Below are 56,642 nucleotides of genomic sequence, written 5' to 3'. Positions count from 1 at the left end.
ACCATAAGCCACAGCGGCCGCAGTCGGCTCATTGAGCAAGCGCAACACGTTCAGGCCGGCCAGCTTGGCCGCGTCCTTGGTGGCTTGGCGCTGGGCGTCGTCGAAATAGGCCGGAACGGTGATCACCGCGCCCACCAGCTCGCCGCCCAGGGTCGCTTCAGCACGCTGACGCAGGACCTTGAGGATGTCGGCGGAGACTTCCACCGGGCTTTTCGGGCCCTGGATGGTGTCGATGAACGGCATGTGCGACTCGCCACCGACAAAGCGGTACGGCAGTTGGTCACCCAGCTGCTTGACGTCGGACAGACCACGACCCATCAAGCGCTTGACCGACAGCACGGTGTTCAGGGGATCGGTGGCGGCAGCCAGCTTGGCGGATTCGCCAACCTCGACGCGATCGGCGTGATAGCGCACGGCGGACGGCAGGATAACCTGCCCTTGTGCGTCAGCCAGGGGCTCGGAAAGACCACTGCGCAATGCAGCGACCAGCGAATTGGTAGTGCCCAAGTCGATCCCCACAGCCAGACGACGCTGGTGCGGTTGAGGACTTTGGCCGGGTTCGGCGATCTGCAGTAGGGCCATCGTTATCAGGACTTATCTGTATATCAAGCGTGCGACCGGAGCGGCACTGGGTTAATCGTCGAGGCGCTCTTCCAGCTGGCGCACTTCGTAGGTGAGCTTGTCGAGGAACTGCATGCGCCGCATCAGGCGTTCGGCCTGTTCGCGGTGCGCAGCATCGTTCCAGCAAGCTGCGAAGCTTTGGTTCAGTTCATCCTGGGCAGCCTTCAGGCGACGCTTGAAGACAGCGACGCCATCGAGGTCGGCGCTGTCCTGCAGGTCTTCGAGCTCTTCGCGCAACTCCATCTGTTGCAGCAGAAACTCCGGATCATGCACCGTGACTTCCAGCGGCAGCTCGCCACCATTCAAGGCGAGCAGGTAACGCGCGCGCTTGGGTGGACTCTTGAGCGTCTGGTAGGCCTCGTTGAGGCTCGCGGATTGCTCCAGCGCCAGCCGCTGCTCCCGCTCGGAAGCGTCGGCAAAGCGGTCCGGATGAACACTGCGCGCCAACTCACGGTAGCGCGTAGCCAGCTGATCGAGATCCAGATTGAAGCTCGGTTGCAGCTCGAATAAAGCGAAATGACAAGGAGTACCCACGACAAGCCTCAGATGTTGAAGCTTTCGCCGCAGCCACATTCACCGCGCACGTTGGGGTTGTTGAACTTGAAGCCTTCGTTCAACCCTTCCTTGACGAAATCGAGCTCGGTGCCGTCCAGGTAGGCCAGGCTCTTGGGATCGATGATCACTTTCTCGCCGTGACTCTCGAACACCTGGTCCTCTGCAACCACCTCGTCGACAAACTCCAGCACGTAGGCAAGGCCGGAACAGCCTGTGGTGCGAACACCCAGGCGGATCCCTTCACCCTTGCCGCGCCCGTCGAGGGAGCGCCGCACGTGTCGAGCAGCCGCTTCTGTCATGCTGATAGCCATCGGTGACTCCTTACTCGTCGCCAAAAACTGAAAGTCAGATCAAGCCTTTCTTCTGCTTGTAGTCGCGAACGGCAGCCTTGATGGCGTCTTCGGCGAGCACGGAGCAGTGGATTTTCACTGGCGGCAGGGCCAGCTCTTCAGCCAGCTGGGTGTTCTTGATGGTTTCCGCTTCGTCCAGGGTCTTGCCCTTCATCCACTCGGTGGCGAGGGAGCTGGAAGCGATGGCCGAACCGCAGCCGTAGGTCTTGAACTTGGCATCTTCAATGATGCCGGCTTCGTTGACCTTGATCTGCAGGCGCATCACGTCGCCGCATGCCGGGGCGCCGACCATGCCGGTACCGACATCCGGGTCTTCGGCATTCATCTTGCCGACGTTACGCGGGTTTTCGTAGTGGTCGATGACCTTTTCGCTGTAAGCCATGATTCTCAATCCTCACTCATCAGGGCCGCTCTTGAGACCCTGTAGCTGCGCTGCATCAGTCGCCGCGTCGCTACAGGAGCCGTATCTGGCGGCTTCTACATTTAGTGTGCCGCCCACTCGATCTTCGAGATATCGACGCCGTCTTTGTACATGTCCCACAGCGGCGACAAAGCGCGCAGCTTGGTAACGGCCTCGCAAACTTTCTGCGCGGCATAATCGATTTCTTCTTCGGTGGTGAAACGGCCGAAGGTGAAGCGGATCGAGCTGTGTGCCAGTTCGTCGTTGCGGCCCAGGGCGCGCAGTACGTACGAAGGCTCCAGGGACGCCGAGGTGCAGGCCGAACCGGACGAAACCGCCAGGTCCTTGAGCGCCATGATCAGCGACTCGCCTTCAACGTAGTTGAAGCTCAGGTTCAGGTTGTGCGGAACGCGGGCAGTCAGGCTGCCGTTGACGTACAGCTCTTCCAGGTGCTCGACCTGCTTGTAGAAACGGTCGCTCAAGGCCTTGATGCGCACGTTCTCGGCAGCCATGTCTTCCTTGGCCACACGGAACGCTTCGCCCATGCCGACGATCTGGTGGGTCGCCAGGGTGCCGGAACGCATTCCGCGCTCGTGACCGCCGCCGTGCATGGTCGCTTCGATACGTACGCGCGGCTTGCGGCTGACGTACAGGGCGCCGATGCCTTTAGGACCGTAGGTCTTGTGGGCGGAGAACGACATCATGTCGACTTTCAGTTTCTGCAGGTCGATCTCGACCTTGCCAGTGGACTGAGCGGCGTCGACGTGGAACAGGATGCCCTTGGCGCGCAGCAGTTCACCGATCGCAGCGATGTCGTTGATGGTGCCGATTTCGTTGTTCACGTGCATCACCGACACCAGGATGGTGTCGTCGCGCAGTTCGGCTTCGATCATCTCTGGAGTGACCAGGCCGTCGGTGCGAGGCTCGATGTAGGTGACTTCGAAGCCTTCACGCTCCAGCTGGCGCATGGTGTCCAGGACAGCCTTGTGCTCGATCTTGGTGGTGATCAGGTGCTTGCCTTTGGTGGCATAGAAATGTGCCGCACCCTTGATTGCCAGGTTGTCGGATTCGGTGGCACCGGAGGTCCAGACGATTTCACGCGGGTCGGCATTGACCAGGTCGGCCACCTGACGACGGGCGTTTTCGACGGACTCTTCGGCTTTCCAGCCAAACACGTGGGAACGGGACGCCGGGTTACCGAAGTTTCCGTCGACCAGCAGGCATTCACTCATCTTTTGCGCGACACGCGGATCAACCGGGGTAGTCGCTGAGTAATCAAGGTAAATCGGCAATTTCATGGACTATCTCCTAAATCAGGCTGGCTGGCGTGCCGCTAGCTCTCTGGCTGTCATTCGACGGCGGACGCTTCAATCTTGTCCAGGCGTGGCGCCTTGCTGTTGCAACGGCGTTGATCCTGACGCTGGGCTACTTCTTGCACCTCACGGCGAGTCACAAGGTCAGCCAAGCTGATACCGCTCAGAAATTCGTGAATCTGCAGGCTCAGATCGCACCACAAGTGGTGGGTCAGGCAGGTGTCGCCCTGATGGCAATCACCCTGGCCCTGGCATTTGGTCGCATCGACCGATTCGTTCACCGCATCGATCACCTGGGCGACCTGGATACCTTGCATGTCGCGAGACAGCTGGTAGCCGCCGCCTGGACCGCGGACGCTGGACACCAGATTGCTGCGGCGCAATTTGGCAAACAGCTGCTCGAGGTAGGACAGGGAGATGCCTTGGCGCTCGGAGATATCGGCCAGGGACACGGGCCCGTGCTGCGCGTGCAACGCCAGGTCGAGCATGGCGGTCACGGCGTATCGGCCTTTTGTAGTCAGTCGCATGGACAATTACCACGGAGTTCGGAATGAGGCGAGTATGCAATTCCCGAGTATTTAAGTCAACTATAAGACCTAGTACTTTAGTCAGGATTACCCGCAAAAGAGCGGCAGCATCATAGCAAAGGCTGGCCGTATACAGCCAGCAGTACCGCGTTATCGTTCTTCGCGAGCAGGCTCGCTCCCACAGTTGACCGTGCAACCCAGTGGGACGCGGTCCAATGTGGGAGCGAGCCTGCTCGCGAAGGGCACGACGCGGTTTAGCTGGCCTGACTCTGATCCTTGTCCTTCACACAGGCGAAATCTTCTTCGCGCAGCTCAGGCAGGTCTTTCGCACAGTAATTACTGCCCAGATCCTTCAACGCTCCGCACATCCCCTCCAGGCGCCCGTCGACTGCCTGCAGATGATCGAGCAGCTGGTTGATGGCACGCGCCACCGGGTCCGGCATGTCTTCCGTCACGCCGTAGGCATCAAAGCCGATCTTCTCGGCCATGGCCTTGCGCTTGGCGTCCAGCTCCTGGTCGGGCTTGACGATGATTCGTCCCGGAATGCCCACCACCGTGGCACCCGGCGGCACTTCCTTGGTTACCACGGCGTTGGAGCCGACCTTGGCACCGGCACCGACAGTGAACGGACCCAGCACCTTGGCACCGGCACCGACCACCACGCCATCACCCAGCGTCGGGTGGCGCTTGCCTTTGTTCCAGCTGGTACCGCCCAGGGTCACGCCCTGATAGATGGTCACGTCATCGCCGATTTCGGCGGTTTCACCGATGACGATACCCATGCCATGGTCAATGAAGAAGCGTCGACCGACCTTGGCCCCCGGATGGATCTCGATCCCGGTCAGCCAGCGGCCGAAGTTCGACACCAGCCGCGCCAGCCACTTCAGGTCCGCACGCCACAGCATGGCCGACAGACGGTGAATCCAGATGGCATGCATGCCGGGGTAGCAGGTCAGGACTTCAAAAGCGTTACGCGCCGCCGGGTCTCGATGGAATACGCTCTGGATATCTTCACGCAAACGCTCAAACATCATTAATCCTTCCGCTTAAGAAGCTCACCACGGGCCGCTTTCTGGGTTTCCGTGAGGATGCCACGCAAAATATTCATTTCCGCCCGGCTGACCGAGCTGCGTCCGTACAACCGGCGCAGGCGCGCCATCAAGTGCCGTGGTTTTTCCGGATCGAGGAACTCGATGGCCACCAGGGTTTGTTCCAGGTGTTCATAGAATCGCTCCAGTTCATCCATGGTCGCCAGCTCAGCGCTTTTGACCGATGCCACCTCTTCCTTCTCGACCTTGGTCGGCTGACCTTGGGCCGCCAACCAGGACATGCGCACTTCATAACTCAACACCTGCACCGCCGCCCCAAGGTTCAGCGAGCTGAACCCAGGGTCTGATGGGATGTGCACGTGATAATGACATCGCTGCAACTCTTCGTTGGTCAGGCCGGAATCTTCACGACCGAACACCAGGGCGATCTCGGCGCCCTGCCCGGCCTCCTCGACCACCTTCGTGCCGCATTCGCGCGGATCGAGCAGCGGCCAGGGAATGCGCCGGTCGCGAGCGCTGGTGCCAAGCACCAGGTTGCAACCGACCAGGGCATCTTCCAAGGTGGCGACGACTTGCGCGTTTTCAAGGATGTCACCGGCACCGGAAGCGCGGGCATCGGCCTCGTGGTGCGGGAACAGGCGCGGTTCAACCAGCACCAGGCGCGACAGGCCCATGTTCTTCATGGCACGCGCAGCCCCGCCGATATTGCCCGGATGACTGGTGTTGACCAGGACGATACGAATGTTTTGCAGCAAGGGAGGCGCTCTCGAACACGATAATCGGGAGCCGAATCTTACAGCTGTAGCTACCGTTAAGCCATGAAAGCGAACGTCGTCCTTCTCCTGTAGAAACTTTCTGATAGAATGCCCGGCTTTCTTTAACAACCTTAGGTGACACATCCATGCAGCCCATGCTGAATATCGCGCTGCGCGCCGCCCGCAGCGCCAGTGAATTGATCTTCCGCTCCATCGAGCGCCTGGATACCATCAAGGTCGACGAAAAAGACGCCAAGGATTATGTATCCGAGGTGGACCGCGCCGCCGAACAGAAAATCATCGACGCACTGCGCAAGGCTTACCCGAACCACTCGATCCTGGGTGAAGAGACCGGCCTGCACGCCGGCAACGGCATCGAAGGCGAAGAGTACCTGTGGATCATCGATCCGCTGGACGGCACCACCAACTTCCTGCGCGGCATTCCTCACTTCGCTGTCAGCATCGCCTGCAAATACCGTGGTCGCCTGGAACACGCCGTGGTCCTGGACCCGGTTCGCCAGGAAGAATTCACCGCCAGCCGTGGTCGCGGCGCTCAACTGAACGGCCGTCGCCTGCGCGTCAGCGGTCGCACCAGCCTGGACGGCGCCCTGCTGGGTACCGGCTTCCCGTTCCGTGACGACCAGATGGACAACCTCGACAACTACCTGGGCATGTTCCGCGCCCTGGTCGGCCAGACCGCCGGCATCCGCCGCGCAGGTTCGGCGAGCCTGGACCTGGCCTACGTGGCTGCCGGCCGTTTCGACGCGTTCTGGGAGTCGGGCCTGTCCGAGTGGGACATGGCCGCTGGCGCCCTGCTGATCCAGGAAGCAGGCGGCCTGGTGAGCGACTTCACCGGCGGTCACGACTTCCTTGAAAAAGGCCACGTCGTTGCCGGCAACACCAAATGCTTCAAGGCAGTGCTGACGGCCATCCAGCCGCACCTGCCGGCCTCGCTGAAGCGCTAAGCTTCCGGCGACAGAAAAAGCACCCTTCGGGGTGCTTTTTTTATGCCTGCAAATCACCCTCAAAAACACCACACCCCCAATGTGGGAGCGAGCCTGCTCGCGAAGGCGGTGTACCGGTCAGCATATATTTTGAATGACTGACCGATTTCGCGAGCAGGCTCGCTCCCACAGGGATTGCGGTGATATTTAAATCGCGAGCACAAAAAAAGCACCCCACAGGGTGCTTTTTTTTTGAATCCGGTTTCAGCAGATCAATGAGCCACCTGATTCTCCGACAGGATCAGCTTGCCTTCCTTGTCCACAGGAATCTGATTCCCCGGGTCACGATCCATCCGTACCTTGCCTTCCTTGCCATCCAGCGAATAACGCACGTCGTAACCCACGACCTTGTCGCTGATGTCATTCACCGTATTACAACGGGTCTGGGTCGTAGTGTAGGTGTCACGCTCCTGCATGCCCTCCTGAACCTTGTTACCGGCATAACCACCGCCGACAGCGCCCGCCACCGTGGCAATCTTCTTGCCGGTGCCGCCGCCGATCTGGTTACCCAGCAAACCACCTGCCAGCGCGCCGACTACCGTACCGGCGATCTGGTGTTGATCTTTCACCGGCGCCTGCCGGGTCACAGCTACATCCTTGCATACTTCACGTGGAGTCTTGATTTGTGTCTTGACCGGCTCAACGGCGAGTACTTGCGCGTACTCAGGACCGTTATCTTTAACCAGGCTGTAGGTGGCCACAGCGCCCCCGGCGGTTACACCGACAGCACCCAATACCGCACCAACCAGCATCGACTTGTTCACATGAACCTCCTGACCATCACATGCGGCACCTGTCCGCGCTTCTCCCTGCCTTGGAGCATAAAAAAAGGCGCGAGTTCAACTCGCGCCTTTTTGGACTACATCGCTAAAGGATTTTTCCCTCAAGGACGGTCGTCGATTTCCTTCTCGGTGTTGGCCGCAGGAATCAGGTCCTCGGAACTCAGGTTCAGCCAGATCAGCACCACGTTGGCGATGTAGATCGACGAATAAGTACCCGCCAGCACCCCGATGAACAGGGCGATGGAGAAGCCGAACAGGTTGTCGCCACCGAAGAACAGCAGGGCCGCGATCGCCAGCAAGGTGGAGATCGAAGTGGCCATGGTCCGCAGCAGGGTTTGCGTGGTCGAGATGTTGATGTTCTCGATCAGGTTGGCCTTGCGCAGCACGCGGAAGTTCTCACGAACCCGGTCGAATACCACGATGGTGTCGTTGAGCGAGTAACCGATGATCGCCAGTACCGCCGCCAGCACCGTCAGGTCGAAGGTGATCTGGAAGAACGACAGGATACCGATGGTCACGATCACGTCGTGGATCAGGGACACAATCGCACCTACCGCAAACTTCCACTGAAAGCGGAACGCCAGGTAGATCAGGATGCCGCCCAGCGCCATCAGCATGCCGAGGCCGCCCTGGTCGCGCAGCTCTTCACCCACCTGCGGGCCGACGAACTCGACGCGCTTGACCGTCGCCGGGTTCTCGCCGCCGACCTTCTGCAGTGCCTCGGCCACCTGGTGACCCAGTTGCGGGTCTTCGCCCGGCATGCGCACCAGCAGATCGGTGGTGGCGCCGAAGTTCTGCACGATGGCTTCGTGATAACCCGATTTCACCAGTTGCTCACGCACCTGGGTGACATCGGCCGGACGCTCGTAGGTCAGCTCGATGAGCGTACCGCCGGTGAAGTCCAGGCCCCAGTTCATGCCCTTGGTGGCGACGCTGAACAAGGCCAGCACGGTAAGGAACAATGTGACGCCGAACGCAACGTTGCGAACGCCCATGAAGTTGATTGTACGTAACATGGCAGCCCCTTAAATCCACAACTTCTTGAAGTCACGTCCGCCGAAGATCAGGTTGACCATCGCGCGGGTCACCATGATGGCCGTGAACATCGAGGTAAAGATCCCGAGGGACATGGTCACTGCGAAGCCCTTGACCGGGCCTGTGCCCATGGCAAAGAGAATCCCGCCGACCAGCAAAGTAGTCAGGTTGGCGTCGAGAATCGCGGTGAATGCCCGGCCGAAGCCTTCGTTGATCGCGCGCTGCACGGTCATGCCCGCGGCGATCTCTTCACGAATCCGCGAGAAGATCAGCACGTTGGCGTCGACCGCCATGCCCATGGTCAACACGATACCGGCGATGCCCGGCAGGGTCAGCGTTGCCCCCAGCAGCGACATCAGGGCCAGCAGCATCACCATGTTCACCGCCAGTGCGACGGTGGCGATGATGCCGAAGAAGCGGTAGATGGCGATGATGAACAGCGAGACGAACAGCATGCCCCACAGCGATGCATCGATACCCTTGGTGATGTTGTCCGCACCCAGGCTCGGGCCGATGGTGCGCTCTTCAGCGAAGTACATCGGAGCAGCCAGGCCGCCAGCGCGCAGCAGCAGCGCCAGTTCGGACGACTCGCCCTGGCCATTCAGGCCGGTGATACGGAACTGCGCACCCAGCGGCGACTGGATGGTCGCCAGGCTGATGATCTTCTTCTCTTCCTTGAAGGTCTGAACCGCGACGTCTTTCTCGACACCGTTGACCATTTGCTTGGTGTAGGTGGTGACCGGACGCTGCTCGATGAAGATCACCGCCATGCTGCGACCAACGTTCGAACGGGTCGCGCGGCTCATCAGCTCGCCACCGTGGCCATCCAGGCGGATGTTCACTTCTGGCGTGCCGTGCTCGCCGAAACCAGCCTTGGCGTCGGTGACCTGGTCACCGGTGATGATCAGGCCACGCTCGATCAATGCCGGAGGACGCTTGCCTTCACGGAACTCGAATTCTTCGGAAGTGGCTTTCGAAGCGCCAGGCTCAGCGGCCAGACGGAACTCGAGGTTCGCTGTCTTGCCGAGGATACGCTTGGCTTCCGCGGTGTCCTGTACGCCCGGCAGCTCAACCACGATGCGGTTGGCGCCCTGACGCTGGACGATCGGTTCGGCAACACCCAGCTCGTTGACGCGGTTACGTACCGTGGTCAAGTTCTGCTTGATGGAGTATTCGCGGATTTCCGCCAGCTTGGCCGGGGTCATCGCCAGACGCAGCACCGGTTGACCGTTGAGGTCGGCCGGAACAATGTCGAAATCGTTGAAATTCTTGCGGATCAGGGTACGGGCCTGTTCACGGCTGTCTTCATCGGAGAAGCCCAGCTGAATGGCGCCGTTGAGTTGCGGCAGGCTGCGATAGCGCAGTTTCTCTTTACGCAACAGGCTCTTCACATCGCCTTCGTACACTTTCAAGCGTGCGTCGAGGGCTTTGTCCATGTCCACTTCGAGCAGGAAGTGCACACCACCGGACAAGTCCAGACCCAGCTTCATCGGGTGCGCGCCGAGGTTGCGCAGCCATTGCGGGGTGGTTTGTGCCAGGTTCAGTGCAACGACGTAGTCATCACCCAACGCCTTGCGCACCACGTCCTTGGCCGGCAGCTGGTCTTCAGCCTTGGTCAGGCGAATCAGACCGCCCTTGCCGCCCGCTGCCAGCGTGGCAGCCTTGACGTTGATCCCGGATTCCTTGAGCGCTGCGCTCACACGATCCAGATCAGCCTGGTTGACCTGCAGCGCAGTGCTTGCACCGCTGACCTGGATGGCCGGGTCATCAGGATAAAGATTGGGAGCGGAATAAATCAGACCGATCGCCAGCACCGCCAGGATCAGAATGTATTTCCACAGAGGGTATTTGTTCAGCATCACGCCGCCCGCTTATGACGCGGGGCGCCTTGCGCGCCCCGTCGATTGAGTAGAAGTTGAAACTTAGATCGCTTTGAGCGTGCCTTTTGGCAGCGTGGCGGCGATGGCGCCTTTCTGGAACTTCATTTCGACGGTGTCGGAAACTTCCAGAACCACGAAATCGTCAGCCACTTTGGTGATCTTGCCAGCGATGCCGCCGGTGGTCACAACTTCGTCACCTTTTTGCAGGCTGCTCAGCAGGTTCTTCTGCTCTTTGGCGCGCTTGGCCTGTGGACGCCAGATCATCAGGTAGAAGATGACCAGGAAGCCGACCAGGAAAATCCACTCAAAGCCGCCACCCATTGGGCTGGCAGCAGCAGGTGCAGCAGCGTCAGCCATGGCATTAGAGATAAAAAAGCTCATTTAGCACTCCAGTTGCAAATGTTGAATCTTGGGGTCAGAAAACTCAGTCCAAAGGCGGCACGGGTAGCCCGCGTTTGGCGTAGAAGGCATCGACAAAGGCGGCCAATGTACCCTGTTGAATAGCCTCGCGCAAACCAGCCATAAGCACTTGATAATGACGCAAGTTATGGATGGTATTGAGCATGCTTCCCAGCATTTCGCCGCACTTGTCCAGGTGATGCAGGTAAGCGCGGGAGAAGTTCTGGCAGGTATAGCAATCGCAGGTCGGATCGAGCGGCGAATCATCATGGCGATGGAACGCGTTTCGGATCTTCAGCACGCCGGTATCGATGAACAGATGCCCATTGCGGGCATTACGGGTTGGCATCACGCAATCGAACATGTCCACACCGCGGCGCACACCCTCCACGAGATCTTCAGGCTTGCCAACACCCATAAGGTAACGAGGTTTGTCAGCCGGCATCATGCCCGGCAGGTAATCCAGCACCTTGATCATCTCGTGCTTGGGTTCGCCCACCGACAGGCCGCCGATGGCCAGGCCGTCGAAGCCGATCTTGTCCAGGCCTTCCAGGGAGCGCATGCGCAGGTCCTGGTGCATGCCGCCCTGGACGATGCCGAACAGCGCAGCCGTGTTCTCGCCATGGGCTTCTTTCGAACGCTTGGCCCAACGCAGGGACAATTCCATGGAAATACGAGCGACGTCTTCGTCGGCCGGGTACGGCGTGCATTCGTCGAAAATCATCACGATGTCCGAGCCCAGGTCACGCTGGACCTGCATCGACTCTTCCGGACCCATGAACACCTTGGCGCCGTCGACCGGGGAAGCGAAGGTCACGCCCTCCTCCTTGATCTTGCGCATGGCGCCCAGGCTGAACACCTGGAAACCGCCGGAGTCGGTCAGAATCGGGCCTTTCCACTGCATGAAATCGTGCAGGTCGCCGTGCTTCTTGATCACTTCCGTGCCCGGGCGCAGCCACAGGTGGAAGGTGTTACCCAGAATGATTTCAGCGCCGGTCGCCTCGATATCCCGTGGCAGCATGCCCTTGACCGTGCCGTACGTGCCCACCGGCATGAAGGCCGGGGTCTCGACGGTACCGCGCGGGAAGGTCAAACGACCGCGACGAGCCTTGCCATCAGTGGCCAGCAGCTCGAAAGACATACGACAGGTGCGACTCATACAGTTTCCTCTGGGCCCGATTCTTCAGGGGCGGTCGGCGCAGGGTTGCGAGTGATGAACATCGCATCACCGTAGCTGAAAAAGCGGTATCCGTTATCGACGGCGGCCTTGTAGGCGGCCATGGTCTCGGGATAACCGGCGAACGCCGAAACCAGCATCAACAGCGTGGATTCGGGCAAATGGAAGTTGGTGACCAGGGCATCGACCACATGAAACGGCCGGCCAGGGTAAATGAAAATGTCTGTATCGCCGCTGAACGGCTTGAGCACGCCATCGCGCGCAGCACTTTCCAGGGATCGCACGCTGGTGGTGCCCACGGCTATCACGCGACCACCGCGCGCGCGGCACGCGGCCACGGCATCCACCACGTCCTGGCCGACCTCCAGCCATTCAGTGTGCATGTGGTGGTCTTCGAGCTTCTCCACGCGCACCGGCTGGAAAGTGCCAGCGCCGACGTGCAGGGTCACGAACGCGGTCTCGATGCCCTTGACGGCAATCGCCTCCATCAGCGGCTGATCGAAATGCAGCCCCGCCGTCGGCGCCGCCACCGCGCCCAGGCGCTGGGCGTACACGGTCTGGTAACGCTCGCGGTCCGAGCCCTCGTCCGGGCGGTCTATATAAGGAGGCAGCGGCATGTGCCCGACGCGGTCGAGCAGCGGCAACACCTCCTCGGCAAAGCCCAGCTCGAACAACGCGTCATGACGCGCCAGCATCTCCGCCTCGCCACCGCCGTCGATCAGGATCTTCGACCCCGGCTTGGGCGACTTGCTGGAGCGCACATGGGCCAGCACGCGATGACTGTCGAGCACCCGCTCCACCAGGATTTCCAGCTTGCCGCCGGAAGCCTTCTGGCCAAACAGTCGTGCCGGAATCACCCGGGTATTGTTGAACACCATCAAGTCGCCAGGGCGCAAATGCTCCAGCAAATCAGTGAATTGACGGTGTGCCAGGGCGCCGCTGACCCCATCCAGGGTCAACAGGCGACTGTTGCGACGCTCGGCCAAAGGGTGGCGGGCGATCAGCGAATCAGGAAGCTCGAAGGTAAAGTCAGCAACGCGCATGATGGGGTGTCGTCTAGCAGGGTCGGGAAGTCTAGCGGAATTATCAAAAATTCTCCATGTACCTGATTGACCGACGGTTATCTCATCTCTATACTCCGCGGCCATTGCCCTGATGGCGGAATTGGTAGACGCGGCGGATTCAAAATCCGTTTTCGAAAGGAGTGGGAGTTCGAGTCTCCCTCGGGGCACCAAAATTAAGAAAGGTCTTGCTTAGCAAGGCCTTTTTTTTCGCCTGTCAAAAGATGACCGCCACGCCGCCGACCTGTAGGAGCCGGCTTGCCGGCGAAGCTTTTGATCCTGCTCCTCCACGCCACCCGCACCGCCGGAACATTTCACAAGGATTCCCCCCATGGAATTGCACCTGGAAACCGTCGCCCTCTTCTCCCTCAAGCTGGCTTATGAATCGGAAGATTCAAGCCCGATTTTGCGTGACGATCTGGTCATGGGTGATTACCAGCGGGATGTGTTTGAGTTGCTGGTGCGGCGGGGGGATGTTGAGGGGATTCAGGTGAAGGTGGGTGAGTGTGTGGGGTTGGCGTTGGAGGCGGTTGGGGGTGTGGATAAGCCGTTGGGGCGGGAGTTGCATAGGTTGGCGGCTGAATTTTCCAGCATTCAGACCATCATGCAACTTGATGCCCCGCTCATCGCGCTCAAGGATTACCTGAAAGTCATCCAATGATTGACGGTGTGCGAACGAAAAAGCGGGACCGACCTTAAACGAGGCCAAGTGCGCTGACTGCAAAAAGCCCAAGCAATAGAACAATAAAAACCACCCCACTCCAATGCAAAACAATTAGTTTGCGCCTGAGGCCTCGAGGAAAGCTTTCCAGGTCCTTAGCATTAGCTCCACCATCACGAAGGTAAATATCAGGCATAGTCATAACGCCCATGATTGCAGCCAGAATAAATAACCTTCCCCAAGCCCCCCATTCTTAAATGGAGCCCTAACCATAATAGATGGGCAGTTTTTCAAGTGATCCAGCATCACATCCATTCTGGTGTAGGCCAAATGCAACGCAACGCCAAGGAAAATGAAAAGACCGCCAAAACCAATAAGGACGGAAAAGGGGACAGATTTATTTCCATTCAATGAATGAACGCAGACACTCTATAAAGCGGAATCGCCCAAAAGTCCACAAACGGGGCCGCAACAATCAATTCGCGCTCCTTACCCCATAGACTCCCGAAGCCAACTAGACCCCGAACAGCTTCCGAGGTAACCCGGCTTCATCTGGAAAACCCATCGCTTTGAAGGTACAGCCGGGCATAGCAGGCTTGCTGTCCATCAGTTCCGCGACTTCATTTATCCAAGTTGAAGCCGGTGCGATCCTCCGCAGCAGAAACCATATGACCGTGACTAATCCGTACAGCCGCTTCAGCGCATACTGATCTAGATCTAAGGTCAGAAAATACGGCTCAGGGGGGACCGTTAACGGGTTAGGAGAGGCTTGATTCCAGATACGCGTATGGTGCGCGCAGCGATTGCGCAAATGGCTGATCTGCTGCATCCACCGGCTAAGCATCTTGGCGTTGTTTAAACCGAGGCGCGCAAGTATCAGATTCTGATACTTGCTATTGAGCAGCTCGAAGAATTCCGAGAGATCCCCAAAATCCCATGCCTCCACCGCGACCCAAATGGGGATGGACTTACCGGTACGAAAGTGCCACTGAATGCAGTCCTCTTTGCTACGCGTAATGTGCGACTGCTGCTTCTGGCTCCATTCTGCCCACTTGTTCCGCGTAATACCGCGGTTGTCCGTGTACGGCTGAGTCCATTTGTGCAGGATGAATATCACATTGGTATAGGCCATAGGGTCGTGATACCCGACCTCGTGAGCCATTACTGTCTTGAGATGAACCTCCAGGCGCTCGACCGCATCCAGCATGAACATCCGCAGTCGTTTATCGAATATGTAAAGGTCTACGGCAGAGTCGAAGGAGGTGGCTGCCTGGAAAGTGTCGAGGCGCAGAGGTTTGCTCGTGACCGGGCAGATATCTTGCTGCAGGCAGTTCATTTTGAACTCTCGCGCCGGGTACCAGTAACCACTGAGGCGGTAATACCCTAACTGCGCGAGCTTGCGTTCTGCACGAGACAGGTCATGGATTTGCATTCCCCTGCTGGCCAGCAGCGCAACCAAATCAGGGTATGAACGGAACGGCTTCGGAGGGGTTGGGCTAGACAACTTCCATGTTCCAGAAACAAGAAGGCCCGAACGTAATGCCGGACTGAGCCAGCACCAGAGGATCGGGCGCGATTGGGATTAATGCTGCCGAAGCCTGACGACCCTGTCAATGTGTACGTTACAAAAATCGCGGTAAACACCAGGGTTTATGCGGGTTTGCGACGATTTGTTGCAGGCGATGGCGTGCGCTTGTGAGCAGCCTAAAACAGAGCCCTTTGGTTAGCTGTCAGGCCATTCCGAGATAGTGGTAGGAACATTCTCTCCGGTGCCTGATGCCAGTGATTGTTAGAGACATTGCGCTGAGCAAAGGGCTTTCGAAAGTTGCAGGAGCGGAGTCTGCGCGATACCCTCCCACCGTCGCTGCAAATTCAGCGACCGGGCTTGGTAACCCGAGGTAAATCACTGCGCAACAGTGCCATGCGTTCGCAGGCGCTTTTTTTCGCCTGCGATCTGCGTTATGGCGGCTGTGTGTGGGACGTCTTCGGACGTGCCGGTTTCCTTGATTTCCCGGTTTACCAACCTGCGCACAGCTGTCACCCATTCGCTTGGTAACGAATTGTGGCAGCTCTTCAAATTAAGGAGCTTCGCAATGCGCAGAATGAATCCGTTTGAAATTTGGCTTTCCCCTCTCGCAATTCCCAATCGCGTAACGCCCTCCCCCATTGCCTCTCCATCCTCGGAGGTGGCCAATGACTGAACAATCCGAACTCAAAACCATCGGCCTGACACCGGCGATCTACTGTGCGGATCAAGCGCTGTTTCATGTCACTCGCGGGGTTCCTCTCGGCGATGCGTTGTCCATGGCTTCCGATTTTCTGTTCCTGGCCAAGACGCTTACTGAAGATGCTGCTTATGCCAGAGATTCTGATCGTCACGCCTGGGCGGCGCATTATCTGACCAGCATGAGTAAGGCGTTGGTGGATGATGCGGTGAAGGTCCTGACACGGGATCGGACTTGTGCGCGGGTAGCCAAGCGGGCGGGGGCGAAGGCTGAGGGTTAGTGGTTTAGGCCTGTGGGTAGCGTGCGATGGTGGCCGTTGATTCAACATTTGTGTTGGCTGGGCTGGCGCCTTCGCGGGCAAGCCCGCTCCCACAATGGGTTGCGGTGAGCTGATGGGCTTTGTTTAGTCCAGTGGGTGAGTGGGTTTGGGGTGCACCTTCAGCATTTGTGTTGGCTGGGCTGGCGTTTTCGCGAGCAGGCTCGCTCCCACAGGGGGGAGTGGGCTGCTTCAGGATTGGTGGTGACTGGGATTTTGGATTGGCCTCGAAGTTTTCGGGGCTTCTTCGTATTTGGGGCAGAGGGGAAGGCTTTCGGCGCAATGGATCAGCGCATCTGCTCCGTAGAATTGCCCTGGGTTCTGATGCTTCTTCTCGCCTGTAATGCTTGTTATACATCAGCCATCGACAGGCCCTTTGGGCATTGGGCCGGTGAGTGAACGCGCCGCGCCTCACTCATCTAGACTTAATGGATAGTCGTAGGCAGAACCGAGTACGTCGCTTTGGTGCAATGCGATCAATAGCGGCGTGGCAAGCTGCCCTTTATGCCCAGTTGAGGTGCGGCGAAGACCGTGCCGGGCACAACAAGATGCCCGCTCAGGGTGCCCTGGCCAACGGCCTGAAATTGCCACGATTCCGTGACGTGGTGTGAGTGCCGCAGCCGACACTTTCGGACGACCGACAACCAGCTGGTTTGTCCGTGACCGTGAGGATTGCTGAATGCCTGATGAGAGTATGCACGTGCCTTTGGTCAACAGCCTGCTGGAGCGCCACAAGGGCTCTGCGGGTGCGCTGTTGCCCATTCTTCATGATATTCAGGAGCGCATTGGGTACATCCCCGATGCCGCCGTCCCCGAGATTGCCCATGCGCTGAACCAGAGTCAGGCCGAGGTGCGTGGGGTGATCAGTTTTTACCATGATTTCCGTACCGCACCGCCCGCTCGGCATATCCTGCGGTTGTGCCGAGCCGAGTCGTGCAAGAGTCGTGGTGCCGAACAGTTGGCCGCGCAGTTGCGTGAGCGGTTGCAACTGGATGACCACGGCAGCAGCGCCGATGGCAGCATCAGTTTGCGACCGGTGTATTGCCTGGGTGCCTGCGCCTGTTCGCCGGCGCTGGAGCTTGATGGCCGGGTGCATGCGCGGTTGAGTGTCGAGCGGCTGGATTCGTTGCTCGATGCTTGCCGGGAGGAAGTTTGATGCCGACTCTCTACCTGCCTTGTGATTCGCTGGCCTGTGCCGTGGGGGCCGATGAGGTGGCGACAGCGCTTGTCACTCAGGCCCACGAACGCCATCTGCCGCTGGAGCTGCAGCGCACCAGTTCGCGCGGGCTGTATTGGCTGGAACCGTTGCTGGAAGTGGACAGCCCGCAAGGTCGTATCGGCTTCGGCCCGCTGACGGCTGCCGATGTGCCATCGGTGCTCGAAGCGCTGAAAGGCGATCCATCCGCTCATCCCCTGGCCTTGGGTCTGGTGGAAGAGTTGCCGTATCTGAAGACTCAACAACGCCTGCTGTTCGCCCGCGCCGGTATTACCCGGCCGTTGTCGCTGGACGATTATCGAGCCCATGGCGGTTTCGAAGGTTTAACCAGGGCCGTCGCCATCGGCGGCGAGCAAACTGCGACGTCGGTGTTCGACTCCGGCCTGCGTGGCCGTGGTGGCGCGGCCTTCCCCGCCGGGATCAAATGGCGCACGGTGCGCGCGACCGAAGCTGCCCAAAAATACATCGTGTGCAACGCCGACGAAGGCGACTCCGGCACCTTTGCCGATCGCATGCTGATGGAAGGCGACCCCTTCCTGCTGATCGAAGGCATGGCCATTGCCGGTCTGTGCGTCGGCGCCACCTATGGCTACATCTATGTGCGTTCGGAATATCCGGACGCTGTGGCGACACTGCGCAACGCGCTGGAGATCGCCCGGTCGAACGGTTACCTCGGCGCCAACGTCGGCGGCAGCGGTCAGGCTTTTGACATGGAAGTGCGGGTCGGTGCCGGCGCGTACATCTGCGGTGAAGAAACCGCGCTGCTGGACTCTCTTGAAGGCAAGCGCGGGATCGTCCGCGCCAAGCCGCCGATCCCTGCCTTGAAGGGCTTGTTCGGCCTGCCGACGCTGGTGCACAACGTGCTGACCCTGGCCTCGGTGCCGCTGATTCTGGCCAAGGGCGCGCAGTTCTATCGCGATTACGGCATGGGCCGTTCCCTGGGCACCATGCCCTTCCAGTTGGCGGGCAATGTGCGTCGCGGCGGGCTGGTGGAGCGGGCCTTTGGCCTGACCCTGCGGGAACTGGTGGAAGTCTACGGCGGAGGCACCGCCAGTGGTCGGCCGCTGAAAGCTGCGCAGGTGGGTGGCCCGCTCGGCGCCTGGGTGCCGCCGTCGCAATTCGACACGCCGCTGGATTACGAGGCCTTCGCCGGCATCGGCGCGATGCTCGGTCACGGCGGTGTGGTGGTGGCGGACGACACGCTGGACATGGCCCACATGGCGCGCTTCGCCATGGAGTTCTGCGCCGAGGAGTCCTGTGGCAAATGCACGCCGTGCCGCATCGGCTCGACCCGGGGTGTGGAGGTGATCGACCGCTTGCTGGCCGCGCAAGACCCGAGCGGTCGTGATGAGCAGGTGATCATCCTCAAGGACCTGTGCGACACCCTGCAATACGGTTCGCTGTGTGCGTTGGGCGGCATGGTGTCCTTTCCGGTCGCCAGCGCCCTCAAGCACTTCCCCGCCGACTTCGGCTTGTTGCCCTCGGAGGCCGAGCAATGATCACTCTCTTCGACCCGAACACCGATATCGACCTGGGCACGCCCGCGCGCGACAGCCAGGTGCAGGTCACCCTGAACATCGACGGCCGCAGCATCAGCGTGCCCGAAGGCACTTCGGTGATGCGCGCCGCTGCGCTGCTGGGCACCACCATTCCGAAACTCTGTGCCACCGACAGCCTGGAAGCGTTCGGCTCCTGCCGCATGTGCCTGGTGGAGATCGACGGCATGCGCGGTTATCCGGCGTCCTGCACCACGCCGGTCACCGAAGGCATGAGCGTGCACACCCAGACGCCGAAACTCGCGACCCTGCGCCGCAACGTCATGGAACTGTACATCTCCGATCACCCGCTGGACTGCCTGACCTGCTCGGCCAACGGCAACTGCGAGCTGCAAACCGTGGCCGGTCAGGTCGGCCTGCGGGAGGTGCGTTATGGCTATGAAGGCGAGAACCATCTGGCCGATGTGAAGGACACCTCCAACCCCTACTTCGACTATGACCCGAGCAAGTGCATCGTCTGCAACCGTTGCGTGCGCGCCTGTGAAGAAACCCAGGGCACCTTTGCCCTGACCATTACCGGGCGCGGTTTTGAATCCCGTGTCGCGGCGGCCGGTGGGGATAACTTCCTCGACTCGGAATGCGTGTCCTGCGGCGCCTGTGTGCAAGCCTGCCCTACTGCGACCCTGATGGAAAAAAGCGTGGTCGAACTGGGCCAGCCCGAGCGCAGCGTGATCACCACTTGCGCCTATTGCGGCGTGGGCTGCTCGTTCCGCGCCGAGATGAAAGGCGACCAGCTGGTGCGCATGGTGCCGGACAAGAACGGCCAGGCCAACCACGGCCACTCCTGCGTCAAGGGGCGCTTTGCCTGGGGCTATGCGACACACCCGGATCGCATCACCAAGCCGATGATCCGTAAGCACATCAACGACCCGTGGCAGGAAGTCAGCTGGGATGAGGCGGTGACCTACGCTGCCAGTGAATTCCGCCGTCTGCAGCAGAAATACGGCCGCGATTCCATCGGCGGGATCACCTCCAGCCGCTGCACAAACGAAGAAACCTATCTGGTGCAAAAACTGGTGCGCGCGGCCTTCGGCAACAACAACGTGGACACCTGTGCACGGGTCTGCCACTCGCCGACCGGCTATGGCCTCAAGCAAACGTTGGGCGAATCCGCCGGCACCCAGAGTTTCGACTCGGTGATGCAGGCTGATGTGATCCTGGTGATGGGCGCCAATCCCAGCGATGCGCACCCGGTGTTCGCCTCGCAGTTAAAACGCCGTTTGCGGGAAGGGGCGCGGCTGATTGTCATCGATCCGCGTCGCATTGATCTGGTGGATACGGTGCATGCCCGCGCTGAGTATCACCTGGCCCTGCGCCCCGGCACCAACGTCGCCATGCTCAATGCATTGGCCCACGTGATCGTGACTGAAGGATTGCTCAAACAAGACTTTATCGACGCCCGTTGTGAGCCTGGCGATTTTGCCCAGTGGAGCGAGTTCGTCAGCCGTGCGGATAACTCACCGGAAGTGCTTGGCCCGATCTGCGGTGTACCCGCTGCCGATATCCGTGCCGCTGCGCGACTGTATGCCACCGGTGGCAATGCGGCGATCTACTACGGTTTGGGCGTCACCGAACACAGCCAGGGCAGTACTTCGGTGATGGGCATCGCCAACCTGGCCATGGCCACCGGCAACATCGGCCGTGAAGGCGTGGGCGTGAACCCGCTGCGCGGGCAGAACAACGTCCAGGGCTCCTGCGACATGGGTTCCTTCCCCCATGAGCTGCCCGGCTACCGGCACGTCTCCAACGAGGTGGTACGAGCGCAGTTCGAACAGGCCTGGAACGTCACCCTGCAACCTGACCCGGGCCTGCGCATTCCCAACATGTTCGAGGCAGCCTTGGGCGGCAGTTTCAAGGGCCTGTATTGCCAGGGTGAAGACATCGCCCAGAGCGACCCCAACACCCAGCACGTCACCGCGGCGCTGTCGGCCATGGAATGCATCGTGGTGCAGGACATTTTCCTCAACGAAACCGCCAAGTTCGCCCACGTGTTCCTGCCGGGCTGCTCGTTCCTGGAAAAAGACGGCACCTTCACCAACGCCGAACGGCGCATCTCCCGGGTGCGCAAGGTCATGGACCCACTGGGTGGCAAGGCTGACTGGGAAGGTACGGTGGCGCTGGCCAACGCCCTGGGTTATCCGATGAACTACAAACACCCATCGGAAATCATGGATGAAATCGCCAGCCTGACGCCGACCTTCACCAACGTCAGCTACGCCGAACTCGATCGCCACGGCAGCCTGCAATGGCCGTGCAACGCCGCGGCACCGGATGGCACGCCGACCATGCACATCGAGGAATTCGTGCGCGGCAAGGGGCGTTTCATGCTCACCGGCTATGTGCCGACCGAGGAGAAGGTCAACACCCGTTATCCGCTGCTGCTGACCACCGGGCGCATCCTCAGCCAGTACAACGTCGGCGCGCAAACCCGGCGTACAGAGAACGTCGCCTGGCACGATGAAGATCGCCTGGAAATCCATCCAACTGACGCCGAAAGCCGTGGCATCAACGAAGGTGACTGGGTCGGCATCGGCAGCCGCGCCGGGCAGACCGTGTTGCGCGCGCGGATCACCGAACGGGTCGCCCCGGGCGTGGTGTACACCACCTTCCACTTCCCTGAATCAGGCGCCAACGTGATCACCACCGACAACTCCGACTGGGCCACCAACTGTCCGGAGTACAAGGTCACGGCCGTGGAAGTCAGCCGCGTGTATCACCCTTCGGAGTGGCAAAAGCGCTTCCAGGCGTTCAGCGAAGAACAGGACCGCTTGCTCAAGGATCGCCGCCACGCCCGTGGTGATAAGGCCGAGGTGCGCCGATGAGCACTGAAAACCTGATCAAGATGGCCAACCAGATCGGCCAGTACTTTGCCACGCAACCGGACCAGGAGCAGGCAGTGCTGGGCGTGCGCAATCACCTGCAGATGTTCTGGGCACCGAGCATGCGCAAGGAATTGCTGGCCTGGCAGACGGAGCATAAGGGGGCGGATTTGCATCCGTTGGTGCAAGAGGCGGTGAGTGGCGCGGGTTGGTAGCGACTGGAAAAACGCTATCCCTGTAGGAGCCGGCTTGCTGGCTCCTACAGGGTCATGTATCAATTTTGAATGCGGCTTTCACTTTTCAGGTAGAGCGACAACTCATGTTGCCGCTGACAGCCAAGCAACAGCCAAAGCAAGATCCTGGCTTTACGCGGACATAGAAATCCCGCCATCGATGCACCCTTGCGAATCAGATCCATCTCACCGCCATTAAAACCATAGCTGGCTTGTGCGGTAGAGCCGGAACCGGTGCGGGTCGCGATGATGACAGGGATTCTTTCGGCGATGTGCTCAATCACCGTCGCCCAGCTCTGCGAGACATGTCCGGCGCCGAAACCGGCTATCACCAGCCCGTCATAACCGAGCGCAAGGATGTTTTCCAGCAGCAGCGTGTCAGCCGAGAGGGATGCCTCCAACATCGCAACCTTCTGTGTTGTCCGTTGCGGCAGGGGCAAAACCTTACGCTGATCCGGCGCGCGCAGGTAGTGAACGCGGTCTTCCATTACCAGGCCTGCAGGTCCCACGACCGGAGAGGTAAACGCCTGCAACGCCAGCGAATCAGTTTTACGCACGCTGCTCGCTTGATGAATCTCCCCGTTCATCACCACCTGAACACCACGCTTTTGGCTGTTCCTGGCCAGGGCGACGTGGCATGCATCCAGCAGATTCGCCGGTCCCTCGGCCCCTGGCTGTGCTGCCGAGCGCATCGCACCGGTCAGCACCAGTGGTGCGTCGTGGGGCCAAAGGTAATCGAAAAACGTTGCCGTTTCTTCGAGTGTGTCGGTGCCTTGGGTCAACACGACACCCACGGCGCCTTGCTTGATTTGAAGTTGCGCCCACGACAATACAGTCAGTAAAAATCCGAAATCCAGTGAAGCGCTGGGTAGCAGTCCAAGGGTTTCAACGGTCACCTGGGCAAACGTCGCCAAATGCGGTACGGACGCCAGTTGAGTCTCGCCGCTGACGGTCGGGATAACGCCTTCGCCGGCATTCCTGGCTTGCATGCTCACCGTGCCGCCGAGTGCCGCGATGGCGAGTTTGGGCAGTTCCATGTGATACCTCATGTGTTCGTAAAGAGAGGTGGCTGTACCCGGTTAAGGACGGGGTACAGCCCAAAGGTCGGTGGCATTTACCCCGCGATAAGGACGCCGATCAGCGGCACGATCAGCAACGTGCTGATGGCCATGGACAGGACATTGCCGATGTAGGCATGCATGTCGGCCGGCAAACGCTTGGCAATCGCACAGGCCAGAGGCGGTGCGATCAATGCCCCCAGCAATGCACTCGAAACGATCACCAGCCAACTGCCGCCATGGGTCAGAATCGCCGCAGGCACCACCGACACCAGAGGAACGTAAGTGGGGTACCAGCCGCGCAACATCCATTGCCGACGCCAGATCACCACCCCGATGGCCGAGGTCAGCGCTTGTGCAGCGATGATGTGCAGCAGCAGACCTGAACCGTACGCCGGGCTCATCGGGTTCATGCTGTAGGCGAGCAATACCCCGAGTAACAAGCCGAGGCTGGCCAGTTCATTGCCGAAAAATGGCGCTTCGGAAAAGTCTGCCAAGACCCGGCGCATGCTCCAGATCACCCCGTAGTCGGGCGCCTTGGTGGCGGGCGCGGGAGGCTTGGAGGGTGGTGTCGCGGATTGTTCGGACTTCATCAAGCTGGGCCGGTAGCGGCACAGCAGAAAAGCCACGACGCTGGCGACCGCCATGCCCAGGACATTGCCGATCACCGCCGGCAATCCCAACGGGTTACACAGGTAATTGACGATCAGCAGGCACATGGGCGTGACGAGTACGGCGCCCATGATCGCGCCGTTGATCGTGACCTTCCAGCCACCGCCAAACATCAGCACCATCGCCGCTGGCAGCGACACGAACGCGGCAAATGTCGGCTGCCAACTGGTGGCGGTCACCGTCCAGCCCCACAGCACGTTACTCAGCAGCAACCCGAGCAGCGAACTGGTGATCAGCCACGGCCATAGCCCCGTGCCATAGGAAATGCTGAAGCCTTGCCAGGTTCTCCCCGTTCGATTCGCCCAGTAAGCGAGATAGGCGCCCGCCAACAGTCCGATCGAGGCGAACTCGTGTTTGTAGAATGCCACCTCGCTGATGTCGCCGAGCAGCCAACGTAACCAGGCACTCGGCTGGGGAAGGCTCGACACCATGTCGCTGTAACTCGGCCAATGGGCGGACCAGAACGAACGATTGGTGAATGAAAGCCAGACAATCAGCAGTGTCGCGCCGATCATCAGCAGGATGACCGCCACATCAAAAAGCGATCTGGTGGCAAACCGGTTTTTATCGGTTGTGGTTTCCATGGGTCAGGTCCCCCTTATCAACGTGGGAGACATGGGTGCTGGGTGTAGCCGAGCATTTGATCGTAGAGATCGGCTCGACGATCACGATGCAGATCGTTCAGGTTGTTCCAGATGAGGGCGCTGCGGGAGCTGGTCAGGTCGATATCGGCAAACAGGATTTCCTGCTGGTCTGCCGATGCTACGGCGCCAATCGGCCAGCCATTGGTCCCGGCAATCAGCGAGCAGCCGAGGTAGCGGGCACCTCGCTCCTCACCAATCCGGCTGGCAGCGGCGATAAACACATTGTTGACGTGTGCCGCCGTCATCGTCAGGTACGACGCCATGCACTTGCCGGCTTCATCGAACAGCGGCGGAGGCGTCCAGACCCAGTTATTGACGCTGCAAATGATGTCGGCGCCTTGCTGACTCAGGATGCGCGGTACCTCCGGGAACCAGATGTCCCAACAAATCAACATCCCGATGCGGCCAATGGGCGTATCAAAAACCGGAAAACCAAGATCGCCCGGTGTGAACCAGAGTTTCTCCAGATTCCACAAATGGGCTTTTCGATATTTGCCGATGAAACCGTCAGGGCCAACGAGTATTGAGGTGTTGAAGAGCCGCATGCCGTCGCGCTCGGCCAGGCCGGCCACGATGTAGACGCTGTGTTTGGAGGCAAAGTCGATCCAGAGTTGCGCGCTTGGCCCGCCGGGTATCAACTGCGCATGTTCAAAAGCATCCTGCCGATTGCTGAAGAAATAACCGGTGCTGCATAGCTCAGGCAGCACAATAAGGTTCGCACCGCCGGTGACCGCCTCCAGCGCCAGTTCCAGGCTACGACACAGATTCGCATCGCAATTTTCGATGCCGACTTGTGGATCGAATTGCACGACTGCTATACGCACAGGGCTTGATGGCTCGCTCATTTCGGGTGACCTCTTTTTATTGTTTTTCACGCTGTTTCAGTGCGTGTTTATGAGAGTCGAAATGCCAGCGGGTGTAAGTCAGATGCTTCCGGTAGGGCTGTAGCCCTTATCCGAAGATTTATGTTCGGGAAAGTGAAAAGGGCCTGCATTTGCAGGCCCTTTTTTATGCGCTGAAGATCCCTCAAATTCACCACAATCCCCTGTGGGAGCGAGCCTGCTCGCGAAAGGGGTGTGTCAGTCACATCATTGCTGAATGTGCCGACGCCTTCGCGAGCGAGCTCGCTCCCACACGTGGTATGCGTCGTTCTCGAGCTCCTGTCTGCTCACTCAATCTCAATCGGCCCCTTGGTCCCCGCATCACTGTCCGTCCAGTAATCCTCTCCCGTCAGCCGTCGATCACCCTGAATCGTGAAGGTGAGCTTGCCCTGGTGAAATTGCAGGGTGCCATCGGTGCGCTTGGCATCGACCCGTTTGCCGTTCACCCAGACCTGCTCCTTGGCATCGATGCGGATGGTGGCGACTGTCGCGCCTGCATCGCTTTTGGCCACCCACTGCCCGGCATAGGGGGTCTGGGTGGTCGAGTTGTCCGCGGCGGGGTTGGTGAAGCCGGCCTTGGCGTTTTCCACTTTGCTCTTGTGGATATCACAGCCCTGGGTCTCGCTGACCTGGGTGCAGCCGGATTGCTCGAGTTGCTTGCGGTATTTGTCGTTGATGGCGTACGCCGGGGATTGCGCGGTCAGCAGGATAACCAGCGCTGGCAGGATGATTCTGTTCATGTTTACCCTCTTCTTCGCGAATGCCTGCATATAGCATGAATGACTCACTTTAGCCTGTGCACGCATTTGAGTCTGTCAGTACACAAAGGCAGCAGCGCCCACCTGCGTTATCATCGCTGCCCCGCGCCCCCAAGAGCCCTGCCCCCGGATGCCTGACACACTGCCTTTGCCTGACGACCTTCAAACACTGCCAGCGGTGCTGGCAGGCCCAATGTTGCGGCGCCTGGAGCCGACGCGGCTGGTGCTGTGGCTGGTGGGTTCGCGGGCGCTGGAGTTGACGCTGCGCTTGCAGGGCGTGGGCGATATTCGTCTCGATGCCGGGCAATGCATGGTTGTTGCCGTGGGTACCCATGCTTTTGTGCACCTGATCGATGTGGCGCTGGACGCCGCCCTGCCCTGCGATGAGTTGATCGAGTACGACCTGCTGATCGATGACGGCACGGGCATCGCCACCTGGGCGCCGCATCTGTTGTACGGCGATGCAACTGCGCCGAACTTCGTCCTGCGTGCGCGCATCGAGCAGTTGCTGCATGGTTCCTGCCGCAAACCCCATCACCCGGCGACCGACGGCCTGCTGTGCGTCGACAGGCTATTGGCGCAAGACCACCTGGCCAGCGAACGTCCGGCGCTGCTGATGATGAGCGGGGATCAGGTCTACGCCGACGATGTCGCCGGGCCGACCCTGCGGGCGATCCATGCCTTGATCGAGCGGCTGGGGTTGTTCGGTGAGCATCTGGCCGGCGCCGTGGTCAGCGACAGCGCCGAGCTGTACGGACACGCCGCCTGTTATTACCACCGCGCGGATCTGCTGCCGGCGCTGCAAAGCAACGAAACCCTGCGCGAGCGCTTTTTCGGCGGCGCGCGCAAACCAATTTTCACCAGCAGCAGTGCCGACAATCACCTGGTGACCTTCGCCGAAGTCATGGCCATGTACCTGCTGGTCTGGTCGCCGACGCCCTGGACCCTGATCGCGCCGAAACCGCCGAAACTGATCAAGGAACGGCGCGAGCGTTATGCCCTGGAGCAGACGCGCATCGACGCGTTCAAGGCTGGCCTGGACAAGGTCGCGCGAGCGCTGGCGCATGTGCCGACGCTGATGATTTTCGATGACCACGACATTACCGATGATTGGAATCTTTCCGCGCAATGGGAGGAAACGGCCTACGGCCATCCGTTTTCCCGACGCATCATCGGCAATGCGCTGCTGGCCTACATGCTGTGCCAGGGCTGGGGCAACAATCCGGATGCGTTCGTCGATGTGCTGGAAAAAACCCGTTCGCTCAGCGCCACCGGCGATGACCATTACCTGGACAGCGATGTCCAGGACGCGCTGATCGATGAGCTGCTGCGCTTCCAGCACTGGCACTACGTGCTGCCCACCACGCCGGCTATGGTGGTGCTCGATACCCGCACGCGGCGCTGGCGCAGCGAGATGAACCTCAAGCAACCGTCGGGCCTGCTGGACTGGGAAGCTCTCAGCGAACTACAGCAGGAACTGCTTGATCATCCCTCGGCGATCATCGTTTCGCCGGCGCCGATCTTCGGCGTCAAGCTGATTGAAACCGTGCAACGGGTGTTCAGCTGGCTGGGTTATCCACTGCTGGTGGACGCCGAGAACTGGATGGCCCATCGCGGCGCGGCCCAGGTGATCCTGAACATTTTCCGCCACTCGCGCACGCCGGGTAACTACGTGGTGCTGTCGGGCGATGTGCATTACTCCTTCGTCTACGAAGTGCTGATCCGCCACCGCAAGGCCGGCCCGCGCATCTGGCAGATCACCAGCAGCGGGATCAAGAACGAATTCCCGCCGGCCCTGCTGGAGTGGTTCGACCGCCTCAACCGCTGGCTGTACTCCCCGCGCTCGCCGCTGAACTGGCTGACCAAGCGTCGGCGCATGCGCATCGTGCCGCACGTTCCGGAGCATGCTGAAGCGGGTGAACGGCTGTGGAATTCGGCGGGGATCGGCCAGGTGTACTTCAATGAACAAGGGCAGCCACGGGATATTTTCCAGCACAACGCCAATGGCGCGCCGAAGACGCGGATGGTGGCGCCTGAGACTGAAGGGCTGGACTGAAACCTGTAGGAGCAAGCTTGCTCGCGATAGCGATCTAACATTCAACATATCTGCTAGTTGATACACCGCTTTCGCGAGCAGGCTCGCTCCCACAGTTTGATCGGTGTCGCTCATGGATTTAACCCGAACCCTGATCATCGGCAACTCCGGCTCCGGCAAGAGCTGGCTGGCCCAGCGGCTGGCCGAGCGATTGCAGGTGCCCTGGACCGATCTCGACCGCCTTCACTGGCTGTCCGACGAACACAGCATCCCCCGCCCGCGCGGCGAAGCCCTGGCCATGGCCCGAATCGCGGCCGGGCAAGAACGCTGGGTGATCGAAGGCGTGTATGGCTGGATCGCCCGCGAACTCCTGCCCCGCACGACTGCGCTGATCTGGTTGAGCGTTGCCGACGAGGTTTGCGTGGCCAATATCCGCCAGCGTGAAGTCAACGACGATGAACGCCTGATTGCCCTGATGGAGTGGGCAGGTAGCTATCGTCAGCGTGACGGGTCCAGCGGCTATGCGGCCCATCGGCAGTTGTTCGAAGGATTTCCCGGTACGAAAATCCGGCTGACGGATCGGGCACAAATGGCAGCGCTGGTTACCCGGCTGTATTCAGCACCTGACTCACCCCCCTGACAATCATTTCCACCTCCCGCTCATCAATCGTCAAAGGCGGCAACAAACGAATGGTCTGCCCCCGCGTCACGTTGATCAGCAGCGCATGATCCCTGGCGGCGATCAGGCTCAGGTCGCGGATCGGTTGCTTGAGTTCGATGCCGATCATCAGGCCTTGGCCGCGGATCGCCAGGACATTCGGATTGTCCGCCAATTCCATGCGCAACCTGGCCAACAGGCGCTCGCCCTGGCGCCGGGCGTTTTCCAGCAGGCCTTGTTCCTCGATGATGTCCAGCACCGTGCAACCGACCCGGCAGGCCAGCGGGTTGCCGCCGAAAGTGCTGCCGTGGCTGCCGGGAGTAAAGAGTTCGGCGGCTTTGCCACGGGCCAGGCAGGCGCCGATCGGTACGCCGTTGCCCAGGCCTTTGGCCAGGGTCATGACGTCCGGGACGATGCCTTCGTGCTGGAACGCGAACCACCGCCCGGTACGGCCGATGCCGGTCTGGATTTCATCGAGCATCAACAACCAGGCGCGCTGGTTGCACAGTTCGCGCACGGCTTTCAGGTAACCCGGTGGCGCCAATTGCACGCCGCCTTCGCCCTGGATCGGCTCCATCAGGATTGCCACGATGCGCGCGCCGTGCGCCTGCTGCACCTGGTTCAGCGCCTTGAGGTCGCCGAAGGGCACCTTGATGAAATCCCCGGGCAATTTGTTGAAGCCCAGGCGCACCGCTGGGCCATCACTGGCAGACAGGGTGCCGAGGGTGCGGCCATGGAAAGCGTTGTGCATGACCACCACCAAGGGTTGCTCGATGCCTTTGCTCCAGCCATGCAGCCGGGCGATTTTCAGTGCCGTTTCGTTGGCCTCGGCCCCGGAGTTGTTGAAGAACGCCCGGTCCATGCCGGCAAGACCGGTCAGCTTGCGCGCCAGCTGTTGCTGCCAGTCGATGCTGTAGAGGTTGGAGGTGTGCAGCAACAGGCCGGCCTGTTCGCTGATGGCCGCGACGATTTTCGGGTGCGAGTGGCCGACGTTGGTCACCGCCACCCCGGCCACCGCATCCAGGTATTCACGACCGGCCTGGTCCCACAGGCGCGTGCCCAGGCCCTTGTTGAAACTCAGGGCCAAGGGTTGGTAAGTGCTCATCAGGCAGGCGGCGGTCATGGCATCAGGCTCCATCAAGGGTCGTTGTTTTTGCAGTATGGTTAGCCACCTGAGCTGGATAAATACTGCAATACTTCAATCATTTTAAAGTCGAACTTGATAATGGATCTGTTCCAGGCAATGACCGTGTACGTCAAAGTGGTAGAGGCCGGCAGCATGACCGGCGCCGCTGCGCAGTGCAAAATGTCCACGACCATGGTCGGCAATCACCTCAAGGCCCTCGAGCAGCGCCTCGGCGTGCGCCTGCTCAACCGCACCACCCGGCGCCAGCGGCTGACCGAATTTGGCACCGCGTATTACCAGCGCTGCCTCGAAGTGTTGGGGTTGGTGGCAGATTCCGAACGGCTGGCCGAGCAAGCGGTGGATGAACCCAGCGGCACCCTGCGCATCTCGGCGCCCCTGACCTTCGGCACGGAAAAACTGGCGCCGGCCCTGAGCGAATTTGCCCTGCTTTACCCGCGGGTAAAACTCGACGTGATGCTCACCAACCGTCGTCCGGACATGCTCGAACACGGTCTGGATGTGGCCTTTCGCCTGGGTGCCCTGGAGTCGACCACCCTGATTGCCCGCCCGCTCATCAACTACACCCTGACCATGTGCGCATCCCCGGCGTACGTGGCCCGGCGCGGCGCGCCACAGAAACCGCAAGACCTGCGCCACCACGATTGCCTGTCCTTCGCCTATCCGGCCGGGGATGACTGGCACTCGGTGGAAAAGGAATGGCGCCTGGCCGGCCCCGAAGGCGAAGTCTCGGTGGCGGTCAGCGGGCCGATGCTGATCAACAGTTCGGCCGGACTGCACCAGGCGGCGCGAACCGGCATGGGCATCGTGATGTTGCCCGATGTCCTGGTCGAGCAAGATATCCAGGACGGCAAGCTGCTGAGCTTGATGCCCGGGTTCACCCCGCCGAGCCGGCCGATGAACCTGATGTATGCACAGGATCGCTACCGTTTGCCGAAACTGCGACGTTTCGTCGACTTCGCCCTGCAGATGTGGGGGATCTGCGGACAACGGCCTTAGCGGCCTACATCCCCGCCTTCACCAGCACCGGTTTGTCCTGATAACGATCCGGGTACAGCTGTTTGAGCTGCGCCACCTTCGGCAAGTCGTTGATCACGATGTAGGGATAGGTTGGGTGCTCGGTGAGGAAGTCCTGGTGTTCTTCTTCCGCCGGGTAAAACCCGTTGTAGCTTTCCAGCTTGGTCACTATCGGCTTGTCGAACGCATGCGCCGCGTCGAGTTGGGCAATGTAGGCCTGGGCGACCCGTTGCTGTTCGCTGCTCTTGGTAAAAATCGCCGAGCGGTACTGGGTGCCGGTGTCGGGGCCCTGGCGGTTGAGTTCGGTCGGGTTGTGCGCCACGGAAAAGTAGATCTGCAGCAACGTGCCATAGCTGACCTGGCTCGGGTCGAAGGTCACCTCCACCGATTCCGCATGCCCGGTATCGCCACCGCTGACGCTTTCGTACTGCGCCGTATTGGCGCCACCACCGGCGTAACCGGAGACGGCATTTTTCACGCCCTTGACGTGCTGGAACACCCCTTGGACGCCCCAGAAACACCCCCCGGCGAATATGGCGGTTTCGCTACGGGCCTGGGTGGTTTCGTCGAGGGTCGGTGGCGGTAGCAGCACTGCCTCTTCAGCCCCGTCAAAGGAAAACGCCGAGCATTGGCCGATGATGCCGGCGGTGGCCAGCCCCAACAGGGTGCGGCGCCAGGTGAACAAGCTCTTCATGTCACAGACTCCAGAGGGATGCAGGGAAATTCAGACAGTCCCGGGCTCGAACTTCAGCGCCAGACCGTTCATGCAATAGCGCAGGCCGGTGGGTTTCGGCCCATCGTCGAAGACATGGCCCAAATGCCCGCCGCAACGCCGGCAGTGCACCTCTTCGCGCAGCATCCCGTAGGAACGGTCCTGACGGGTGGCCACGGCCTTGTCCAGCGGTGCCCAGAAACTCGGCCAGCCGGTGTGGCTGTCGAACTTGGTCGCCGAAGAGAACAGCGGCAATTGGCACCCGGCGCAGGCGAACGTGCCGTCGCGGTGCTCGTTGTTCAGCGGGCTGCTGTAGGCTCGTTCGGTGCCTTCTTCGCGGAGGATTTCGTACTGCTCGTCGCTCAATATGGCGTGCCATTCGCTGTCACTGTGGGTCACTTCGAAGGCCTCGGCGGCGCTGGCGTCGCTGATCAGCGCTGTGCCCATGGAGAATTTCGGCAACAGGCCGATCGCCAGGGCTGCAACACCCAGCCCGCCGCTGGCGAAGAGAAATTGCCGGCGTGAAATGCGTGGTGAAAACATGGCTGTCTCCAGAAAATCCAGGGCTCTTTGATGAAGCACAGCCTAGTCTTGGCTTGATCGCCAAATCCTCACGGGAAGTTAAACAATTCGTGATAACTCGGGCCGTGAAAAACCCGCACAATGCGCTCATCGCGCCGAAGGATTGAGCTGGATGGAACAGACCAAACGCGTCCTCGTGGTCGAGGATGACCTGCATATCGCCGACCTTATCTGCCTGCACCTGCGTGACGAGCAGTTCGAGGTGGTGCACAGCGCCGATGGCACTGAAGGCATGCGCCTGCTGCAACAGGGCAACTGGGATGCGCTGATCCTCGACCTGATGCTGCCCGGTGTCGACGGCCTGGAGATCTGCCGCCGCGCCCGCGCCATGGCCCGCTACACGCCGATCATCATCACCAGTGCGCGCTCCAGTGAAGTGCACCGGATTCTCGGCCTGGAACTGGGTGCCGACGATTACCTGGCCAAGCCGTTTTCCATGCTCGAACTGGTGGCCCGGGTCAAGGCGTTGCTGCGTCGGGTGGAGGCCATGGCACGCAACCTGAAGATGGACGCCGGCAGTTTGCTCATCGACGGCCTGGCCATCGACCCGATCACCCGCGAGGTATCCCTCGACGGCCGGCGCCTGGACCTTACGCCCCGGGAGTTCGACCTGCTGTACTTTTTCGCCCGCCAGCCGGGCAAGGTGTTTTCGCGCATGGACCTGCTCAACGCCGTCTGGGGCTACAGCCACGAAGGCTACGAACACACCGTCAACACCCACATCAATCGCCTGCGCGCCAAGATCGAGGCCGACCCGGCGCAACCGGTGCGCATCCTCACGGTCTGGGGCCGCGGCTATAAATTCGCCACCGGGGAGGAAGCGCAGCCATGAGGCTGACCCTGACGCAGCGCCTGTCCCTGGTGTTCGCCGCGCTGCTGCTGGTGTGCTGCGGCACGTCGGCGTGGCTGCAGGTGCGCTCCAACCAGATGCATGAGCAGGAAGTGGTGCAAGGGCTATCCCGGGATCTGGCGCAGCACATCGCCAGTGACACGGTGCTGATGGACACCCAGGGCCTGATGCCCAATGCCGTGCGCGACCTGTTCAGCAAGCTGATGCAGGTCAACCCCAGTGTCGAGGTGTACCTGCTCGACACCCAGGGCAAGATCGTCGGCAGCGCCGCGCCCGAAGGCCGGATTCGCCGCGAGCGCGTCGACCTGGCGCCGATCCAGCGCCTGCTGCGGGGCGACGCCCTGCCGATTGCCGGTGACGATCCGCGCAGTGTCGATGGGCGCAAGGTGTTCAGCGCCGCACCGTTGAAGGTCGACGGCAAGGCGGTCGGTTATCTCTACGTGGTGCTGCTGGGTGAAGACCACGATCGCCTGGCCGAGCGCGGCGCCACCAGCGCAGCCCTCAATACCGCCCTGCTGTCGATCGGCCTGGTCGCGCTGCTGTGCCTGATTGCCGGTCTCGCCGCGTTCGCGCTGATCACCCGGCCCTTGCGCCGCCTGACCGACACCGTCAGCCAGTTCGACATCGACGGCGTCCCGGTCTCGCCGACCCTGCCCGTCACTGTGGACAAAACCGCCAGCCATGATGAGATCGCCATACTCGACGCCACGTTCCGGCAAATGCAGGCGCGCCTGGGCGAGCAATGGCGTTCCCTGACCCGCCAGGACCAGGAGCGTCGCGAACTGGTGGCGAACATCTCCCACGACCTGCGCACGCCGCTGGCGTCGCTGCATGGTTATCTGGAAACCCTGTCGCTCAAGGACGCCACGCTGTCACCCGAAGAGCGTCGTCGCTACCTGGGCATCGCCCTGGATCAAAGCCGCAAGGTCGGCGGCCTGGCGCAGTCGTTGCTGGAACTGGTGCGGCTGGAACACGGCTTCGTGCAACCGGTGCTGGAGCGCTTCTCCCTGACCGACCTGGCCCAGGATATTTTCCAGAAATTCGAACTGACCGCCGAGGCGCGCCAGGTCGAATTGAAAGCCACCTTCGCCCCCAACGTGTCTGCGGCCTGCGCTGACCTGGGGTTGATCGAACGGGTGCTGACCAACCTGTTCGACAACGCTTTGCGCCACACCCAGCCTGGGGGCGAAATCGAACTGGGGTTGCGTCCGAAGGGGGCGTTCATTGAAGTGACGGTCAGCGACACCGGGCCGGGAATTGCTCCGGAATTACGCGAAGGGTTGTTTTTGCGGCCGTTCAATATCGGTGGCGCACGGCGTGATGGCGGATTGGGGCTGCGGATTGTGCACCGCATCCTGCAGTTGCATGGGCTTGAGATTCAGTTGATCGATGTGCCGGGGCGAGGGGCGACGTTCCGATTTACGTTGCCTGTCGATGAGCAGACCGCATCGGCACTGGCGGTGCGATCCATGAACCTGAATACACCGAGGCAGGCCTGAAAATTTGTGAAGTCTGGCATGGCCCCTTCGCGAGCAAGCCCGCTCCCACAGGGGAACTGCGACATACCCCTTTGTGGGAGCGGGCTTGCTCGCGAAGGGGCCAGCCGGTTCACCACAGAGCCACGGATTAATTCCGATACCCAGGCGCCACCCGCTCCAGCAACCTCAACAACGCTGCCCACGCCAGCTGCATCGCATCCGGATCATTCAGCTCCCCCTCTCCCAGCGCCCGCCCCGGTTCGTTGAACTGGCGCTCGGTGTGCGCACACACCTCGGCCGGCGGCAACACCAGTTCACCCGCCGCCATGGCCGCCAACTGGATGTCGCAGGCTTTTTCCAGGTAGTACATGCGCATGAACGCTTGCCCCACTGTTTCACCCACCGTCAGCAGGCCATGGTTGCGCAGCATCAGCACGGGTTTGTCGCCCATGTCCGCCACCAGCCGTTGCTGCTCGCTCATGTCCAGCGCCACGCCTTCGTAGTCGTGGTAGGCAACCCGGTTGTAGAACTCCATGGAGATCTGATTCACCGGCAACAACCCGCACTTGAGCGCGGCCACCGCGCAACCGGACTTGGTATGGGTGTGCAGCACGCACTGAGCGTCTTCACGCGCGCCATGAATGGCGCTGTGGATCACAAAGCCGGCGGGATTCACCGGGTACGGCGACGGTTCGACGGCGTGTCCATCAAGATCGATCTTGACCAGGTTGGACGCGGTGATTTCGTCGAACATCAGCCCGTAGGGGTTGATCAGGAAATGATGCTCGGGCCCCGGGATGCGCACCGAGATGTGGGTGAAGATCAGGTCGGTCATGCGAAAGTACGCCACCAGTCGGTAACAGGCGGCGAGTTCTTCTCGCAAGCGTTGTTCGGTCGGATTCATGCGCTCACCTTCGCGGTGCAAGCCTCAAGCCCCTGCCCCAACGCGTCCCAGCCATCAAAACCGCGGCGCGCGATAAATACCAGGCGCGTGACGCTCGCCTGTTCGGTGGCCGGCGCAAACTGACTGCGCGTGCCAACGTGCTGCAACCAGTGCGTTTTGTTGCCCTGGGCCAGCCGCACCAGACCCTTGACCCGAAACACGTCACTGGGCAGCGCCTGCAACCAGCCACGCAAACCCTCGGCATCGAGCGCCAAATCGCTCTGCCACAACCAGCTGCTGAACATCTCGCCATGGTCGCCATCGGCAACCCGAGTCAGCGGTTTCAGTGCCCGGGTTTCCAGCTCCAGGTCGGTCTCCAGCCACAAGGCATCGGGCAACTGCGCCTGCACGCTTTCGTGGATTCGGGTCCTGGAGCCCAGTGCATCACGCAGCGCCTGCAACTGAAGCGCGTCGACCAAGTCGGTCTTGTTCAGCAGCAGCAAGTCGGCAGCGGCCACCTGGGCCCTGGCCAGGCGGGCGTATTCACCGTCCAGTTGCAGGTGACGGGTGGCGTCGACCACGGTGATCACCATGTCCAGCTGCATCTGGCTGCGCAGCTGTGGATAAGCCAGGGTCTGCACGATGCGCTGCGGATCGGACACGCCGCTGCACTCAATGACGATACGCTCCAACCTTGGCTCAAGCTGCGCGAGGCTGCCGAGCTGGGCCAGCAGGTCTTCCTGCACGGTGCAGCAGATGCAGCCGTTTTGCAGGCTGTACACCGCGTCAGTCACCTCGGAAACAATGGCGGCGTCGATGTTCAGCTCGCCGAAATCGTTGACGATCACCGCCAGGCGACTGCCTTCGGCGCGGCGCACCATGCGGTTGAGCAAGGTGGTTTTACCGGCACCGAGAAAGCCCGAGACGACGGTCACGGCGATACGTGGCGTGGTCATTCTGCCTTGCCCTCCAGCACCGGTGGTTCGCCCTGCCAGACTGCCTTGAGGCCGACCGCTTCGAGTGTCGAATGACGGTCGTAGACCAGTTGCCCTTCGACGAAGGTCAGCAGCACCTGGGTCTTGTGGATGTAGTTGCGCGCAGGCTTAGCGAACAGGTCACGATCGATCACGATCAGGTCCGCCGCCTTGCCCACTTGCAGGCTGCCGGTGCTGTGCTCCAGGCCCATGGCCACGGCGCCGTTGCTGGTGATCACGGTCAGCGCCTGTTCCAGGCTGATCGGGTCGCCGAAGCAGGCCGGGTCGTCGTTCCACGGGTTCTGCCGGGTGATCATGGTTTCCAGGGCCAGCCACGGGTCGATGGACGCCACCGGCCAGTCGGTGCCCATCACCGCGGTGCCACCGGCGGCGAGCACGCCCTTGAAGTCGTAGATGCGCTTGAGGCGTTCCTGGCCGTAGCCGGAACGCGCGCCGCTGGCGAACGGCGTCGGGTACCAGGCCGCCGGGGAAAACTCGGCGATGACATTGAGTTCCTTGAAGCGTGGCAGGTTACCCGGGTGCAGCAAGGTGCTGTGGGCGCACTGGTGGCGCACGCCGCTGAAACCGTTGCGTCGACGGGCCTCGGCCACCGCATCGAGGAACACGTCGGACGCACCGTCGCCGGTGCAGTGGGCGATCACGCGGATGCCCTTGCGGTCCATGTCCACCACCATGTCGGTGATGTGCTCGGGGGTCAGGTTGAGCTTGCCGCGCCAGCTCGATTCCTGCGGCCACGGGGTCAGCAAGTACGAAGACTTCGGCTCCACAGTGCCGTCGAAGTGGAACTTCACCGCGTTGGCGCTCAGGCGTGCGCTGCGATAGTAATGACGCTCGCCGGCCAGCAATTCCCAGCGACGACGCACCGGAAAAATGTCGTCCTGCCAACTGATCGCCGCTTCGATGCGCACCGTCAGTTCGCCGCTGTCATCCAGTTCCTTGAGGGCCTGCAAGCGCTGTTCGCACACGTGCACGTACTTGCTTGCCGTAACACCCCGCGAGCTCTGGAAGTGCACACCATCGCGATAGGCGCGGCGCAGCACGCTGACCGGGGTCGGCGGCATGGCGGCGTGGATCATCGCGTAGGCGCCGTCGATCATCAGCCCGGTGGGTTCGCCGGTCAGTTCGTCACGCTCGAAATAGCCGTTGCGCGGGTCGCTGGTGTTGCCATCGATCCCGGCCAGTTCCAGGGCCTTGGAGTTGACCATCATGGTGCCCCACATGCGGTCGAGCAGCGCCACGGGGCGGTCGGGCATGACACTGTCGAGCCAGGCGCGGCCCGGGGTCAGGCCGGCTTCACGGAAGGTGTAGCGCACCCAGTACTGGCCGTAGATCCAGCCATCACCCGGATGACTGTCGGCATAGGCGAGGATGCTCTCGCGCAGTTGCTCGGGCGTCGGGTCTTCGATGCCGACGTCGAGGTCATCGGCGTAGCGCGGCGCCAGCGCGAGGTCGGGGTGGGTGTGCATGTCGTGCAGGCCGGGCATGCAGAACGCGCCTTGCAGGTCATGCACACGGGTGTTCGGGCCCTTGAACATCTCGATCTGGCTGAGACTGGCAACACCGATCAACTTGCCATCGCGAATCGCCACCGCCTCGGCCCAAGGGTTGGCAGGGTCCTGGGTGTAGATGCGACCGTTGGCGAGGATCAGGTCGGCGTAGGTCCCCTGCACGGAATGGGTAGAGGAAAAGTTATCGGACTCAGCCATGTAAGCCACCTTTGAGTTCAGGGAGATTGAAAGGTCCGCGGACCTGAAATCTGTTGTTGTTTTAGTCGGCAAGAAAGGTCGCGGCATCGACCTCGATCATCACCGGTACGACGCTGCTGCCCAGTTGCCCCAGCAGCTCGCGCAGGTCGTGCAGGTTGCTCGCCCGGTGATGGGCGACGTGGCAGCTTCGGGCCAGGGCGGCGAAGTCCGGGGTGAGGATGTCCACCCCGAGCAACGGCACCGCCTTGGCGTTCATGTAGTCGCGGATTTCCGCATAGCTGCTGTTGTTCCACAGCAGCAGGATCACACCGACACCCGCTTCCTTGGCAGCGATCAGTTCGGCGCTGGAAAACTGCAGGCCACCGTCGCCGACCAAGGCCACCACCGGCCGCGATGGATCGGCGAGCTTGGCGCCGATGGCGGCGGGCAAACCGTAGCCGAGGGTGCCGTAGCCGCTGCCGGCGTTGAACCAGCTGTTGGGTGTTGGTGCCCGGTAGCCCAGGGCGCCCTGGTACACCGGCTGGGTCGAATCACCGACGATCAGCGGTTGTGGCAAGTGATCACGCAGGGTATCGAGCAAGGCCTGCATACGGCTCTGCTTTGCGCTCCAGCCGGCGTGCTCGAGGGCATTGACCCGGCTTACGCTTTCAGCGGCCCAGGCGAGATCGGCCTGTCGTTGCGGTAGCCGTTCCAACAACGCGAGCAAGCCCTGCTCGGCATCGCCCAGCAAGCCGACCGTGGCCGCTTGCACGCCAAGTATTTGCAGCGGATCGATGTCCAGGCGAATCAGCGGCGCTTTGAACTGCAAGGGGCCAAGGCCGAAAAAGTCGTAGTCGGTTTCCCCAAGCTCGGTGCCGACCGCCAGCACCACGTCGGCCTCGGCGAACAGCTCGCGACCATGGGCCGAGGACTGCACGCCGTCGAGCAAAAGAGGATGTTCGGGGGCCAGCAAACCCCGGGCGTTGGTGGTCAATGCCACGGGGGCCTGAAGACGTTCGGCGAGCGCGCTCAGGGCCGCGCTGGCCCGGCGTGCGCCGCCACCGGCAAGGATCAAGGGGCGCTTGGCGTTCTGGATCAATTCGACCGCACTGGCGATGGCCTCCGGTGCCGGCGCTGGCGCTGCCGGCAGCGCACGCGGGCGCAAGTCCAGGCCCTCGGTGGACATCTCCAACACGTCCAGCGGAATCTCGATGTGCACCGGTCGTGGCCGCGTGCAGCCGAACAGGGCAAAGGCCCGCGCCAGCACTTCGGGCAGTTGTGCCGGGTGCTGCAGCGTGTGACTGAAGGCGCAGACCCCGGCAACAAGTGCGCGCTGATCCGGCAGCTCATGCAGGTGACCGTGACCCAGGCGCAAGTGTTCGCGACGGTTGCAGGTGGAGATCACCAGCATCGGCACCGAGTCCGCGTAAGCCTGGCCCATGGCGGTAATGATGTTGGTCATGCCGGGGCCGGTGATGATGAAACACACCCCGGGCTTGCCACTGGCGCGGGCATAACCGTCGGCCATGAAGCCGGCGCCCTGCTCATGGCGCGGGCTGACGTGTTTCAGGCGGCTGCCATGCAAGCCGCGGTACAGCTCGACCGTATGCACGCCGGGAATGCCGAAGACGGTATCGACGCCATAGCCTTCCAGCAACTGAACGAGCGCCTGGGCACAACGGGTCATGCAGCACCTCTTGGATGAAGGGCCATACCGGCCCGATGACAATTGGCGCTAGTATTGTTGAATCAACCGATACAACAATCGATTTTTTTTGGCCTGACTGTTCGATTTACGTCACCATATGATCCACTCACAACAAGACGGGATGATTTATGCGCTTTCCTTCGATGACCGCTCTTCGCGCGCTGGATGCAGTCGCCCGCACAGGCAGCGTGTCGGTTGCGGCCCGTGAACTGAACCTGACCCGCAGCGCCATCAGTCACCAGATCAGCAAGCTTGAGGAATGTGTCGGCTTCGCCCTCACCGAGCGCATCGGCCGGGGTATCGGCCTGACGTATCAGGGCGAACGTTATGCCCGGGAGGTCCACGGGATTCTGTTGAACCTGCTCGATGCCGGGCAGTCGAGCGACGACCAGGAGATCTCCGGTCGGCTGTGCGTCAGTTGCGCGCCGGGGTTTGCCACCTACTGGCTGTGCCACCACATTGGCGCGTTCCTGCGCCAGTACCCGCAGGTGCAGTTGCAGCTGATTTCCCCGCGCACACCGGATGACATCAGCAACCCCGGCGCCGACCTGTTCATCGCCTACGGGATTGGCGACTGGCCGGAGATGGTCGTCGAAGAGATTGTCGCGCTGCGCTTCTTTCCGGTGTGCAGCCCGCGCCTGATCAACGCGCTGAGCGGCCTGAAAAGCCCCCAGGAGCTGAGCAACTTCGCGTTGCTGCACATGACTGATTACTCGGACTGGCGCGTCTGGCTGACCGCCGCCGGAGCCTCGGGGGTCAACGCGGTGAGCGGCATCCTCTTCTCCGACGCCCACTGTGCGCAGTCGGCCTGCATTGCCGGCCAGGGCATCGCGATCGGCGACAACCTGATCAGCGGCGATGCCTTGTCCAAGGGGCTGCTGGTGCGCCCGTTCGACATCACCATTGATCTACACCGGGGTTATTACCTGGCGGCCGACCCGCAAAAAGCCGAGCGCGCGGTGGTCCAGGCCTTCAGCAACTGGGTCAAGACGCAACTGCAGTCATCCCACCAGACCTGGCAGGACACCCTCTAAACCACACGCCACATCCCCTTGTGGGAGCGGGCTTGCTCGCGAAGGCGGTGTGTCAGTCGCCAAAAAAATTGAATGTGACGCCGCCTTCGCGAGCAAGCCCGCTCCCACAGGGTAAAGCTCTATCTCGGTGCATTGCGCCAGCCAGGTGTTTGTTCAATAAAACTAACCAATACGGGCAAAATAATTCCATTGATGTAGCGATATTTTTAACAATAATAACGCCCAAAGCCCATTTCGGATTTGCCTCCGTCCTCGTACGTCTTATGGGCAATAAAAAGAGGAACCTCATTGTGTCCAGCCGTTCAGCGATTCAGCTCAGCGCTCAAGGTATCAGCCAGTATTACGGCCGTTTCGCGGCGCTGGATAACGTCGACCTGGATGTTCGCCAAGGCGAATTCCTGACCCTGCTGGGCCCCTCCGGCTCGGGCAAGACCACCTTACTGATGATCCTGGCCGGCTTCCTCAGCCCGACCTCGGGCAAGTTGATGGAGCAAGGCGTCGACATCATCCGGCGCTCCGCCGAGAAGCGGAACTACGGCATGGTGTTCCAGGGCTATGCCCTGTTCCCGCACATGACCGTCGCCGACAACGTCGCCTACCCGCTACGCATCCGTAAAGTCCCGGCCGAAGAACGCAACCGCCGGGTCAAGCACATCCTCGAAGTGGTCGGCCTCGGCGCGCACATGCACAAGAAACCCGCCGAGATGTCCGGCGGCCAGCAACAGCGCGTGGCAATTGCCCGGGCGCTGGTATTCGAGCCGGAACTGCTGCTGCTCGACGAACCGCTGTCGGCCCTGGACAAGAACCTGCGCGAACAACTGCAAAGCGAATTGCAGCGCATCCACCGCCAGGTCGGCACCAGTTTCGTGTTCGTCACCCATGACCAGAACGAAGCCCTGGCGCTATCGTCGCGCATCGCGATTTTCAACCACGGCAAGCTGACCCAGGTCGACACCCCGGAAAACATCTACAACCGCCCCGAGAGCCGCTTCGTCGCCGAGTTTCTCGGCAGGATGAACCTGTTCCCGCTGGACAACCTGACCCGCAATGGCCAGACCGCCAGCGGTCGCTGCGGCACCAGCGTGCTGCACGCCCAGGCACCGAACGCGCTGAGCCATGCGCCCATCGTGCTGGCCGTGCGCCCCGAGCACATGGAGCTGCACAGCGATTGCCCGACCCGGGACGGCTACAACGTGATGCCCGCGCAGCTCACCGACAAGGTCTATCAGGGTTCCAGCACTCACCTGTCGTTGAAGGTCGGCGGCGACACCATGCCGATCAACCTGTCCGTGCCCGGCAATCATCCGGGGGCGCTGATGCCCAGCGGCGCGCCGGTGTGGCTGAGCTGGCCGGTGCAGCAAAGCTTCCTGCTGCAGGCCTGAAACTCCAAAACATAGCGTCACAAAGCTCTCTTCCAATGACAACAAAAAGGCCGGTGCCCACGCAGGTACCCGCCGACTGAGGACTCGCCCATGCGCCAGGATCACCAACAAGACTGCATCGAAGTGCTTATCGAGAAGGCCCGTGGCGGTCAGATCAATCGTCGCACCTTCATCCAGGCCATGGGCCTGTTGGCGGCGGTACCGCTGGCGTTGCGCAGTGGCATCAGCTGGTCGGCCGACAAGCCGCTGGTGGTGGTCAACTGGGGCGGCGACGCGCTGAACGCGTTCCGTTCGGCGTGGACCGACACCTTCACCAAGAACACCGGTATCCAGGTTCGCATCGACGGTGCCGGCCCGACCGAGGGCGCGATCCGCTCGCAACTGGCCAGCGGTCAACCGAGCTGGGACGTGGTTGATGTCGAGAGCTACAGCGCCATCGTCCTGGGCCGGGAAAAGATCCTGCAACCGCTGGACTACAACACTATCAAGCGCGATCAGGTGGCCCCGGCGCTCTCCTCCGACTTCGGCATTGCCAGCTACCAGTTCAGCTACGTCATGGCCTGGGACAGCGCCAAGTTTGGCGACAACGGGCCGAAGACCTGGGCCGATTTCTGGGACGTGAAGAAATTCCCCGGCAAGCGCACCTTGTACAAATGGATGAACGGGATGCTCGAAGCGGCGCTGCTCGCCGACGGCGTTCCGGCCGATCAGCTGTACCCGCTGGACGTGCCACGGGCGATGAAGAAGATCGACGAGATCAAGCCTCATGTGCTGTCGTTCTGGAGCTCGGGCGCCGAGAGCCAGCAGTTGATGGTCGACGGTGAAGTGGCGGTGGGCGCGATCTGGCACACCCGCGCCAAGCTGCTCAGCGAAGACACCGACAACCGCGTGCGCTGGAGCTTCGACAACGGTTTCATCAACTCCAGCAGTTGGGCAGTGCTCAATGGCAACCCGGCGGGCACTCAGCCGGCCATGCAGTTCATCCAGCACGCGTTGCAGCCTGAAGGCCAGCTCAAGTTGTTTGAATTGCTGGGCAACGGCCCGTCCAACAGCGCCACGGAAAAACTGATGACGGCCGAGCAGTTGGAAGCCAACTGCGCCTCTGAAGCGAACCTGAAAAAACAGATCGCCCTCAACGCCCAGTGGTACGCCGACAACTACTCCAAAGCCCTGGAAGAGTATCTGACGCGGTTGTCCAAGTGAGCCATCGACCATGACTACGACCCTGACTTCCACCCTGACCGCCCCCAAGCCGCGCTTCAGCTCGCCCGGCCTGGAGCGTGGCTTGCTGCTGTTTCCGCTGCCGATACTGTTGCTGGTCTTCTACGTGTTGCCGTTTCTTGGCGTGGTCGGCTGGAGCTTTTCGCTGCCGACACCTGGCATCGAGCAGTACCAGCGCATCGCCACGGACCCGGCGATCCACGAGATGCTCTGGCGCACCTTGCGCCTGTGCATGACGGTCAGTTGCCTGGCGTTGGTGCTGGGTTACCTGCTGGCGTACTGCTGGGTGTTCAGCCCGCCGTTCTGGCAGCGGGTGGTGGAAATCTGCATCTTCATCCCGTTCTGGATTTCCGTGCTGGTGCGGGCCTTCGGCTGGTTGATCGCCCTGCGCAGCAATGGCGTGCTCAATAACGGCCTGATGGGCATGGGCCTGATCGATCAACCGCTGCAACTGAGCCGCAATGAAATCGGCGTGGTCATCGGCATGCTCCACGTGATGATCCCGTACGCGGTGTTCCCATTGCTGTCGACCATGCGCCAGCTGGACCAGCGCGTGCTCATGGCCTCGCGCGGCCTGGGTGCCGGTGCCTTGCGCACCTTCTGGCAAGTGCTGCTGCCGCAGACCCTGCCGGGCATCCTGGGCGCTTTCATCATGGTCTTCGTGTTCTGCCTGGGCTTTTTCATCACCCCGGTACTGTTGGGTGGCGGGCAAACGGTGATGATCGCCGAGTACGTGTTCCTGCAAATGTTCCAGACCAGCAACTGGGGCCTGGGTGCGGCACTCAGCGTGGTATTGCTGGCCCTGGTCAGCGCGCTGATCTGGGTGCTGTTGAAAATGACCCGCGTGAACCGACTGGTAGGCTGAGATCACTATGAATACCCATCGCACAAGCCTGAGTACCCGCCTGCTGGCCGTGGTTGCCATGGCCTTCATGCTGTTCCCGCTGCTGACGGTCATCCCCGTGTCGTTCACCAGCAAGCGCTTTTTGTCGATGCCCGAAGGCAACTGGTCGCTGCGTCACTACGAGGCGCTGGTGAGCAACCCTGACTGGTTCCATGCGATCAGCCAGAGCCTGGCCATCGCCTTCGCCACGAGCATCATCGCCACCTTGCTGGCGGCCAGTTTCAGCCTCGGCATCTGGTACATGCGCAACAAATGGGCCACGGCGCTGATCGGCCTGGTGCTGTTGCCGATGGCGATCCCACCGGTGATTTCCGCGCTGGTGCTGTACTTCATGGAAACCAAACTGGGTCGCTTCGCCCCCGGCATGGGCTACGACACCCTGACCGGGGTGGTGATCGCCCACGTGATCATGGTGGTGCCGTACGGCGTGGTGACCATGCTGGTTGCCCTCAGCCAGATCGACCGCCGCATCGAACTGGCCTCGCGCAACCTCGGCGCCAGCCTGATGCAAACCACCTTCATGGTGATCCTGCCGAACCTGAAACTGGGCCTGGCCTCCACCGCCCTGCTGGGCTTCGCCCTGTCGTGGGAAGAAGTGGCGGTGACGCTGTTCATCACCAGCGTCAACGTCGACACCCTGCCCAAACGCATCTGGAGCGGCTTGCGCGATAACGTCGACCCGAGTGTCGCGGCGATTTCGGTGTTGCTGATCAGCCTGACCTTGCTGGTGTTGATCGGGCGGCTGGTGGTTCAGCACCTGGCGGACAAACGCGCACAGAAACTGCTGCATCCGTAAACACGCCGGACCTGTAGGAGCCGGCTTGCCGGCGAAGGCGTCTGCAAGACAGGCGCAATGTTCAAGGACGCCTTCGCTGGCAAGCCAGCTCCTGCAAGGGGTATGGGTTATGATTTTGTCCGTTGGCCTGTTCGGCCGTGACAATGCTGCCCCGGTCCAATAGATTAGGCGGCCTGAAAAAGCCCCCGGGTTTTTTCGCCCCTATTCAAGTTCAACGAAGTAGTGAAATTTCAATGTCAGATTCCAACACCGCTGAATCCGTAGTCACCCTGTCGTCCAAAGCGGAATACGAAAACTCCATCAATCTTTCACAGCACGTACCCCAGGCCAAGACCATCAGCGAGATGGTCCTCGACGCCTTCCAGTCCACCCGCGAAAGCGAGCAGATCCGCGAGCTGCGCGCCGCGATCCGCCAGGCTCACGACAGCTTCGACGACGACAAGGCCTACGAACTGATGGGCCAGCTCAAGCAACTCAAGGACGCCGAGGCCGCCGATATCGCCGCCCTCGAAGACTTGAGCAGCAAGTTCCCGATCAGCCGCATCCTGTCCAGCTTCAAGGATGATCCAGCGTTCCAGGAAATCGTCTACGGCCTGGCCCTGAAGGTGCTGAACCAGACCCACCAGGCCATCAGCAACCCAAGCGGCGGCAAGAGCAAGGCCGCCAAGGCGAAGAAAGAAGTCGAAGTGTTCACCATCAGCAAGGACGGCATCAGCGTCACCTTGCCGATGCGCACCCCGCGCTCGCGCCTGAACGTGGACCGTGAAGCCCTGGAGTTCCTCGGTTTCACCTTCGTCGGCGACGGCGACGAGGCCGAGCTGCAAAGCGAGACGTTCCTGGACAACCAGGGCGCCGAACAAGCAGTCAACCGCAAGAACATCATCACCGCCCTGCAACAGCAGACCGCCTTCGACGGCTATAGCATCGCCGCCCAGTAATACCCGCCAGCGCTTCCCCGGAGCCCCGCCTACGTGCGGGGCTTTTTATTGCCCGCGATTCCAGCAAAACCGCGTTTAGTGTTCCAGTATCAAGGCCAGACAAACACTTCCCTTCACCCATCTGCACCACGGGTCCGCCTGCGGGGAGCGTCAACTCACTTTCCAGCCCAAGACCTCAGTGGTGCGACTGCTGAGGTCATCATGAACACGCTTCCCCTGTACCGTCAGTTGGCCAACCACTACCTGGACGCAATCCGCAGCGGCACCCTGAAGACTGGCGAGCGCCTGCCATCGATCCGCCTGATGATGGAAAAACACGCCGTCAGCCTGTCCACCGCCGTGCAGGTCTGCCGCGAGCTCGAGGACTACGGTGTGCTGGAAGCCCGACCGCGCTCGGGCAATTACATCCGCCAGCCCGACACGCCAACCAAACCCCTACCGATCGCCCTGCCCCCGCCGCTGGATACGGGCGTCTATGTCGGCATCCATGAGCAAGTGTCAGCGGTGCTCAAGGCCAGTCAGCGCGCGACGGTCAAGGTCAACTTCGCCAGTGCCTACTGCGCCCCGCCGCTCTATCCGCTGAAAGTCCTGCAGGACAACATGATCAAGGCGCTGCGCCAGGACCCGCATCTGTTCGATACCACCAGTGCGACCAGCGGCCACAGTGTCCTGCGCAATGTCCTGGCCCGGCGGATGCTGACCGCCAAGACCCACCTGAGCGCCGAACGCATCGTGATCACCCACGGCGCCACCGAAGCGATCAACCTGGCCTTGCGCGCCGTGACCCGCCCCGGCGATACCGTGGCCGTTGAGTCGCCGACTTTCTACGGCCTGCTGCAAATTCTCGAAAGTTTGAACTTGCGGGTGCTGGAAGTCCCGGCCTCGGCCCGCGCGGGAATCCATCTCCCGGCCCTTGAACAGCTACTGCACGGGCCGGAGCCCATCAAGGCGCTGATCGTCATGCCCAACCTGCACAATCCGCTGGGTAGCATCATGCCCGACAGCCACAAGGCCCGGCTGGTGAAACTCTGCGCCGAGCACGATACGGTGCTGATCGAGGACGACACCTACGGCGACCTGGTGGACACCGAGCAACCGCTGTCCACCCTCAAGCACTGGGACCGCACCGACAGCGTGATCTATTGCGCTTCGCTGAACAAAACCCTGGCCCCGGGCCTGCGCCTGGGCTGGATCAGCGCCGGAAAATGGCACGACCGCGTGGAAATGCTCAAGCACACCCAGACCCGTGGCTGCGAGAAGCTGTCGCAACTGGCGGTCAGCGTGTTCATGGGCACGCCGTCCTATGAACGCTACCTGCGGCGCTTGAGAAACACCCTGACCCAGCAGCGCCAGCAAATGAGTGCAGCGATCATGCGCCACTTTCCTGAGGGTACCCAGGTGACCAACCCCCGGGGCGGGACTTTGCTGTGGGTGGAGTTGCCGGCGCAGCATTCGTCCATGGCGCTGTTTCATGACGCGTTGAACGTCGGCATCCAGATTTCACCTGGGGATATCTTTTCCAACACCCGGCGTTTCCATCACTTCATGCGCATAGGCTGCGGAGCGCCGTATTCACCGAGGATCGATGAGGCGTTGCAAACCCTGGCGCGGCTCCTCAAAAACCAGGGATGAAAACACCCCCTGTAGGAGCTGGCTTGCCAGCGAAAGCGTCAGCACATCCAGCATCGGGGCGCCTGACACACCGCCTTCGCTGGCAAGCCAGCTCCTACAGGTTTGCGGTGTGTCAGCACATCCAGCATCGAGGTGCCTGACACAGCGCCTACAAGGGGTTCGGGTTATAGGGGATTTTGGTGCAGGCAGATGATATGCGGGTCATCATTCCAATGCGGGAAATGCTCGGCGATCAGCGGGTCGTGGCCGGGGATGACGTGGTCTTCGCTGTCGGCCAGGCGATTGATCTCGCTGAAGGCTTCCAGGCTTTGCGCCAGGTCGTCGATGATCGGAAACGGGCTGCGCTGGCGAATATTTATCCACAGGTGCGCCGCGTCCGAGGCCAGGACGATCCAGCCCCGTTCGGTGTGCACCCGCACCACCTGGCTGCCCGGCGTGTGCCCACCCACCGCGTGCAGTGTCACGCCCGGCAGCACCTCGACCGTGCCGTTGTGCAAACGCATGCGCCCCTCGAACAACGGCGGCAGCGCCGACATCACATCCTCGACCTCGTAGGTCTTGTTCACAATGTGATGGGCCATCTTCGGCCCGGTGCAGAAGCGCAGCTCCGCTTCCTGCACATGCACCGTGGCCTTGGGAAACAACCCAAGGTTGCCGGCATGATCCCAGTGCAGGTGCGTGAGGATCAGGTGCTCGACCTGCGCCGGGTCGATGTCCAGCTGCCGCAGGGAATCTTCCGGCAGGCGATACATTTCACGGTTGCGCCGCTGTGCCGTGGCCGGTTGAAAACAGGTGTCGACCACGATCACCTGGTGCTCGTTGCGAATCACCCAGAAGTAGTAATCCAGTGGCATCGGCGCGTTCGGATCGCCGCAGCACGCATCGTAGAGAAAGTTCTCCCGAGCGGTGCGCTGCGCGTTGGCGCCGACGCGGATGGCGAACACTTCGTACAGGGGAATGGACATGGTCACCTCCGGGTTCAGGCGGCTGCGGTGGCTTTGAGGGTCGGGCGGAAATCGAAGTCGATCTGCTCGCTGATGCCCAGGTCCTGCGCCAGCTTATGCAGGCCACTGTAGTCACGCATGATCGTCGCGTTTTTGTTGCTCTCGCGGGTGTCGGCAATGATCGAACCGGCCTCCTCGACCCCGAGCTGCGTGAGGATCGCCTCCCACATCGAGTAGTCCTGTGCGATGAAGGCACTCAGGGCCACCGACAGGTTGCGGGCAAAAAATATCCGCTGCTCGGGCTGCATGTTGGCGTACATGACCTTGGCCACTTCGGCCAGCACTTTGCTGTGGGCGTACTCGTCGCGATTGTGCAGTTCGGCCACGCGGCGGTTTTGCGGCTGGATGGTCGGGTCGTCCGCCAACAGGTCGAGGTAGGCATTGACGCTGATCTCGGCCACCACCGCGAAGGTGATCGCCGCCAGGTCCCGCTGCCATTGCTCCGGCAGTTCCTCACGCAGGGCCTTGAGGCGCAGGTAAGTTACTGAGGGCGGCAGATCCAGGTCCTGGTCGAGGGCGCGGTCCAGCTTGGTCCGCTCGATGGCCCGCAGGTGCATGAGCGTGTGGTAGTGCTCGTCGATCAGGGTCTGCTGCATCGCCTCGCGAAAATGCCAGTCGTCCTTGCCCAGGTACTGATTGGCGATGACGCTCAGCGCCGGGTTCACCACGTGCTCCTCGGCGGTGACGGTGCGCAGGTTGTAGCCGATCCAGCCCCAGGTCACCACTTTGTTCTTGAGCTCGTCGCTCAAAACCTGGAACTTCGGGTGGTGGAAAAACGGCACCATGCCCTGCGGATAATCCGGGCGTGCCGGGTCGAACACTTCATTGACCTGGGCCTTGTCCGGCGAACACACCCCGGCGCGTTTGGTCCAGGCCTGATTGAGCCGCACGATCAGTTGGTGATCGACCTGGGCGATCTCGATTGCTGTTTGCATGACGCGATACCTGTAGAACGCGTACCCCCTTGGGGTACGCGGAAAAAAGAAGGGCGACGGAAAAATCAGGCCAGCCAATAGCGGGTCAGGTTGCGCGCCGGGTCAGTGTATCGACTGCGGGCATGAATCATCCGCCAGTTGTCCCAAATCAGCAGGCACCCGTCGGGAATCAGCACCGGGACGTTGTGTTCGAGAAAGTACGCCTCACCCAGCGCGGCAAATCTTGCCAGCGGCGCGGTGCTGTTGGCCACTTGCGATTGCTGCAAGGCTTCCTTCGACGGGTTCACATCACCGTAGTGAAACTGGTTGTAGCTGAAGCGGAAAATATCGCCGTCCTCGGTGGGTGTCAGGATGTATTCCCTGACCCGGGTTTGCGCAGGCTCGCCGGGCTTGGCGGTGGCGACGAACTCCACCGGCGTGTCATCGAGCCACTCGCGCAGTTCCGGCTCGGTTCGCTCCAGCGACTTCAAGAACTCATAGCCGTCCACCAGCCCCGTATGCCCGCCACCGCAAGTCGCCTGTTGATGGCAATGCAGCGCCAGGTAACGCGGCGGCGGGCCGTACACCGGCGCTTCGGTGTGCGGGCCGATGCCGTTCATGCTCTGAGAGTACGGCAAGTCCTCGTAGCCCGGCTTGCGGGTGATGGCGAACGCCACCTGGCCATTGAACTGCGGAATGACCGGGCCGAATTCGTGCAGTGTGCCTGTGACATCGTGGGCAAATTCCCCCGGGGTCAGCACCGTCCAGCCACGACGGAACAATTCTTCATGGCGATGGCCCAGCGAAACATAAGGTGTGGACGCAACAATCCCTTGGTCTGACATGGTGAGTTTCCTGGCGGTTTATCAGGCGTTGACGGTTGAGGTGTAGGCGGCGATCAATTCACTGCAGGCGTTGCCCGGTCGGTAGCACTGTTCATCGATGCTTTGTACCGGGGTGATTTCGGCGGCGGTGCCGGTGAGAAAACACTCGTCGAAATCGCCCAGTTCCGTGGGCAGGATGGTGCGCTCGATGACTTGGTAATCCAGCGCCCGGGCCAGCTCGATGACGGTCTGGCGGGTGATGCCGTCGAGGAAGCAATCCGGCACTGGCGTGTGCAAGGTCCGCCCCTTGGCGAAGAACACGTTGGCGCTGGTGGCTTCGGCAACGTGGCCGCGCCAGTCGAGCATCAAGGCATCGTGATAGCCGTTGTTTTCCGCGTCATGCTTGCTCAAGGTAGCGATCTGGTAATGCCCCGACGCCTTGGCTTCGAAGGGGCTGCTGCTCGGCGGCGGCCGGCGCCAGGTGGCGGTCTTCAAGCGGATGCCGGCCATGCGCGCCGCCGGGTCGAAATAGCTCGGCCATTGCCAGCAGGCGATCGCCACATGCACGCGATTGAAACGCGCCGAGGTGGAAATCATCTCGCTGCCGCGCCAGGCCACCGGGCGCACATAGCCGTCGCCCACCTGGTTTCGTCGCAGCAATTGAAGGCTCGCCGCTTCCAGCTCGGCGGGTTCGAAGGGAATGGCAAAATCCATCAGCTGCGCCGAGCGATACAGCCGCTCAGTGTGTTCGCGCAGCTTGAAGATCTTGCCGTTGTACACGCGCTCGCCCTCATACACGGTGCTTGCGTAATGCAGGCCGTGGCTCAGCACATGCAGGCGCGCCTGGGACCACTCGACGAACTCGCCGTCGAGCCAGATCCATCCTTCGCGCTGATCAAACGGGATACCGCTCATGTCCTTGTCTCCCCAGTAATTAAGCGTCGTCCTACGCCGTTTGCAGCAGGACCGGTATCAACTGCGGCGCAGGTTCCAGCAACAGCTCTGCCTCGGTCTGAAAGAAAAAAGCCCGCTCGCCGAAGGCCGGGCGCAGCTCATCGAACCAGGTCGCCTGCGGGTCGAAGCACGCATAGAAGGTGCGCAGTACCCACGACGGGTCACGGGCCTGGAGGAACTGCAACACGAAGACTTTTTCCCCGGCGACGGTCTCGATGCCGTTGATCAATACCTTGCCGTAGAAGGTGCTCATGGACGGCCCGCGCACCGTGCGCGCCAGCCCCGACACCGTGCGGTACGCCGCCTGGAAAATATCGAACGCCCGGGCCAGCGGCATCGCAAAGTAGTGGCTGGGGCCGGTGTCGCGCTCGACGAACATGTAATAAGGCACCGCGCCGAGCCGTACGCCTTCGGTCCAGAGGGTTGCCCAATCGGCGGGGTTTTCGTTGATATGGCGGATCACCGGTGCCTGCATGCGCAGGGTCGCGCCCGTGGAACGAATGCACTCGATGGCTTGACGGGCGATAGCCGGGCGGATCTCCACCGGGTGGTTGTAGTGGCCCATGATCGAGAGGTTCTTGCCCGCCGCGACGATCCGCCGGAACAGCGCCAGCAGCTCGGGCGCATCCTTGTCGGTGACAAACCGTTGCGGCCAATACGCCACCGACTTGGTGCCGATGCGGATGTTCTGGATGTGCGGCAGATCCAGGAGCGGCTCGATGTACCCCGCCAGCGAGCGGGTGTTCATGATCATCGGGTCGCCCCCGGTTATCAGCACATCCGTGACGTCGGTGTGCACCTTCAGGTAGCTGACCAGCTCTTGGGATTCCCGGGCGTTGAACTTGAGCTCTTCCTCGCCGATGAACTGCGCCCAGCGAAAACAGAAGGTGCAGTAGGCGTGACAGGTCTGCCCGGCACCGGGGAAAAACAGCACGGTTTCGCGGTACTTGTGCTGGATGCCCGGCAGGACCTTGCCGTCGAGGGTCACGCCGTTGTGCGTCAGCTGCCCGGCCGGATGGGGGTTCATGCGCAGCCAGATCGCCTCGATCCGCCGCTTGATTGCAGCGGCGTCATCCTCTTCGATCAGTTGCTTGAGCGAGGCATATTCCTGCGCCAACAACATGTCCTTGTGGGGAAAGGTCATGCGGAAAATCGGATCGTCCGGGATGTTGTTCCAGTCGATCAGCGTGCCCAGCACGTATTCGTTGGTGCGAAACGGCATGACCCGGGCCACGACCGTCATGGCTTCCTGCAACGCAGGCGTCAGCTTGTGCCAATACGGTGTGTCGCGAATGGTCCGGGCGTTATAGGGTTTGTAGCGTTCGTGCTCCGACAGTCCTTGCATGGCAGCGCTCCTGGTGATTGCCCTGACAATTGCTACACGATGGCCGGCGCTATGCGCTCTATGTCCATCCATGCGCGGACGCTGTCGCGATCCCACTGGCGGCGCACATAGGCCGCGAGCCGCGCCGGGACTTGATCGCCCTGGGCGACCAGGCGGTTGAGCATGATCGCCAGGTCAGTGTCGGCAATGCTCCAGTCGCCGAAGAGGTGTTCAGCGCCCTCCCCCAGCAAGCGGTCGGCGACGAAGAACAGGCGTTCGACCGCGGCCCTGGCATCCTCGGAGAGCGGCGCGAGTTTTTTGCTGAAGTACACCAGGTCGAACGGACGTTCCTTGCGCACGACCAGCAAATCACTGCGCAGCCAAGCCTGAAGTTGACGGGCCCTGGCGCGCTGCTGGATGTCTTGCGGGAAGAGTCTTGTATGCCCCGGGGCGAGTTCCTCCAGGTATTCGGCGATAGCGGAAGATTCCGACAGTGCAAAGCCTGCGTGAACTAACGCGGGAATCTTGCAGGTCAGGGACATATCACGGTATTTATCTAGATAGTTCTCCCGTGCCTTCAAATCCACGGTAACAACTTCAAATGAAAGTTGTTTCTCCTTGAGCGCCACAAACGCCGACATCGCAAACGCGCTGACAAAATCCGCGCCCACATAAAGTTTAATCCTGTTGCTTTCCATAGAACCTTCCCCTGAACTAAACACATAAATCCGTTGCATTCCAGGCGATCGTAGTAAGTTGCTTAGGCGCTGAACAGATACAGAAATTATCCGTTTGCATCGATACAGAAATTCGAAAAATGCAAACTGCCACGGAACATGGGGGGCACGGCAGAAAAGAAAAAAGGGAGCCCGCGAACGCGGACTCCCTGGAGGGTAACGGAGGGGGAATTACAGCTGGCGGGGGATCAGGCCAACATTGTCGTTGAAATTGGCGAGCAACAGCGCTTGGGGCATATTGCTGATGTTGAGCATGGCCAGCGGCTCGGCGGCGCCGGTGTTGACGAAGCCGTGGCGGGTCCAGGCCGGCACCAGCAGCACGTCACCGGCGCCGACGCTCACTGCCTCGGCATCGCCCAGGGTCAAGGTGCCGTTGCCGCTCTGGATGACGAACAGGTGCCACCATGCATGGTCATGGCCGTTGAGTTCCGCGCCGGGTATCAACCATTGCATGGACACGGCCATTCCGGGGGTCAACGAGCATCCGTCGAGGCTGCTGTCGTGGGCCAGCGCGACAATATCGACGTCGCTGGCCTCGAGGCTTTTGCGCATACCCGTTAGTTCAATATCCTTCCACACCCGCGGTTTTATCGGTTGCTGAACCAGACTTTGGCGAAAGTCTTTATATGAAAAAAACGCACCTTGAACGTCATTCATGTTCGGGTTCCAACTTATTCTGCCGAGTTGAGTCATCCGACCTTAGGCGAACATTTAATCGCTGTAAAGCCGAACAACTCATACTTATAACGCAGAAGGTCGCAACGCCACGATCATGTCCACTTCGACTGCCGCATTCTTTGGCAACTGATAAACACCGACCGTCGTGCGAGTATGTTTGCCGGCATCGCCGAGCACATGACTGAACACATCCGAGGCGCCGTTGGCCACTTCGCTGAGGTCGACAAAGTCCGCCGTGGATTTCACATACACCGAGACCCTGATCAGCGACTTGATCTTGTCCAACGAACCGATGGCATCGACGATCAAGGCCAGGCCGCGCATCGCGCAGAGGCTGGCGGCCGCTTGGGCATCCGCCATGTCGAGGTCCAGGCCGACCCGCCCGGGGTATTGGATCTTGCCGTTGACCCGCGGCACCATGCCGCTGACATGCAACTCGTCGTGGTGGCGGATCAGCGGAGCGTAATGCCCTCCTACGCTGTTTTCGCCGTAGATGTCGTAGTCGAATTCCTTCGCCAGCGCGATGAAGCGTTCATCACAGCTCATGTGCTCAATCATTTACCCAACCTCTTGATCAATACTGCAAAAAACATCGTCCCCTGACACTCAACACAGCATCCGTGCAGGCGGCGCCAGGCTGGTGATCCCGATGCTCGACTCAACGGCCTCGGCCAGGCGCAGCAGGTCATGGCTGAGCTGTGCATAGTCTTCGTTGAACAACACGATGTGGCCGATGAACGAGAAGTTGTCTTTCACCAGCGCGCTGACCGAATCGCCGATGCGCTTGCTCACCACCGCCTCCACCAACTCGATGCCCAGCGAGCGGGCCAGGGCCTGGATGTCCGGAACATCACGCAGGATGCCGCCCGTGCTCGCCCGCAGCAGGCGTATGCCGCAGTAGCCGCGAGGCACTGGCTCGCGGCTATCGACCTGGCCCTCCACGGCCCAGCGCACCCAACGCTCCCATGGGTCGAAATCGACGAAGGCCTGGCGTGCCAGGTCCCAGATGTGCATGCCACCGGGGCGCATGTTGGTTTCAACGGCCGAGGTGCGATGGTTGGCCCTGTAAAATACTTCGTTGTGCCAGGCGCCGTTGTCCTGGGAAACCAACCCGGCCATGTGCTGGCCGGCAGCCTTTAGTCGAGCCTGCACCTCAGGCACCAACGGTGCGGGCACCACTTGCTGGATCTCAGCGCGGTAGGCCCCTTCGGTGGTGGTTTTTTCGGTGATCCAGGTGCTTCCGGCAACATGATCCCAGCTGTACTCCCGGGCGTTCTGGATCAGTTCTTCGAGCACGATGCCGCCCTCGCGATAGGGCTTGAGCGCTTGCCACGCATCGTCGCATTCGGACGGGTGACGGATGACCCGGCAGCCTCGACTGGCACCCTCGCAGGCAGGCTTGATGAACGCCTTGCCGCCCAGTTCGACCACGCGCTGGCGCAGCTCCGGCAGGCTGTCGATACGGCTGGAATGCACTGGCCGGTAATCTTCAGGGGCCGTGGTCGCCGTCGCTTCGAGCTGGCGGAAAATCTGTTTGTCCAACCCCGCCCGAGCCTCGGCAGGTGAAATACCGGGCAAGCCGAAATGACTGGCCAGCGCCGCGCCGAGCAGCACGCCACGGTCGGAAAACGGCAGCACGCCGATCAGCTTCCAGCGATCGGCCTTCAGGCACCCCACCACCAGTTCGAGGGAGGCCGCGACGTCCTGTTCGGCCAGTGAAGTGCTGCAGACGTGATCCGCCACCTGATCGTCATAGGGCTGGACCTGCTCGACCAGCAGGATCAGCCTGGCGCTGTACAGCGACTTGCACAGATCGCGCAGCTTCTGGATATCGTGAACCCGACTGCCGTTGTACCCCACCACTACTACGCATGAAGTCGTATTCATAAAACCCCCGACTTGCAAAGTGAAAACCGAAACAGCGATGACTCAGTCGTGCAACGACGCAATGGATTGCCGGTTGAGCCAGTACCAGACCAGGATCCCGCCAGCGCCGATGGCAGCCAGCACCAAGGCGTTGTAGGGCGGTGGCGCGACCCGCATGATCAACACGGTCAACCCTGCGCCGACGCCCAGGGACACTTCCTTGACGAACATGTTGTTCTGCTTGACCGAGAAATAATCGAGGTGGCTGAAAGCGCATTCGGCGATAGACAGCAGCGCCACCCAGATCAGCGCGCCGACCAGGGTGTCGACGTGGAACGCGGCAGGTGAAGACAGCACGGCAAAACCGCCGACGATGATTCCGATCACCGTCAGCACCTTGAAGCGTCCGGTGCTCTCGATCAGCTTCATCACCGGCACTTGCGCAAAGACCACCACGGCGCTGTTGAGGATCAGCATCAGGCCGTACCAGGCCGGCAGTTCGCCCGTTTTCAGCAGGATCGCCTGGGGCAGGATCGAGAACACGCCGAACAGCTTGATGCCCATGATGACGCCAGCGATGACCCACGGCAGCTTGTTGCGCCAGCCGCTGCCATCCTGGCTGGCGGGACGGGCAACCACGGGGTCGCAAGTGAAGGTCGCGCCCATGGCGATTGGCAGGCACAACAGGACGAAACCGGCGGCGCCCAGGAAGAACAGGGTCGGGGTCAGCAGCGGCGACA

Annotated in this window: 55 protein-coding genes and 1 tRNA gene (2 of these 56 only partly in view); 20 read left to right on the top strand and 36 right to left on the bottom strand. The window is 61.1% G+C overall.

Annotation, left to right across the window (positions count from 1 at the left end; translation table 11 throughout):
• The 8 genes from hscA to trmJ all read right to left on the bottom strand — a co-directional run.
• Nucleotides 1-582, bottom strand: partial view of a Fe-S protein assembly chaperone HscA gene (hscA, locus tag BKX96_RS01595; RefSeq protein ID WP_077182503.1) — the 5' end (the start) only. 1,281 nt of this gene lie to the left of the window's left edge; only the first 582 of its 1,863 coding nucleotides appear in the window; the start codon lies at nt 580-582; its stop codon lies beyond the left edge, outside the window.
• A gap of 51 nt (nt 583-633) precedes the next feature.
• The gene (gene hscB / locus BKX96_RS01590) at nt 634-1,155 is read right to left on the bottom strand and encodes a co-chaperone HscB (protein WP_046820394.1); all 522 of its coding nucleotides are present in this window, start codon (nt 1,153-1,155) and stop codon (nt 634-636) included.
• 8 nt (nt 1,156-1,163) lie between these two features.
• A complete protein-coding gene (iscA, locus tag BKX96_RS01585; RefSeq protein WP_003227904.1) occupies nt 1,164-1,487 on the bottom strand; it encodes an iron-sulfur cluster assembly protein IscA in 324 nt (107 codons plus the stop codon).
• Between the two features lie 34 nt (nt 1,488-1,521).
• The gene (gene iscU, locus BKX96_RS01580) at nt 1,522-1,908 is read right to left on the bottom strand and encodes a Fe-S cluster assembly scaffold IscU (RefSeq protein WP_046820395.1); all 387 of its coding nucleotides are present in this window, start codon (nt 1,906-1,908) and stop codon (nt 1,522-1,524) included.
• Nucleotides 1,909-2,009: 101 nt separating this feature from the next.
• The gene (locus BKX96_RS01575; protein ID WP_046820396.1) at nt 2,010-3,224 is read right to left on the bottom strand and encodes an IscS subfamily cysteine desulfurase; all 1,215 of its coding nucleotides are present in this window, start codon (nt 3,222-3,224) and stop codon (nt 2,010-2,012) included.
• A gap of 50 nt (nt 3,225-3,274) precedes the next feature.
• Nucleotides 3,275-3,766 (bottom strand): Fe-S cluster assembly transcriptional regulator IscR, encoded by a 492-nt coding sequence (gene iscR / locus BKX96_RS01570; RefSeq protein WP_007903581.1) that lies wholly within the window; start codon nt 3,764-3,766, stop codon nt 3,275-3,277.
• 254 nt (nt 3,767-4,020) lie between these two features.
• Nucleotides 4,021-4,797, bottom strand: a complete 777-nt coding sequence (gene cysE, locus BKX96_RS01565; protein ID WP_046820397.1) for a serine O-acetyltransferase — start codon at nt 4,795-4,797, stop codon at nt 4,021-4,023.
• Nucleotides 4,798-4,799: 2 nt separating this feature from the next.
• A complete protein-coding gene (gene trmJ / locus BKX96_RS01560) occupies nt 4,800-5,570 on the bottom strand; it encodes a tRNA (cytosine(32)/uridine(32)-2'-O)-methyltransferase TrmJ (RefSeq protein WP_046820398.1) in 771 nt (256 codons plus the stop codon).
• Nucleotides 5,571-5,716: 146 nt separating this feature from the next.
• On the opposite strand from trmJ, the gene suhB reads away from it, so the two are divergent.
• Nucleotides 5,717-6,535 (top strand): type III secretion system regulator SuhB, encoded by an 819-nt coding sequence (suhB, locus tag BKX96_RS01555; RefSeq protein WP_046820399.1) that lies wholly within the window; start codon nt 5,717-5,719, stop codon nt 6,533-6,535.
• Nucleotides 6,536-6,786: 251 nt separating this feature from the next.
• Here suhB and BKX96_RS01550 read toward each other — a convergent pair whose 3' ends face one another.
• The 6 genes from BKX96_RS01550 to queA all read right to left on the bottom strand — a co-directional run bounded on the left by BKX96_RS01550 (nt 6,787) and on the right by queA (nt 12,890).
• Nucleotides 6,787-7,338, bottom strand: a complete 552-nt coding sequence (locus tag BKX96_RS01550; protein ID WP_046820400.1) for a glycine zipper 2TM domain-containing protein — start codon at nt 7,336-7,338, stop codon at nt 6,787-6,789.
• A 119-nt stretch (nt 7,339-7,457) separates the two neighbouring features.
• Complete coding sequence (gene secF / locus BKX96_RS01545) at nt 7,458-8,372, bottom strand: protein translocase subunit SecF (protein ID WP_046820401.1); 915 nt, start codon at nt 8,370-8,372, stop codon at nt 7,458-7,460.
• Between the two features lie 9 nt (nt 8,373-8,381).
• Nucleotides 8,382-10,250 (bottom strand): protein translocase subunit SecD, encoded by a 1,869-nt coding sequence (gene secD, locus BKX96_RS01540; protein ID WP_046820402.1) that lies wholly within the window; start codon nt 10,248-10,250, stop codon nt 8,382-8,384.
• A gap of 63 nt (nt 10,251-10,313) precedes the next feature.
• A complete protein-coding gene (yajC, locus tag BKX96_RS01535; RefSeq protein WP_016773317.1) occupies nt 10,314-10,652 on the bottom strand; it encodes a preprotein translocase subunit YajC in 339 nt (112 codons plus the stop codon).
• A gap of 43 nt (nt 10,653-10,695) precedes the next feature.
• Nucleotides 10,696-11,811 carry a tRNA guanosine(34) transglycosylase Tgt gene (gene tgt / locus BKX96_RS01530; protein WP_162488928.1) on the bottom strand — a complete coding sequence of 372 codons (1,116 nt, stop codon included), beginning with the start codon at nt 11,809-11,811 and terminating at the stop codon, nt 10,696-10,698.
• A gap of 14 nt (nt 11,812-11,825) precedes the next feature.
• Nucleotides 11,826-12,890, bottom strand: a complete 1,065-nt coding sequence (gene queA, locus BKX96_RS01525) for a tRNA preQ1(34) S-adenosylmethionine ribosyltransferase-isomerase QueA (RefSeq protein ID WP_077182502.1) — start codon at nt 12,888-12,890, stop codon at nt 11,826-11,828.
• 106 nt (nt 12,891-12,996) lie between these two features.
• Here queA and BKX96_RS01520 point away from each other — a divergent pair.
• Both BKX96_RS01520 and BKX96_RS01515 read left to right on the top strand, forming a co-directional pair.
• A tRNA-Leu gene (locus BKX96_RS01520) sits at nt 12,997-13,081 on the top strand.
• Nucleotides 13,082-13,239: 158 nt separating this feature from the next.
• On the top strand, nt 13,240-13,569 hold the full coding sequence (locus BKX96_RS01515; RefSeq protein WP_077182501.1) for a hypothetical protein: 330 nt from the start codon (nt 13,240-13,242) through the stop codon (nt 13,567-13,569).
• A 514-nt stretch (nt 13,570-14,083) separates the two neighbouring features.
• Here the strand turns inward: BKX96_RS01515 and BKX96_RS01505 are convergent.
• Entirely contained in the window at nt 14,084-15,073 is a 990-nt protein-coding gene (locus BKX96_RS01505; RefSeq protein ID WP_077182500.1) for an Abi family protein, read from the bottom strand.
• A gap of 689 nt (nt 15,074-15,762) precedes the next feature.
• Here BKX96_RS01505 and BKX96_RS01495 point away from each other — a divergent pair.
• The 5 genes from BKX96_RS01495 (at nt 15,763) to BKX96_RS01475 (ending at nt 21,916) form a co-directional block, all read left to right on the top strand.
• Nucleotides 15,763-16,074, top strand: coding sequence for a DUF3077 domain-containing protein (locus tag BKX96_RS01495; protein ID WP_077182498.1), 312 nt, complete (start codon nt 15,763-15,765; stop codon nt 16,072-16,074).
• Nucleotides 16,075-16,789: 715 nt separating this feature from the next.
• On the top strand, nt 16,790-17,266 hold the full coding sequence (locus tag BKX96_RS01490) for a formate dehydrogenase subunit gamma (protein ID WP_077182497.1): 477 nt from the start codon (nt 16,790-16,792) through the stop codon (nt 17,264-17,266).
• A complete protein-coding gene (locus BKX96_RS01485) occupies nt 17,266-18,825 on the top strand; it encodes a formate dehydrogenase beta subunit (protein ID WP_077182496.1) in 1,560 nt (519 codons plus the stop codon). Before BKX96_RS01490 ends, BKX96_RS01485 begins: the two co-directional genes overlap by 1 nt.
• Nucleotides 18,822-21,704, top strand: a complete 2,883-nt coding sequence (fdhF, locus tag BKX96_RS01480; RefSeq protein WP_077182495.1) for a formate dehydrogenase subunit alpha — start codon at nt 18,822-18,824, stop codon at nt 21,702-21,704. Before BKX96_RS01485 ends, fdhF begins: the two co-directional genes overlap by 4 nt.
• Nucleotides 21,701-21,916, top strand: a complete 216-nt coding sequence (locus BKX96_RS01475; RefSeq protein WP_077182494.1) for a formate dehydrogenase subunit delta — start codon at nt 21,701-21,703, stop codon at nt 21,914-21,916. Before fdhF ends, BKX96_RS01475 begins: the two co-directional genes overlap by 4 nt.
• A gap of 59 nt (nt 21,917-21,975) precedes the next feature.
• Here BKX96_RS01475 and BKX96_RS01470 read toward each other — a convergent pair whose 3' ends face one another.
• From BKX96_RS01470 to BKX96_RS01455, 4 genes are all read right to left on the bottom strand, one after another.
• Nucleotides 21,976-22,971 carry an asparaginase gene (locus BKX96_RS01470; protein ID WP_082240437.1) on the bottom strand — a complete coding sequence of 332 codons (996 nt, stop codon included), beginning with the start codon at nt 22,969-22,971 and terminating at the stop codon, nt 21,976-21,978.
• Nucleotides 22,972-23,048: 77 nt separating this feature from the next.
• A complete protein-coding gene (locus tag BKX96_RS01465) occupies nt 23,049-24,248 on the bottom strand; it encodes a threonine/serine exporter family protein (RefSeq protein WP_077182492.1) in 1,200 nt (399 codons plus the stop codon).
• 17 nt (nt 24,249-24,265) lie between these two features.
• Nucleotides 24,266-25,153, bottom strand: coding sequence for a nitrilase family protein (locus BKX96_RS01460; RefSeq protein ID WP_046820418.1), 888 nt, complete (start codon nt 25,151-25,153; stop codon nt 24,266-24,268).
• 323 nt (nt 25,154-25,476) lie between these two features.
• Nucleotides 25,477-25,929, bottom strand: a complete 453-nt coding sequence (locus BKX96_RS01455; RefSeq protein WP_077182491.1) for a hypothetical protein — start codon at nt 25,927-25,929, stop codon at nt 25,477-25,479.
• Between the two features lie 148 nt (nt 25,930-26,077).
• On the opposite strand from BKX96_RS01455, the gene BKX96_RS01450 reads away from it, so the two are divergent.
• Both BKX96_RS01450 and BKX96_RS01445 read left to right on the top strand, forming a co-directional pair.
• On the top strand, nt 26,078-28,003 hold the full coding sequence (locus BKX96_RS01450) for an alkaline phosphatase D family protein (RefSeq protein ID WP_046820420.1): 1,926 nt from the start codon (nt 26,078-26,080) through the stop codon (nt 28,001-28,003).
• 112 nt (nt 28,004-28,115) lie between these two features.
• Entirely contained in the window at nt 28,116-28,622 is a 507-nt protein-coding gene (locus BKX96_RS01445; protein ID WP_046820421.1) for a P-loop NTPase family protein, read from the top strand.
• On the opposite strand, the gene BKX96_RS01440 is transcribed toward BKX96_RS01445, so the two are convergent.
• Nucleotides 28,585-29,763 carry an aspartate aminotransferase family protein gene (locus tag BKX96_RS01440; RefSeq protein ID WP_077182490.1) on the bottom strand — a complete coding sequence of 393 codons (1,179 nt, stop codon included), beginning with the start codon at nt 29,761-29,763 and terminating at the stop codon, nt 28,585-28,587. The two genes, BKX96_RS01445 and BKX96_RS01440, sit on opposite strands and share 38 nt — an antisense overlap.
• 102 nt (nt 29,764-29,865) lie before the next feature.
• Between BKX96_RS01440 and BKX96_RS01435 the strand changes: the two genes are divergently transcribed.
• A complete protein-coding gene (locus BKX96_RS01435; RefSeq protein ID WP_046820423.1) occupies nt 29,866-30,783 on the top strand; it encodes a LysR family transcriptional regulator in 918 nt (305 codons plus the stop codon).
• Between the two features lie 4 nt (nt 30,784-30,787).
• Here the strand turns inward: BKX96_RS01435 and msrA are convergent, their stop codons facing one another.
• Nucleotides 30,788-31,495 (bottom strand): peptide-methionine (S)-S-oxide reductase MsrA, encoded by a 708-nt coding sequence (gene msrA, locus BKX96_RS01430; RefSeq protein WP_077182489.1) that lies wholly within the window; start codon nt 31,493-31,495, stop codon nt 30,788-30,790.
• A 30-nt stretch (nt 31,496-31,525) separates the two neighbouring features.
• Nucleotides 31,526-32,056, bottom strand: a complete 531-nt coding sequence (gene msrB, locus BKX96_RS01425) for a peptide-methionine (R)-S-oxide reductase MsrB (protein WP_077182488.1) — start codon at nt 32,054-32,056, stop codon at nt 31,526-31,528.
• Between the two features lie 151 nt (nt 32,057-32,207).
• On the opposite strand from msrB, the gene BKX96_RS01420 reads away from it, so the two are divergent.
• Nucleotides 32,208-32,927, top strand: coding sequence for a response regulator transcription factor (locus BKX96_RS01420; protein ID WP_046820426.1), 720 nt, complete (start codon nt 32,208-32,210; stop codon nt 32,925-32,927).
• Nucleotides 32,924-34,444, top strand: coding sequence for a sensor histidine kinase (locus tag BKX96_RS01415; protein ID WP_077182487.1), 1,521 nt, complete (start codon nt 32,924-32,926; stop codon nt 34,442-34,444). Before BKX96_RS01420 ends, BKX96_RS01415 begins: the two co-directional genes overlap by 4 nt.
• 127 nt (nt 34,445-34,571) lie before the next feature.
• Here BKX96_RS01415 and BKX96_RS01410 read toward each other — a convergent pair whose 3' ends face one another.
• The 4 genes from BKX96_RS01410 to BKX96_RS01395 form a co-directional block, all read right to left on the bottom strand.
• Nucleotides 34,572-35,327 (bottom strand): class II aldolase/adducin family protein, encoded by a 756-nt coding sequence (locus BKX96_RS01410; RefSeq protein WP_046820428.1) that lies wholly within the window; start codon nt 35,325-35,327, stop codon nt 34,572-34,574.
• Entirely contained in the window at nt 35,324-36,262 is a 939-nt protein-coding gene (locus tag BKX96_RS01405) for a CobW family GTP-binding protein (RefSeq protein ID WP_077182486.1), read from the bottom strand. Before BKX96_RS01405 ends, BKX96_RS01410 begins: the two co-directional genes overlap by 4 nt.
• Nucleotides 36,259-38,007 (bottom strand): amidohydrolase, encoded by a 1,749-nt coding sequence (locus tag BKX96_RS01400; RefSeq protein ID WP_077182485.1) that lies wholly within the window; start codon nt 38,005-38,007, stop codon nt 36,259-36,261. The genes BKX96_RS01405 and BKX96_RS01400 overlap by 4 nt, the downstream gene beginning before the upstream one ends.
• A 61-nt stretch (nt 38,008-38,068) precedes the next feature.
• Nucleotides 38,069-39,673, bottom strand: a complete 1,605-nt coding sequence (locus BKX96_RS01395) for a 5-guanidino-2-oxopentanoate decarboxylase (protein WP_077182484.1) — start codon at nt 39,671-39,673, stop codon at nt 38,069-38,071.
• 149 nt (nt 39,674-39,822) lie between these two features.
• On the opposite strand from BKX96_RS01395, the gene BKX96_RS01390 reads away from it, so the two are divergent.
• The 7 genes from BKX96_RS01390 (at nt 39,823) to BKX96_RS01360 (ending at nt 47,601) form a co-directional block, all read left to right on the top strand.
• A complete protein-coding gene (locus BKX96_RS01390) occupies nt 39,823-40,728 on the top strand; it encodes a LysR substrate-binding domain-containing protein (protein ID WP_046820432.1) in 906 nt (301 codons plus the stop codon).
• 290 nt (nt 40,729-41,018) lie between these two features.
• A complete protein-coding gene (locus BKX96_RS01385) occupies nt 41,019-42,110 on the top strand; it encodes an ABC transporter ATP-binding protein (RefSeq protein ID WP_082240436.1) in 1,092 nt (363 codons plus the stop codon).
• Between the two features lie 90 nt (nt 42,111-42,200).
• A complete protein-coding gene (locus tag BKX96_RS01380; protein ID WP_046820434.1) occupies nt 42,201-43,313 on the top strand; it encodes an ABC transporter substrate-binding protein in 1,113 nt (370 codons plus the stop codon).
• Nucleotides 43,314-43,323: 10 nt separating this feature from the next.
• Nucleotides 43,324-44,196: an ABC transporter permease gene (locus tag BKX96_RS01375; RefSeq protein WP_046820435.1), complete on the top strand. Its 873-nt coding sequence runs from the start codon at nt 43,324-43,326 to the stop codon at nt 44,194-44,196.
• Between the two features lie 7 nt (nt 44,197-44,203).
• On the top strand, nt 44,204-45,031 hold the full coding sequence (locus BKX96_RS01370) for an ABC transporter permease (protein WP_077182482.1): 828 nt from the start codon (nt 44,204-44,206) through the stop codon (nt 45,029-45,031).
• Nucleotides 45,032-45,264: 233 nt separating this feature from the next.
• Complete coding sequence (locus tag BKX96_RS01365; protein WP_077182481.1) at nt 45,265-45,969, top strand: hypothetical protein; 705 nt, start codon at nt 45,265-45,267, stop codon at nt 45,967-45,969.
• A gap of 201 nt (nt 45,970-46,170) precedes the next feature.
• Nucleotides 46,171-47,601, top strand: a complete 1,431-nt coding sequence (locus BKX96_RS01360) for an aminotransferase-like domain-containing protein (protein ID WP_077182480.1) — start codon at nt 46,171-46,173, stop codon at nt 47,599-47,601.
• A 164-nt stretch (nt 47,602-47,765) separates the two neighbouring features.
• Here BKX96_RS01360 and BKX96_RS01355 read toward each other — a convergent pair whose 3' ends face one another.
• The 10 genes from BKX96_RS01355 to BKX96_RS01310 all read right to left on the bottom strand — a co-directional run.
• A complete protein-coding gene (locus BKX96_RS01355; RefSeq protein ID WP_077182479.1) occupies nt 47,766-48,566 on the bottom strand; it encodes an N-acyl homoserine lactonase family protein in 801 nt (266 codons plus the stop codon).
• A 14-nt stretch (nt 48,567-48,580) separates the two neighbouring features.
• A complete protein-coding gene (locus BKX96_RS01350; protein ID WP_077182478.1) occupies nt 48,581-49,540 on the bottom strand; it encodes a diiron oxygenase in 960 nt (319 codons plus the stop codon).
• Between the two features lie 65 nt (nt 49,541-49,605).
• Nucleotides 49,606-50,364 (bottom strand): TauD/TfdA family dioxygenase, encoded by a 759-nt coding sequence (locus BKX96_RS01345; RefSeq protein ID WP_046820441.1) that lies wholly within the window; start codon nt 50,362-50,364, stop codon nt 49,606-49,608.
• Between the two features lie 21 nt (nt 50,365-50,385).
• The gene (locus BKX96_RS01340) at nt 50,386-51,258 is read right to left on the bottom strand and encodes a branched-chain amino acid aminotransferase (protein WP_046820442.1); all 873 of its coding nucleotides are present in this window, start codon (nt 51,256-51,258) and stop codon (nt 50,386-50,388) included.
• A 31-nt stretch (nt 51,259-51,289) separates the two neighbouring features.
• Nucleotides 51,290-52,642, bottom strand: a complete 1,353-nt coding sequence (locus BKX96_RS01335; RefSeq protein WP_046820443.1) for a KamA family radical SAM protein — start codon at nt 52,640-52,642, stop codon at nt 51,290-51,292.
• A gap of 32 nt (nt 52,643-52,674) precedes the next feature.
• Nucleotides 52,675-53,319 carry a glutathione transferase gene (yfcF, locus tag BKX96_RS01330; RefSeq protein ID WP_046820444.1) on the bottom strand — a complete coding sequence of 215 codons (645 nt, stop codon included), beginning with the start codon at nt 53,317-53,319 and terminating at the stop codon, nt 52,675-52,677.
• Between the two features lie 210 nt (nt 53,320-53,529).
• A complete protein-coding gene (locus BKX96_RS01325) occupies nt 53,530-54,015 on the bottom strand; it encodes a cupin domain-containing protein (protein ID WP_046820445.1) in 486 nt (161 codons plus the stop codon).
• A gap of 84 nt (nt 54,016-54,099) precedes the next feature.
• Nucleotides 54,100-54,594 carry a RidA family protein gene (locus BKX96_RS01320; RefSeq protein ID WP_046820446.1) on the bottom strand — a complete coding sequence of 165 codons (495 nt, stop codon included), beginning with the start codon at nt 54,592-54,594 and terminating at the stop codon, nt 54,100-54,102.
• Nucleotides 54,595-54,642: 48 nt separating this feature from the next.
• Nucleotides 54,643-55,923, bottom strand: a complete 1,281-nt coding sequence (locus BKX96_RS01315) for an ATP-grasp domain-containing protein (protein ID WP_077182477.1) — start codon at nt 55,921-55,923, stop codon at nt 54,643-54,645.
• Between the two features lie 42 nt (nt 55,924-55,965).
• On the bottom strand, nt 55,966-56,642 hold the 3' portion of the coding sequence (locus BKX96_RS01310) for an MFS transporter (RefSeq protein WP_046820448.1). Its footprint extends 424 nt past the window's final position; the window shows 677 of its 1,101 coding nt (coding positions 425-1,101); its start codon lies off the right edge, out of view — the gene reads right to left on this strand; its stop codon occupies nt 55,966-55,968.

Source organism: Pseudomonas putida (assembly GCF_001976065.1).
Lineage (GTDB): Bacteria > Pseudomonadota > Gammaproteobacteria > Pseudomonadales > Pseudomonadaceae > Aquipseudomonas > Aquipseudomonas serbica.
The sequence above is the reverse complement of the archived record's forward strand: the minus strand, read 5'-3'. Positions and strand labels throughout refer to the sequence as shown.

Excerpts from the sequence above, each read along its gene's own strand:
- BKX96_RS01410 (WP_046820428.1), bottom strand. The coding sequence starts at position 35,327 with ATGAATCCGACCGAACAACGCTTGCGAGAAGAACTCGCCGCCTGTTAC.
- BKX96_RS01355 (WP_077182479.1), bottom strand. The coding sequence starts at position 48,566 with ATGTCCATTCCCCTGTACGAAGTGTTCGCCATCCGCGTCGGCGCCAAC.
- BKX96_RS01450 (WP_046820420.1), top strand. The coding sequence starts at position 26,078 with ATGCCTGACACACTGCCTTTGCCTGACGACCTTCAAACACTGCCAGCG.
- BKX96_RS01470 (WP_082240437.1), bottom strand. The coding sequence starts at position 22,971 with ATGGAACTGCCCAAACTCGCCATCGCGGCACTCGGCGGCACGGTGAGC.
- BKX96_RS01575 (WP_046820396.1), bottom strand. The coding sequence starts at position 3,224 with ATGAAATTGCCGATTTACCTTGATTACTCAGCGACTACCCCGGTTGAT.
- BKX96_RS01390 (WP_046820432.1), top strand. The coding sequence starts at position 39,823 with ATGCGCTTTCCTTCGATGACCGCTCTTCGCGCGCTGGATGCAGTCGCC.
- BKX96_RS01325 (WP_046820445.1), bottom strand. The coding sequence starts at position 54,015 with ATGAATGACGTTCAAGGTGCGTTTTTTTCATATAAAGACTTTCGCCAA.
- BKX96_RS01445 (WP_046820421.1), top strand. The coding sequence starts at position 28,116 with ATGGATTTAACCCGAACCCTGATCATCGGCAACTCCGGCTCCGGCAAG.
- queA (WP_077182502.1), bottom strand. The coding sequence starts at position 12,890 with ATGCGCGTTGCTGACTTTACCTTCGAGCTTCCTGATTCGCTGATCGCC.
- yajC (WP_016773317.1), bottom strand. The coding sequence starts at position 10,652 with ATGAGCTTTTTTATCTCTAATGCCATGGCTGACGCTGCTGCACCTGCT.
- fdhF (WP_077182495.1), top strand. The coding sequence starts at position 18,822 with ATGATCACTCTCTTCGACCCGAACACCGATATCGACCTGGGCACGCCC.
- BKX96_RS01400 (WP_077182485.1), bottom strand. The coding sequence starts at position 38,007 with ATGGCTGAGTCCGATAACTTTTCCTCTACCCATTCCGTGCAGGGGACC.
- msrB (WP_077182488.1), bottom strand. The coding sequence starts at position 32,056 with ATGTTTTCACCACGCATTTCACGCCGGCAATTTCTCTTCGCCAGCGGC.
- BKX96_RS01370 (WP_077182482.1), top strand. The coding sequence starts at position 44,204 with ATGAATACCCATCGCACAAGCCTGAGTACCCGCCTGCTGGCCGTGGTT.
- yfcF (WP_046820444.1), bottom strand. The coding sequence starts at position 53,319 with ATGGAAAGCAACAGGATTAAACTTTATGTGGGCGCGGATTTTGTCAGC.
- tgt (WP_162488928.1), bottom strand. The coding sequence starts at position 11,811 with ATGTCTTTCGAGCTGCTGGCCACTGATGGCAAGGCTCGTCGCGGTCGT.
- BKX96_RS01340 (WP_046820442.1), bottom strand. The coding sequence starts at position 51,258 with ATGAGCGGTATCCCGTTTGATCAGCGCGAAGGATGGATCTGGCTCGAC.
- BKX96_RS01475 (WP_077182494.1), top strand. The coding sequence starts at position 21,701 with ATGAGCACTGAAAACCTGATCAAGATGGCCAACCAGATCGGCCAGTAC.
- iscR (WP_007903581.1), bottom strand. The coding sequence starts at position 3,766 with ATGCGACTGACTACAAAAGGCCGATACGCCGTGACCGCCATGCTCGAC.
- BKX96_RS01495 (WP_077182498.1), top strand. The coding sequence starts at position 15,763 with ATGACTGAACAATCCGAACTCAAAACCATCGGCCTGACACCGGCGATC.
- BKX96_RS01320 (WP_046820446.1), bottom strand. The coding sequence starts at position 54,594 with ATGATTGAGCACATGAGCTGTGATGAACGCTTCATCGCGCTGGCGAAG.
- iscU (WP_046820395.1), bottom strand. The coding sequence starts at position 1,908 with ATGGCTTACAGCGAAAAGGTCATCGACCACTACGAAAACCCGCGTAAC.
- BKX96_RS01335 (WP_046820443.1), bottom strand. The coding sequence starts at position 52,642 with ATGCAAGGACTGTCGGAGCACGAACGCTACAAACCCTATAACGCCCGG.
- BKX96_RS01405 (WP_077182486.1), bottom strand. The coding sequence starts at position 36,262 with ATGACCACGCCACGTATCGCCGTGACCGTCGTCTCGGGCTTTCTCGGT.
- BKX96_RS01420 (WP_046820426.1), top strand. The coding sequence starts at position 32,208 with ATGGAACAGACCAAACGCGTCCTCGTGGTCGAGGATGACCTGCATATC.
- BKX96_RS01415 (WP_077182487.1), top strand. The coding sequence starts at position 32,924 with ATGAGGCTGACCCTGACGCAGCGCCTGTCCCTGGTGTTCGCCGCGCTG.
- BKX96_RS01315 (WP_077182477.1), bottom strand. The coding sequence starts at position 55,923 with ATGAATACGACTTCATGCGTAGTAGTGGTGGGGTACAACGGCAGTCGG.
- BKX96_RS01380 (WP_046820434.1), top strand. The coding sequence starts at position 42,201 with ATGCGCCAGGATCACCAACAAGACTGCATCGAAGTGCTTATCGAGAAG.
- secD (WP_046820402.1), bottom strand. The coding sequence starts at position 10,250 with ATGCTGAACAAATACCCTCTGTGGAAATACATTCTGATCCTGGCGGTG.
- BKX96_RS01485 (WP_077182496.1), top strand. The coding sequence starts at position 17,266 with ATGCCGACTCTCTACCTGCCTTGTGATTCGCTGGCCTGTGCCGTGGGG.
- iscA (WP_003227904.1), bottom strand. The coding sequence starts at position 1,487 with ATGGCTATCAGCATGACAGAAGCGGCTGCTCGACACGTGCGGCGCTCC.
- BKX96_RS01395 (WP_077182484.1), bottom strand. The coding sequence starts at position 39,673 with ATGACCCGTTGTGCCCAGGCGCTCGTTCAGTTGCTGGAAGGCTATGGC.
- BKX96_RS01360 (WP_077182480.1), top strand. The coding sequence starts at position 46,171 with ATGAACACGCTTCCCCTGTACCGTCAGTTGGCCAACCACTACCTGGAC.
- BKX96_RS01460 (WP_046820418.1), bottom strand. The coding sequence starts at position 25,153 with ATGAGCGAGCCATCAAGCCCTGTGCGTATAGCAGTCGTGCAATTCGAT.
- BKX96_RS01375 (WP_046820435.1), top strand. The coding sequence starts at position 43,324 with ATGACTACGACCCTGACTTCCACCCTGACCGCCCCCAAGCCGCGCTTC.
- BKX96_RS01345 (WP_046820441.1), bottom strand. The coding sequence starts at position 50,364 with ATGTCAGACCAAGGGATTGTTGCGTCCACACCTTATGTTTCGCTGGGC.
- msrA (WP_077182489.1), bottom strand. The coding sequence starts at position 31,495 with ATGAAGAGCTTGTTCACCTGGCGCCGCACCCTGTTGGGGCTGGCCACC.
- suhB (WP_046820399.1), top strand. The coding sequence starts at position 5,717 with ATGCAGCCCATGCTGAATATCGCGCTGCGCGCCGCCCGCAGCGCCAGT.
- BKX96_RS01455 (WP_077182491.1), bottom strand. The coding sequence starts at position 25,929 with ATGAACAGAATCATCCTGCCAGCGCTGGTTATCCTGCTGACCGCGCAA.
- BKX96_RS01440 (WP_077182490.1), bottom strand. The coding sequence starts at position 29,763 with ATGACCGCCGCCTGCCTGATGAGCACTTACCAACCCTTGGCCCTGAGT.
- BKX96_RS01490 (WP_077182497.1), top strand. The coding sequence starts at position 16,790 with ATGCCTGATGAGAGTATGCACGTGCCTTTGGTCAACAGCCTGCTGGAG.
- BKX96_RS01435 (WP_046820423.1), top strand. The coding sequence starts at position 29,866 with ATGGATCTGTTCCAGGCAATGACCGTGTACGTCAAAGTGGTAGAGGCC.
- BKX96_RS01350 (WP_077182478.1), bottom strand. The coding sequence starts at position 49,540 with ATGCAAACAGCAATCGAGATCGCCCAGGTCGATCACCAACTGATCGTG.
- secF (WP_046820401.1), bottom strand. The coding sequence starts at position 8,372 with ATGTTACGTACAATCAACTTCATGGGCGTTCGCAACGTTGCGTTCGGC.
- BKX96_RS01365 (WP_077182481.1), top strand. The coding sequence starts at position 45,265 with ATGTCAGATTCCAACACCGCTGAATCCGTAGTCACCCTGTCGTCCAAA.
- cysE (WP_046820397.1), bottom strand. The coding sequence starts at position 4,797 with ATGTTTGAGCGTTTGCGTGAAGATATCCAGAGCGTATTCCATCGAGAC.
- BKX96_RS01465 (WP_077182492.1), bottom strand. The coding sequence starts at position 24,248 with ATGGAAACCACAACCGATAAAAACCGGTTTGCCACCAGATCGCTTTTT.
- BKX96_RS01515 (WP_077182501.1), top strand. The coding sequence starts at position 13,240 with ATGGAATTGCACCTGGAAACCGTCGCCCTCTTCTCCCTCAAGCTGGCT.